The organism is Kitasatospora sp. MAP12-44, assembly GCF_029892095.1.
In the GTDB taxonomy this organism is placed as follows: Bacteria; Actinomycetota; Actinomycetes; order Streptomycetales; family Streptomycetaceae; genus Kitasatospora.
This window is the reverse complement of sequence record NZ_JARZAE010000004.1, coordinates 1-56923: the sequence shown is the minus strand read 5'-3', so window position 1 is coordinate 56923 and position 56923 is coordinate 1. Positions and strand designations below refer to the sequence as shown.

Genomic DNA, 56923 nt, shown 5'->3' with positions numbered 1-56923 from the left:
AGCAGTTCTCCTGTTCTCCGCCCGCGAGTCGGTCCGCGAGCGACTCGTACCGGCTGGCTCCACGACTGGCATCGGCATCCGTTGTCGTGCCTCGGGATCCGGGCAGGATCGCCGGAGAGAGCCGCGCGAGTGATCTCGCGGGTTCGCAACACACCGCACGAGTATTGACGCCATGTGGCCAACTCTGACGTGTTGTCAGACTCCGGGCCAGCCTTCCCAGCTCAGAGAACCCTCTGAACCACCGAATCGTCATGGCCTTGCTCGGTCTCGTCCAGGCACAGAGCCCGGGCGATCGCGTCCAGGACCTCCGTCGAGGCGCCCCGCGACACTCCCGGTGTCACCGGGCCAGGCGCATTGCCAGGGCGATGAGCGTGAGCACAGCGGCGGCCAGGACACCTGCGCTCGCCACGGTCCACAGTTCCCGCAGCCGGGTCTGCCCGCGCCACCAGCTCTGGAAGCCGGGGGCGGTGCCGGCTGCCGCCAAGCACAACAGCAGGGCGAGCGCGGCACCCAGCACGCAGACCCCGTTCCAACCGTCGTGGGCGTGGACCACGCCGACCAGCGCTGAGCCGATCGCCCCACCCACGAAGTAACACGTCATGTAGGCCGAGGTGATGCGTCCGCGTGCGTCCGGGCGCAGAGCGTAGATCAGCGACTGGTTGGTGATGTGCACGCCCTGGTGAGCCAGGTCCAGCAGCACGATGCCTGCGATCAGCGCCGCCACCTGATGCGCCCCCAGGGCCAGCAGTCCCCAGGAGCCGAGCAGGAGCAGCGCGCTGACCATCGTGGTCAGCGTGGTGCGTCCGTGGTCCGCCAGCCGCCCGGCGAGCTGGGCGGCGATCGCACCGGCGGCACCGGCCAGTCCGAGCAGTCCGATCTCACTGTCCGACCAGTCGTAACCGGGGCCGGAGAGTAGAAAGGCCAGCGACGTCCACAGCGCGCTGAAGCAGGCGAAGGCCAGCAGGCCGAGCAACGCCCGGGCCCGCAGCACCGGTTCGTCGACCAGGAGACGCGCGGTGGAGCGCAGCAACGGTCCGTAGCGCAGACCGGCGGATCCCCGGTACTGAGGCAGTGCCCGGTGCAGCGTGGCGGCCAGGACGGCCATCGCAGCCGCTGCGGCCCAGTACACCGTGCGCCAGCCGCCGACCGCAGCCAGGGCACCGGATGCGGTTCGGGCCAGCAGCATGCCCAGCACCAGTCCGCTCATGACCGTTCCCACGACCTGACCGCGCCGGTGAGGGGTGGCCAGATCGGCGGCGAACGGCACCAGGACCTGCGCGGTCACCGACAGCAGACCGGTCAGCGCGGTGCCGGCCAGCAGCAGCCCCGCGTTGGGGGCGACCGCGGTCAGCGCAAGGGAGCATGCTGTGGCCAGGGTCAGGCCGCTGACCAGCCGACGCCGTTCCATGAGGTCGCCCAGCGGCAGTACCAGGATCAACCCCAGTGCGTAGCCGACCTGGGCGACCGTCACCACCAGCGCGGCGGAGGCGGCGGACAGCCGCAGGTCGCGGGCGATGGTGTCCAGCAGAGGCTGGGCGTAGTAGTTGCTCGCCACACACAGCCCGACGGCCGCAGACATCAGCACGACCGTGCCACGACCCAGATCGTCGGGGCTGGCACCGCCCGCACGGGGCCCGGGAGCGCCGGTGGTGGATTGCGCAGTGGAGGAAGCCGAGGAAGAGGCCATGTCCGTTTCCTTCCGTAAGTTCTCCGTCCGCGGACCGCGTCACAGGGCGCGCGGCGCCCGTCGGTCCGGACTGCGTTCATGCTCTCCGGCCAGTCCGGATGAATCCAACAGATGGTTGTCATCCCAGCGATCGCGGAACACGATGGATGGATGGAACTCCGCCAGCTCGCCTACGCCGTCGCTGTCGCCGAGACCGGCAGCTTCACCCGCGCCGCTCACCGCTGCTTCGTGGTCCAGTCCGCCCTCAGCCATCAGATCGCCCGGTTGGAGAGTGAGTTGGGCACCCGGCTGTTCGAACGCACCAGCCGCCAGGTGCGCATCACCGCGGCCGGCGAGGCGTTCCTCGGCCCGGCCCGCGAGGCCTTGGCCGCGATCGAGCGGGCCCGCTGCGAGGTGGCCGCAGCCGGCAGCGAGGTACGCGGCCGGCTGAGCATCGGCACCATCACCCCGCTCACCGCAGTGGATCTGCCCGACCTGCTCGCCGCCTACCGGGACCGGCATCCGGCTGTGCACGTCACGCTGCGGGCCAGGCTGGTCCGGGACTTGCTGCAAGAGGTGCGCGAGCACACCTGCGACCTCGCGTTCGTCGACACCCGCCCGGAGGGGCCCCCGGTCGGATTGGCCGGGCGGGTGCTCGCACACGAGGACTTGGTCGCCATCGTCCCGCACGGGCATCGGCTGGCCGGGGCGGCGCGCGTCACGCCGGCCCGGCTGGCCGAGGAGGACATGGTCGACATGCCACCCGGCTCCGGCATCCGCCGGCACAACGACGCGGCGTTCGCGGCGGCCGGCGCCACCCGCACCGTCGCCTTCGAGGCCGACACCATGGCGCTGCTGGAACAGCTCGTGGGGCGCGGCCTCGGCATCGGATTGGTCCCTGCCGCTACCGCCGCGCGCATGACTGCGGTGACTGCGGTGGCTGCGACGGGCGTGCCTGCGCGAACAGTGCGTGCGGTCTGGGTCGCCTCTACAGCCTCACCGGCGGCTCGCGCGTTCCTCCAGCTCCTGCGCGAACGCACACCGGAGGCCCCACCGGAGGAGGACGGCCCCCGGGAAGGTGAAGGACATGCTCAGGATGTGTTCGAGATGCGGTCACCATGACCGACGGTCCTGATCATGCTCCACTGTTCGTCGATGACGGCGGTGGTTCGAACTGCGAGGTCGTACCGGGTCCGACCTGGGTCGCCGTCGCGTATGACCGCGGTCCAGGCCGCGTGCGTGCGGTCCGCCAGGTCGGCCGGCGGTTGGCGGGGGCCGAGCGGGGCGGTGTCGCCGTTCAGGGCGAGCAGGTCGGTGCGGGCAGGTCGGTGTGGTGGAAGACGAACGGCAGTTCCAAGCAGCGGCAGGCTTCAGTGCCGCCTGCAAGACCATCAAGGCCGGCGGGACCGCCCGGGGTCGGTCGGCAAGGTGAGGGCGAGCAGCAGGGCGGTGCCGCCGGATCCGCATGGGGCTGACCTCTCCCGGACGTGGGCGGCGGGCGCGGTGAGCAGGCCGGTCAGGCCGGGGGTGTGGCGGACGGCGCCGTGCGGGTCGACGGTGAGTGCCTGGTAGTCGGTGCGGTGGGCGAGGTCGTCCAGCCAGGCGTGGGCGGTGGCCGGGCCGTGGGGGTCGTTGGTCATGGCGAGGGCGGCGGTGGCGTAGCCGTCGGCGAGGGTGAGGTCGGGGCCGGTGACGGTGACCTGGGCGAGGCCGGTGGTGGGGCGTGCGGTGCGCGGGTCGAAGATGTGGGCGCCGCGTTCGGCGGTGCCGGAGGTGGCCACCGCGCCGTCCCGCAGGTGGAGGACGGTCAGGACGGTGCCCGGGTGGTGGGGGTCGGTGATGCCGACCCGCCAGGGGGCGGGGTCGTGGCCGCTGTGCAGGCGGACGTCGCCGCCGGCGTTCAGGACGTGCCGGGGCAGGCCGTGGGCGACGGCCAGGGCGGAGGCTGCTTCGGTAGCCCAGCCCTTCACCGCGCCGCACGGGTCGAAGTGCGGTGGGTCGCCGACCGCCCAGGCGTCGAACGCGCCGCCGCTGTCCTGCTTCAACTGCTCGCACAGGTCCAGGACTTCGCGGATCCGTGGGCCGTCGGGGTGGTCGGCGAGGGCGGTCAGGGGCAGGCGTCCGTCGCGGATGCGGCTGATCGGGCTGTCCGGTTTGAACGGCGAGAAGACTTCGTCGTCGTGGTGGAGGTGGGCGAACACGGCGGCGGCTGCGGCCTGGAAGGGCGCGGGGTCGGTGGTGTCGGGGGCGGTGAGCGAGACGACGGTGCCCATGACGTGGTCGGTGGCGGTGCGCACGGCGGTCACCGGTGGGCCGCGTCGAGGGCGGCTTGGAGCGACTGCGCGTATCCGTTGGAGGTGTAGGTCGCGCCCGAGACGACGTCGATGTTGGCGCTCTGCGCCTGCAGTGCCTCGGACTTGAGTTGGGGCAGGGCGTAGGAGTCGATCTGCGAGCTGTGGCCGCCGGTGGTCTGCTGCAGCACGGTGATGTCGGTGATCTTGCCGTCGGTCAGGACGGCCTGGACCTGGACCGGGCCGTAGCGGGTGTCGACCACGCTGCCGGTGAACCGCCCGCTGGCCGAGGCCCCGGCGGAGCCCGACGACGGACTGTTCGACCCGCCCGACGGCGCGGCGGCGGTGGGTGCGCCGGGGTTCGTGGAGCCGCCGCCGGCCGGCGACTGCGCGCCCGAGGGGCCCGAGGTCGCCACGAGGGCGGAGTGCGGGGAGCTGGCGGACTCGACCTTGGCCCCGATGACCAGGGCGAGGCCGGCACTGGTGGCGAGCAGCGCCATCGTGGTCTTGTTCATGGGTCTTCCCGTCCTAGAGCTCGAACGCTTCGCTGTGGATCCGCCGTGCGGGGACCCCCAGGCGGCGTAGCTGGCGCTCGGTGGCCTGTGTCATGCCGGCGGGCCCGCATAGGTACACGTCCCGGTGGGCGGCGTCGGGCACGCTCTGGCGCAGCCGCGCGGCGGACAGCGGGTCGCCCTGGGGTCCGCTGCGCGGGCCGACCAGCGGGTAGAGGCCGAAGCCGCGCCGGCGGGCGATCTCCTGCAGCTCCCGGTAGAGGACGAGGTCCTCGGCGCGGGAGGCGCGGTAGAGCAGGATGACGTCGCCGCCGCTGCCGGGCAGGCTCTCGTAGAGGGCGCGGATCGGGGTGATGCCGGCGCCGCCCGCGATCAGCAGGACCTTGCGGGTGGGGTTGTGGCGCTGTTCGGTGAAGGCGCCGTAGGGGCCTTCGAACCAGACCCGGGTGCCGGGGCGCAGGCGGCTCAGGGCGGTGCTGGAGTCGCCGAGGTTCTTCACGGTGATCCGCCACTGGCCGCGCTCGGGTGCGGCGGACAGCGAGTAGGGGTGGGACTGCCACCACAGGCCGCGGGCCAGGAAGCGCCAGCGCAGGAACTGGCCCGCGCGGGCGTCCAGCGTGTCCAGGTCGTGTCCGCTCAGGTGGATCGAGACGACGCCCGGTCCCTCGGGGACCACCCGGGTCACCCGTACCTGGTGGCGCAGGGAGCGGCGCAGCGGCAGCGCGACGCGGAAGACGAGGACGGCCGCGGCCACGGCGATGTGGGCGCCGGACCACAGCAGCCGGTTGCGCGGCGAGGTGGAGAAGTCCGCGCCGACGGAGAACTCGTGGGCGAAGGCGAGCGCGATCGCGACGTAGACGAGCAGGTGGATGTGGTACCAGGTCTCGTAGGGCAGCTTGCGGCGCACCGCGCGGGCCGAGACGACCCCCACCAGGACCAGCAGGGCCAGGGCGATAGCGGCCAGCAGCACGTCCGGGTAGTCGAACAGGACGGTGACCGCCTCGGAGGCGGGGTTGGTGCCGGACTGCCACGAGTAGCCGAGGATGATCAGGACGGCGTGCGCGAGGGCCAGGGCGACGGTGTACTCGCCCAGCGTCCGGTGGTAGCGGGTCACCACGTCGGAGCCGATCCGGTTCTCCAGCCAGGGGATGCGCGCCATCAGCGCGACCAGGACCAGCAGCAGGTAGGCGGCCAGCAGGCCGGACAGGCGACCGGCCGAGGTCACGTAGTCCCCGAAGCCGCGCAGCGAGCCCGGGATGGTGTTCTGCCACCAGATCGCCATGACGGCCGGCACACCGGCCCAGATGACCAGCAGCAGGGCACGCGACCAGAGGTGGCCCACGGGCGGCAGACCGGACGGCTGCGGGGGCGGGCCTGAGGGCCGCCGCGGTGGCGGCCCGGCCCGGTGGCGGGCCCGACGTGCGGAGTGCGCGCTGACGGTGGACACCGGCGGCTCCCATCACTGAGCGGGATCTTCCAGTTCCACTCTCGCCTCCACCCCATAACACTCCGGTAACAGCCCGGTGTACGAGCTCACGCGGGTACGAGGGCCGCAGCCGCGTGCGGCCGTCTCCAGGCGGGCGCCCTGCGCGCACCGGCCACCCCCGGATCAGGACACGACCACGTGTCTGCGGGACTGACGGCCGCCACGGTCACGGCGAACGGCCCGGGACGTCTGGTGCCCATGGGGCTTCCCGAAGGGTGGCTGATCTAGTGGCGGTCCGGTGTGGGTCAGGAGGCTGCGGGGTGGCGGTGGTCGTGGTGGTGGCCTGTTGCTGGAGGGCGGCTGCCTGTTCGGTGATCTGCGGGAGGAGCGTGTAGAGGGCCTCGCCTGGGCACAGTGTGGGGTAGGCGTCGCGGTGCCCGGACACGGCGCTGAACGTGTGGCGGGTGCCGGCCGGGAAGCGGCTGTCATTGTTGGTGGAGGTCAGCTCGCATCGGCCGCGCGGGTCGCTGCCGGAGAGGCCGAGCTTCCAGGCGATCAGGGCCGCCATGGCGGTGACGACGGGTTCGGGGACCTTTGTGTCGTCGTAGGTGCCGATCGCGGCGATGCCGACGGTCTCCCGGTTGAAGCCGATGGTGTGCGCGCCGACGACGGGGCGGTCGATGCCGCCGGCCCGGCCCTCGTAGATGGTGCCGAAGCGGTCGATGAGGAAGTTGTAGCCGATGTCGTCCCAGCCGTGGTTGTCCAGGTGGTCGTGGTGGATCGCCCGGAGGATGTCGGGGACGTCCTGTGCTTTGTAGGAGTTCGGGTTGTTGGTGTGATGGATGAACGCGGCGCGCACCTCGCGGTCGTACTGGATCGCGGACGCCTGGGGTGGGGGCTGCCAGGCCGAGCGCGGCACGATCGGCGGAGCGGCCGGCACGGGGGACGAGGGCTTCGCCGCCTGCATGGGCTGGGCTGCGGCAATGGGGTGGGTCACCGGTCGTGGGCGGCCCAGGGCGGGCAGTACGACCAGCCCGCCCACCGAGGTGGCCAGTGCCATGCGGCGCAGGATGAGACGGCGGTCGATGTCCATGCCACGACGGTAACGATGGCCCGGGACGGCCGCCCGTCGGCCGGGCGGCCAGTCAGCCGAGGTGGCGTCCGGTCTTCGCCTGGTCTTGGCCCGCCACCCGCAGCGGTCGCCGGCCGTCATCGAGCCGCATCCAAAGCTGCTGGCGGAGGCGAGGGCCGCCTGGAACGGCCGGGCGGCGCTAGGCCAAGCCCTGACCGCCTTCCTGTGCGAAGACGTCGCTCACGTGCACATCGAAGCCACCGACGACTGAGGGAACCCTCATCCCGTGGATGCTGTGCAGGCACCGGCTCGCCCCGGCCGGTGGGTCGTTCGATGGCGGGGTCACCCGGCCGGCGATGCCTGAGGCACCGTCAACCGTGCGCTCCCGACAGAGCCAGGATTCCGGTGTACGACACCCGGTTGGTCTAGGTATTGATCTTGCTGTCGAGTGTGGGCCGGTTGGCTCACGCCCATCCGGCTGGCGGGCGTCGTGCCGTGTTGGGAGCCAGTCGGCCTCGACGTGGCGTCAGGTGGTCTGCAGCCAGACGGTGGTGTCGGGTGGCAGTGTCGGGTCCCCCGTACTCAGTGGGGAGCTGGCCAGCAGGAGCTCAGTGTGCTCCGGCAGCGTCAGTGGTTCGTCGGTGAGGTTGGTGAGGCAGTGGAAGGATCTGCCGCGCCGGAAGTGCAGTGTTCGGCCGTCGGGCTCGGTGAGCCACCGGAAGAGGTCAGTGTGCAGATCCGTGTCGGCACGGCGCAGGTGCAGGGCGGTGCGGTAGAGCGAGAGGATGGAGTGTGGGTCGCGGCCGAGCGCCTGCGGCGTGCGGTCGGACCAGCTGGCCGGTTGCGGCAGCCACGGTGTGGCATTCGCGTTCGGCGGGCTGAAGCCGAAGGGTGGTGTGGTGCCGCTCCACGGCAGTGGCACCCGGCAGCCGTCGCGGCCGATGTCCGCGCCTTGGCTCCGGAAGAAGAAGGGGTCCTGGCGGAAGGCGTCGGGGATGTCCTGGACCTCCGGCAGGCCGAGCTCCTCTCCCTGGTAGAGGTAGGTGGAGCCGGGCAGGGCCAGGCTGAGCAGGATCGCGGCCCGGGCCCGGCGGGTGCCGAGCGCCAGGTCGACCGGTGCGCCGTGCTGGGCGGGGCTGCGCCCCATGGCGGTGTCGGCGCGGCCGTAGCGGGTGGCGTGCCGGGTGACATCGTGGTTGGACAGCACCCAGGTGGCGGCCGCGCCGACCGCGCGGTGGCTGCCCAGGGTCCCGTCGATGACGGCGCGCAGCCGCGCCGCGTCCCACGGGCAGTTCAGGTAGTCGAAGTTGAACGCGGTGTGCATCTCGTCGGGCCGCAGGTAGGCGGCCAGCCGGTCGGGCTGGTCGAGCCAGACCTCGCCGATCAGGGCGCGCGGCTGCGCGTAGCTGTCGGCCACCGCCCGCCAGCCGCGGTAGATGGCGTGGACGGCGTCGCGGTCCACGTACGGGTGCGGAGTCGGCGGGTGGCGGCGGTCGAAGTCGGGCAGCTCGGGGTCTTTGGCCGGCATGGTGGCGGAGTCGATCCGCACGCCGTCCACGCCCCGGTCGAACCAGAAGCGGAGCACCGACTCGTGCTCCTCGGCGACCTTGGGGTTGTTCCAGTTCAGGTCGGGCTGCTCGGCGGCGAAGAGGTGCAGGTACCACTCGCCGGGTGTGCCGTCGGGGTCGGGCACCCGGCTCCAGGCCGGGCCGCCGAACTCGGACGTCCAGTTGTTGGGCGGTAGTTCGCCGCCGCTGCCGCGCCCGGGGCGGAACCAGAAGAGGTTGCGGGCCTCCGAGCCGGGTGCGGCGGCGAGCGCCTCCTGGAACCAGACGTGCTGGTCGGAGACGTGGTTGGGAACGATGTCGACGATGATCCGCAGGCCCGTGCGGTGTGCCTCGGCGATCAGCGCCTCGGCCTCGGCGAGGGTGCCGAAGGCGGGGTCGATCCGGCGGTAGTCCGCCACGTCGTACCCGCCGTCGGCCAGCGGGGAGGCGTACCAGGGGGTGAACCACACTGCGTCGACGCCGAGTTCGGCCAGGTACGGCAGCTTGGCGCGGATGCCGGCCAGGTCGCCGATCCCGTCCCCGTTCGCGTCGGCGAACGAGCGCGGATAGACCTGGTAGATGACGGCGTCGCGCCACCACGGAGGGGCCATGCGGGGTACTCCTTTGTCGTGGGCCGGCTCTGTCGGGGCCGGTGCGGTCAGCCGAAGATCTCGAACTCGGAGAGCTGCGCGGCCGGCCAGCCGGTGTTGCCGGTGATGGCGAGCCGCAGGGCCCGCTCGCTGGTCCCGGGCGGCAGCGGGATCGTCACGGTGTTCTGGGACGCCGGGTCGAAGGTGTAGGCGGCCGGCGGGACCAGGGTGCTGAAGGCCGTCCCGTCCGGGGAGCCGAGCACCGACAGCGTCTGCACCCGGGCGCCCCAGTTCGACGGCAGGGTCAGCACGACGCTGCTCTCCGGCTGTGCCGTGCCGAGGTCGGCGGTGAGGGTCTGCGGGAGGCCCTGACTGTCCTGGCTCTCCCAGTAGGAGCCGTTGTTGTCGTCGTTGGCGTTGGTGGCCAGGAAGCCGGCCAGCGCGCTGCTGGCCGTCATGGTCGCGCCCAGCGCGAGGTTGGTGGGCGTGACCCCGCCGCTGCCGCCGATGCTGTCGGTGTCCCCGACCAGCTGCACGGTGGTGGGGGTGCGACCGGGGCCGCGGGGGATGGTCAGGGTGCTCTGGGTGATGCCGATGGCCGCCGCGGTGTAGGAGACGTCGACCATGCACCAGTTGGCGTTGTCGGTCGGTGAGGTGGCGGTCAGGCTGCTCGGGCACGGGTGGCTCGGGTCGGGGGAGACGGTGAAGCCTGGGCCTGCGGTGATCGGGCCCAGAGCGGCCGGGGCGGTGCCGGTGTTCATGATCGCGACCCGCTGCACCGGGTTGGCCTGGCCGACCGAGGCGGCCTCGAACGTGGTGGTGGATGGGTAGGCCCAGAGCGGGCTTTCGGCCGGCATGCCGCAGCCGGTGCTGTCCCAGCCGAGGTCACCGGGTCCGCGGTCGATCGTGAAGCCGGGGCCGCAGCTGAACACGCCGGCCGCGCCGACGCCGGTGGCGATGGTCCCGGAGACGTCGACGGCGCCCGGCGCCTGGTTCTGGAAGACGTAACTTCCCACACCGGCCAGCAGGTTGTCGCGGATCGCCACGTCCGTCACCCGGTACCCGGCGCTGGGCGGGGTGGTCACGGCCGAGCCGACGTAGGCGTTGGAGTTCTGGAACATGAACGCCTCGTACGGGCTGTCCAGGATCGCGTTGCCGATGATGTTCACCGGGGCGGTCATGTCGCCCTGCTGCGGGTCGAACCAGATCGCGCCGACGCCGTAGTCCCAGCCCGGGTCCCACTGGCCGGTGCGCACCAGCAGGTTGCCGGTGATGTCGAGCGGGCCGGACATCGGGACCGAGCCGAACCGCTGCCCGATGCCGATGCCGCCGCCTCGGGTCACGGTGTCCTGCAGCAGGTTGCCGCTGATCACATCGCCCGCGCCGGCGCCGTAGACGCCGATGTTGTTGGCGAGTCCGGGTGAGTCGACAGTGTTGTGGGACAGGGTGTCGTCGGTGTCGCCGTAGTTCTGCGACCAGAGGGCCAGGCCGTCGTCCTGGGTGTTGCGCAGGAAGTTGCCGGTGATCCGGGCGCCGGTGACCGGGCCGTCGGCCGCGTCCAGGTTGATGCCGTCGGCGGTGGTGTCCTGGATCCGCAGTCCACGGATCGTCAGTTTGCTGCTGGGGCCGACGATCCAGGCGCCGACCTTCTCGTTCTGGATCCACACGTCGGCGATGGTGGAGTCGCTGAACCCGCCGTTGAAGCCGGTGTCCTCGCTGTTGCTGTCGTCGCGGACGTCGACGTTGCCGTAGAGCGCGAGGTCGGAGATGTCGACGTGGCTGCTGGCCGGGTTCTGTTTCCCGTTGAACTCGACGTTCTTGCCGGTCAGGACGGTGTACCACTGGCCGGCGCCGGTGATGGCGATGCGGTCGACGTTCAGCGGGTTGCTGATGGTGTAGGTGCCGGGCGGCAGGTAGAGCCCCTGCCCGGCTGCCGAGGCGGTGCTGATGGCGTTCTGCAGGGCGGCGGTGACGTCGCTCGCCCCGGTGTTGTCGACGTGGTACGGCGCCTGGGTGACGTCGGCGTAGCCGGCCGGCTTGGCCTTCGGCGCGGCCACCTGCTCGAAGTCGGCGGTGTTGATGACGTACCAGGGTGCGTCGTCGCCCGGGTCGACCTGGAGCTTGACCACGGTCCCGGCCGGCAGTGTGCTCGCGAAGTGGTATCTGACGTCGTTGTAGAAGTCGTGCGGCACCTCGCCGTCGGGCTGGCCGACGACCGGGGTTTTGCGGAACGGGTACTGGCCGTAGAGCCAGCTGAACTGCGAGGTCAGCGGGAGGGCGGCGGTGGGCCGGTTGTCGACGTAGAGGCTGAGCGGGGCGGCGATGCCGCCGCCGTGCAGCGAGTCGGGCAGCGCGTAGTGGAAGTCGACGGCGTTGGCGGCCCGTGTCAGTCGGAAGGAGACATACTGGCCCTGGCCGGTGAGTTGGACGGCCTGGCGGCCGGTGGCCTCGGCGGCGAGGCTGCCGTAATGGTAGTCGGGGCCGAGGACCGTGCCGTCGGTGTGGGCGGTCGGGGAGGTCGCCGCGTTCTGCTCGGTGAACGGGACGGGCGCGCCGGCCTGGCCCTCGGCGGCAAGAGCGGGCGAGGGCGGGGCGGCGGACGCGCCGGACGGGAGGGTCAGGGCGAGCGCGGCGGGCAGCACCAACGCCGCCACGGCGGCGCAGACTGCGCGCACCCGTCTGCGGCGCGCGCGTGAAGGGGCGGAGAGGGACACGAGGAGGCTCCTCGGGGGTCGGGTGGTCAGCCCTTGGTGGCGCCGGCGGTCAGTCCGGACATGATGTTGCGCTGGAAGATCAGGAAGAAGACGATCGTCGGCACCGAGGCGATGGCCAGGGCCGCGATCAGCACGTTCTGCGGCAGCCCCGAACTGAGCTGGCGTAGCCCGATGTTGACGGTCTGCGCGGAGGTGTCGGTGAGCACCAGCAGTGGCCACAGGAAGTCCTTCCAGACCCCGACCACGGCGAAGATCGAGACCACCCCGAGGATCGGCCGGGAGATCGGCAGCACCACCGACCAGAGCGTGCGCAGCGGCCCCGCGCCGTCGATGGCGGCGGCGGCCAGCAGGTCGGCGGGGATCGAGTCGAAGAATCGCTTCAGCAGGAAGATGTTGAAGGCGTTGGTGACCGACGGCAGCCAGATCGCCCACGGGGTGTTGAGCAGGCTGAGGTGCAGGAAGGGCAGGTCGTTCGCGGTCAGGTACTCGGGCAGCGCGATCACGGCGGTGGGGACCATCAGTGTCGCCAGCATCGCGAAGAGCACCACGTTGCCGAAGACCGGGCGCAGCTTGGAGAACGCGTATGCCGCGCCGACGTCGAACACCAGCTGGAACCCGAGCGCGCCGAGCGCGTAGAGGGCCGTGTTGCCGATCAGCCGGCCCAGGTCGGCGTCGTGCCAGGCGGCCAGGAAGTTGTGCGGGGCGGGCGCGGCGGGCACCAGCGTCGGAGGGGTGCGGATGATCTCCTGCGGGGATTTCAGCCCGCCGCTGACCATCCAGTAGAGCGGGAAGAGGAAGACCAGCGCGAAGAGCACGGCCAGGATCCAGAAGACGCCCCAGTACGCGGTGCGCCCGAGCGGGCGGGCCAGCTGCGCGGGGGAGACCAGGGTGCGGGTCGCGGTGTCCGGCGTGCGTGCCATGGCTCTCACTCCTCACTCGCGCGGCGGCTGAGCCAGAGGTAGCCGCCCGCGAAGCCGGACAGGACCAGCAGGAGCAGCACGCCCAGCGCGCAGGCGCTGCCGTAGTTGTTGTAGGCGAAGGCGTACTGGTAGATCAGGTAGACCACCGAGGTGGTGTTGTTCGCGGCGCCGGTGATCACGTAGGGCTCCATGAAGACCTGCGCGGTGCCGATGATCTGCAGCAGCAGCATCAGTGAGAGCACCAGGCGGGTCTGCGGCACCGTCACGTGCCAGATCCGGCGCAGCAGGCCGGCGCCGTCGATCTCGGCAGCCTCGTACAGCTCGCCGGGAATGCCCTGCAGCGCGGCCAGGTAGATCAGCACCGTGCCGCCCATGTTGATCCAGGTGGAGAACATCACCAGGCAGAGCACCGCCAGTGCGTGCGAGGACTGCAGCCACTGCACGCTCGGCAGGTGCAGCGCGTGCAGCAGGGCGTTGAACAGGCCGCTGCTGTCCGGGGTGTAGAACCAGCGCCAGAGGAAGGCCGCCGCGACCGGCGGCATCATCACCGGCAGGTAGACCAGCAGCCGGAAGTAGGAGCGGGCGTGCCGCAGTTCGTTGATGACGACCGCGGTGCAGAACGGCACCGCGTAGCCGAGGACGAGGGCGAAGAGGGTGAATAGGCCGGTGGTCCGCCAGGCGCTCCAGAAGTCGGGATCGGCCAGGATGTGCCGGTAGTTGCGCAGCCCCACCCAGGTGGTCCGGCCCGCGAAGTTGGTCTTCTGGAAGCTCATGACCACTTCACGGATCATCGGGTACCAGGAGAAGAGCGCGAAGCAGCTGATCGCCCCGGCCAGGAACAGGTAGGCCGTCGTGTTGCGGCGCAGTTCGCGGCCCAGGGAGCCGCGCGGCCGGCCCGAACGGGCGGCCCGGGCGGCATCCGCGGCCACGGCGCGGGTCAGGTTGAGCGTCGCCATGGTGGAGTCCGGTCCCTACTGCTGGGCGTTGCTCAGGATCGAGTCGGTCTGCGCCTTGAAGGTGTCCAGCAGGTGTTGGAGGTTGGCGTTCGGGTCGGTCAGCGCGGCGTTCATCGCCTTGTCCCCCTGGGCGTAGACGGCCTGCGCCTGCGGCGGCTCGACCAGCAGCTTCATCGACGGCAGCGCGGCGACATAGGAGGCGAAGTTCTGGGTGGGCAGGTTGGCGTACTTGGCCATGGTGGCCGCGTCGGCGGCGGCCGTGGCACCGCTCCACAGGTCCGGCTCGGGCAGGCCGACCGGCTCCTTCTCACCGGCCTTGCGCGCGTAGTCGAACTGGCCGATGCCCGAGGTCAGGAACTCGTAGTCGATGAACTTGATGCCGGCCTGGATCTGGGCGGGGGTGTCCTTCTTGTTGAACATGTACCCGTCGCCGCCGACCAGGGTCGCCGTCCTGCCGGGCATCGGGCCCACCGCCAGTCCGTCGTAGGCGGTGCCGTACTGGTCGTGCATGGTGGTCAGGGTGACCGGGTCGCCGACGTACATGCCGAGCTTGCCGGTGGCCATCATCTGCAGCAGGTCGTTGTACTGCAGGCCCTGCTTGGTGCCCATCGCGTTGTCGGTGAAGCGCAGCTTGTGCAGGAACTGCAGCACGGCCAGGCCATTGGCGTCGTCGAAGGCGGCGGACTTGCCGTCGGGCGTGACCACGGTGCCGCCGCGCGAGTAGAGCTCGGCGGCGAAGTGCCAGCCGCCCGTGTTGGCGGCGCTGTAGTCGGCGTAGCCGACGGTGCCGTTGCCCAGCCTGGCGATCGCGATGGCGTCGGCCTCGACCTGGTCCCAGCTGGTGGGCGGGGAGTTGGGGTCGAGCCCGGCCTGCTGGAAGAGCGTCTTGTTGTAGACCAGGCCGAGGCTGTAGTTGCCCTTGGGGATGCCGTACAGGTCGCCGGAACCATCCTTGCGGTAGATGTCCAGCAGCGAGGACTGGATGTCGGACAGCCCGTGGATCTGCCCGGCGTACTTCTGGATGTCGGCAGCCTGGCCCGAACTCACCACGTTGGCACCGTCGGTGAAGTACGTGTAGAAGACGTCGTCAGTCTTGCCGCTGGCCAGCTTGGCGTTGAAGGTCGCGGGGTCGTCGCACGGGTTGGTGTCGTCGCCGTTGACGGTGATGTCCGGGTTGAGCTTCTCGAAGGCGGCGACGTCGGCCAGCCAGTTGGCCCGTGGCTGGGCCTGCGAGGTGGGCGGCTCGCAACCGACGCTGATCGTGACCTTGCCGCCGTCTCCGCCCGCGGCGGAGCTGCTGCCCGAGCTGCCGCACGCGCCGGCGGTCAGGGCAAGGCCCGCCGAGAAGGCGATGGCGAGGGTGATCCGGGCTCTGCTGCCCGCTGACTTACCGGTCATCTGAGCTCCCCTGGTGTTGAGGTTCGCTGCGAAGCCGCCAACTGCCGTTCCCCACCGACTGCCTGACTGCGGCTCGGTGTGCACCGGCGACGCCTCGGGGCCGGCGGCTTCGACCCCCTGGGCCCTCGCGGCCGTGGTGCGGGCGGCCATTCGGGTCCGGCGTGCTGCCAAGTTACGACCCGGGAAACATGGCCGCAATAGGGAGACGCATTTACGCAAGAACCAGACAGGGCAAAGATCTTATTGCAGGGATCTACGCAAGGCAGCGCAGGTTCGTGACATAGTCTTGTCCTGTGACTCGTAGACTCGCGGAAGTTGCCAGCAGGGTCGGGGTGAGCGAGGCCACGGTGAGCCGTGTGCTGAACGGCAGGCCGGGCGTCTCGGATGCGACCAGGCAGGCCGTGCTGACCGCGCTCGATGTGCTCGGGTACGAGCGGCCCAGCCAACTGCGCGGCGTCCGGGCACGGTTGGTCGGCCTGGTGCTGCCCGAACTGCAGAACCCGATCTTCCCGGCGCTGGCCGAGGTGGTCGGCGGTGCACTGGTCCAGCTCGGCTACACCCCGCTGCTCTGCACCCGCTCTGCGGGCGGGCTGACCGAGGCCGAGTACGTGACCATGCTGCTCGACCAGCAGGTCTCCGGTGTGGTGTTCTGCGGCGGGCTGAGCGCCGAGGAGCACCGGCAACTGCTGGGCCGGGGCGTGCCGGTGGTGCTGCTCAACGCGGCCGTCGACCACGCCGGCTTCCCCCAGGTCTCCACCGACGACGGCTCGGCCGTCGAGCAGGCCTTCGGTCATCTGCGCGCGCTCGGTCACCATCGGATCGCCCTGATGGTCGGCGCCGAGGGACACATCCCCTCGAAGCGCAAGATCGCCGCCTTCACCGCACTGGCCGACCGCGCGGGACTGGACCTGACCAGGCGGATCGGCCACGCACTGTTCTCCTTCGAGGGCGGCCAGGCCACCGCCGGCGAACTGCTCAAGGCGGGTGCGACCGGCCTGATCTGCGGCAGCGACATCCTGGCGCTCGGCGCGATCCGAGCGGCCCGCCGGGCCGGACTCGACGTCCCCGGCGACGTGTCGGTGATCGGCTACGACGACTCCGCCTTCATGAACTACACCGACCCGCCGCTGACCACCCTGCGTCAGCCGATCGACGCGATGGCCAAGGCCGCCGTCGCCCTGCTCATCAATCAGATCCAGGGCGGCCCGCCCACACCCAAGGAACTGCTGCACGCTCCCGAACTCGTGGTCCGCGGTTCCACCGCCCCGGTGCCGGTTCGGATCGCGCAAGAACCGAACCACGGATAGCGGTTCCTTTCGCTTCGGATACCGAGGATCGGGCGCCCGGGGCCCCGCGCCGGGCGCCCAAGGACCGCAGCCGCGCAGGTCAGCGGCGTGCCGTCGAGACGAAAGCCGCGATTGCACCGCACCGCGATCACGGCCGACGGCAGTCGACTCACCGTCAGACACCGCACTGGTTATCTCTTTTCTTCTTTCACGCGGAATATTGCGGAGATTTGTCGGCAGGTCTACCGTGCCGGTGAGTTCGCTGCGCTTCTCTCACCTCCTCGGGAGCGTCATGTCCGTCTCGACCTTCGGCAGATCACGTTTCACGCCGGTACCCGTCGTCCTGCTCACCCTCCTCGCCCTGCTGCTCGCGTTCGCCACCTGGTCGGTCACCTCGGCTTCGGCCTCCAGCACCGTCTATGAGGCTTCGAGCGCCGCGCTGTCCGGCGGCGCGGTGGTCGCGAGTGACCACACCGGCTACACCGGTACCGGCTTCGTCGCCGGGTACACCGACGGCAACAAGGGCACCGCCGACACCGTCTTCACCGTCAACGCCGCCGGCGCCGGGGCCTACACCTCCACGCTGCGCTACGCCAACGGCACCACCGCCACCATGACGCTCTCGCTCTACGTCAACGGCGGCAAGACCACCCAGCTCTCGCTGCCCGCCACGGCCGACTGGAACACCTGGACCACCCTGCCCGCCACGGTCCAGCTGAGCGCCGGCAGCAACACCATCGGCTACAAGTTCGACACCACCGACAGTGGCAACGTCAACCTCGACAACCTCACCCTGGCCCCGATCCCGCCGCCCCCACCCGGCCAGTACGAGGCTTCGAGCGCCGCGCTGTCCGGCGGCGCGGTGGTCGCGAACGACCACACCGGCTACACCGGTGCCGGGTTCGTCGCCGGGTACACCGACGGCAACAAGGGCACCGCCGACACCGTCTTCACCGTCAACGCCGCGAACGCCGGCCCGACCCCGGTGGCACTGCGCTACGCCAACGGCACCACCGCCACCATGACGCTCTCTGTCTACGTCAACGGCAACAAGATCCAGCAGGACCAACTCCCGGCCACCGCCGACTGGAACACCTGGACCACCGTCACCGACAACCTCCCCCTGAACGCGGGCGGCAACACGATCGGCTACAAGTTCGACACCACCGACAGTGGCAACGTCAACCTCGACAGCATCACCGTCACGTCCTCGGGCAGCTCCTCCGGGGGCGGCGGCTCCGGCGGGCAGCAGTACCAGGCGGCCACCGCCTTCTACACCGGCGGCCCGTCCGTGGCCACCTCGATCCCCGGCTACACCGGCACCGGCTACCTGACCGGCTTCACCACCCAGGGCGCACTCGTAGACCTCACCGTCGACGTGCCGTCAGCCGGCAGCTACCCCGTCACCCTGACCTACGCCAACACCACCGGCAGCCCGCAGACGATCTCGCTCCAGCTGAACGGGGTCAGGAACGGGCAACTCAGCCTGCCCGCCGGCAGCAGCTGGCTGACCACCGCGCAGAACCTCACGCTGCGCTCGGGCGTCAACCTGATCGGTTACCAGACCGACCCCGGTGACAGCGGCAACCTCGCCATCAACAACGTCGCAGTCAACGGCGGCACCGCGCTCGCCGTGCAGGGCGCGACCATGCCCTACACGGAGTACCAGGCCGCGTCCGCGCAGACCAACGGCACCGTGCTGCCGTACAGCACCACCTACCCGAGCCTGCAAGCCGAGTCGACGGACCGACAGGCCGTCCAACTCACCTCCACCGGCCAGTACGTGCAGTTCACCCTCACCAAGCCGGCCAACTCGATCGTGCTGCGCTACTCGATCCCCGACAACTCCGACGGCTCCACCGCCACCGCCCCGCTGGCGCTCTACGCGGGCGGCACCAAGATCCAGGACCTGAGCCTCACCACCCAGTACTCCTGGCTCTACGGCGGCGGCTACTACGACACCCACACGCCCAGCAGCGGCCCCGCCCACCACTTCTTCGACGAGACCCGCGCGCTGATCGGCAGCTGGCCCGCCGGCACCGTGCTGAAGCTGCAGAAGGACGCGGCCGACACCGCCGCCTCCTACACCATCGACGTGGTCGACACCGAGCAGGTCGACCCGGCCTTCACCATGCCCAGCGGCTACGTCCCCGTCACGAACTACGGTGTCACCCCGAACAGCGGCGCCGACCAGACCGCCGCCATCAACAGCGCGCTCGCCGCCGTCTCCGGCACCGGCCAGGGCCTCTGGTTCCCGGCCGGCACCTACCTGATCTCCGGTCAGCTCAGCCTGGACAACGTCGCGATGCGCGGCGCGGGGGAGTGGTACACCACGATCCAGTCCACCGCGCCCAACGGCGCGGGCGGCCTGATGGCCACCGGCGGCACCAACCAGGTTGCCGACCTGACCATCGCCGGCGACCAGACCTTCCGCAACAACGACTCCGGCGCGGCCGGCATCGAGGGCAACTTCGGCTCCGGATCCCTGATCTACGACGTGTGGATCGAGCACACCAAGGTCGGCATCTGGACCGACTCCGCCAACGGCCTCTACGTGGACGGGACCCGGATCCGCGACGTCTTCGCCGACGGCCTGCACTTCAACGGCGGCACCTTCAACTCCCGCGCCGACCAGTCGGTGGTGCGCAACACCGGCGACGACGAACTCGCCCTGACCACCCAGAACGGCAACGTCACCGGCTGCGTACTCGCCAACAACACGGTGAGCAGCCCTATCCAGGCCAACGGCATCGGCGTCTACGGCGGCGCGAACAACACCGTCGAGAACAACCTCGTCTCCGACACCGTCGCCTTCGGCTCCGGCATCACCCTGAGCACCGCGTTCGGCGCGGGCTTCTCCGGGCCCACCACCGTCAGCGGCAACGCCCTGATCCGGGCCGGCTCGTACAACACCAACTGGAACTCCTCGCTCGGCGCCCTGTGGATCTACGCCAACCAGGACGACATCACCCAGCCGATCACCGTGCAGAACAACACCATCAGCAAAGCCAGTTACCAGGGTGTGCTGCTCAGCTACGCCAAGCAGATCAGCAACCTGACCCTCGACCACCTGGCCATCAGCGGCGCCGGCACGTACGGCATCGACATCTCCGACGTGACCGGCAGCCTGACCGCGAACTACGTCACCGTCACCGGCGCAGCCTCCGGCGGCCTCAACAACACCGGCGGCTACACCGTCAACCGCGGCCCGGGCGACAGCGGCTTCTAGCCGTTCGCCGAACCACATGGTCAGCTCCACGCCGGTCGGCGTGGAGTTGACCATCCAGGGCTCGCACAGGGCCACCGCTGCAACGGACAACGCCGCGAATAGCCGCCACCCGACCCCGCCCTCCTCCGCTCCGCTCCGCTCCCGGGCCGACGACAGCCATGAGTTCGGCCACGACGCCAAACCGGCGGATCGACACCACCACCACCACCACAGCGACGGGCATGCAATGATCGTTGATCACAGCGGACGAGTCACAGAGCGGCGCCATCAACCCATACAGGCCAAACCTGCCGGCGAGGCCAGCGCCGGTGCTGCACAGGGAGCTGACCGCCGCAGCACACGGTCCAGAACCTCACCAGCACGTGACAATCAGTCGGCCGACGACCCGCGCGCCAGGACGGCACTCGCACATGAGCGTTGATTCCGGCCTCTTCGGCCCCTCATCCGTGACCTGGCATCTCCACGCCGACCCAGCGATGTGGATCGGGGGGATCAGCGCCCTCCACCTGCAGGCGCTGCACCCCCTCGCAGCCATGGGCATCGTGCAGAACTCATCATTCGAAGAAGACCCCCTCGGCCGACTCGTGAGCACTGGCTCCTTCATCGTGCAGACGACTTGGGGGACGCGAGCAGAGGCGGAGCAAGCCGGAGCCCGGGTCCGTGCCGTCCATGCACGTATGAGGATCCACGAACCGAGCACCGGCAGAATCCACCGCCTGGACTCCCCGGACCTCCTGCTCTGGGTGCACTGCGCCCTCACCAGGTCCAACCTGCACGCCGTGCGGCGCGGCGGCCTGAAACTCACCTCCAGGCAGGCAGACCGCTACGTGCACGAGCAACGGACAATCGCGGCCCTGGTCGGCTTGGACCCCACCGACGCTCCCGGGACCACCGCCGACCTGGACGACTACCTGACCGGGATGCACGGGACACTGGCAGCATCCACGGAAGCCATGGTGACCACCGCTTCCTGTCCAGGCCGCCGCTCCACGGACTGCACAGAGCACTGCGCCCGGCATGGACCGCCGCCTCCCGCCTGGGCTACTCGATCATCCCTCCCGAGGCCCAGGCCATCTACAGGCGACCCGGACTACCTGCGCCCATGGCGACTGCGGCCCTACGCGCGGCCCGCTCCGCAGCCCTGCTGATTCCGCAGCAGAGGCGACTCGACTTCCCGGTTCCTCACTTGGGCCGGGCCATCGCACGACTCGGCCAGGCCGGCGTCCCCTCCAGCAACCGGCTGCGCAGCCTCGGCCTTGAGTGAAATAGTTCAGCATGATGATGCGCTGCTCGCATCCAGGATGGAGTAGGAAATGCAAGAAGTTGTCGGCTACATTGAAAAGCGGCGGAAGCAGTACGAAGCGCACGACTTTTTCGTCCGACTGCTGACCGACGAATCGCTGTCCGGGGAGAGGCGCCTCGCTTGGGCGCCGAGCGTCATCCCCTTCATCATGGGTTACTCCGACCTGAACAAATATGTCTTCCGCAAGGGTGAGGATGATCCTCAGGTCGAGCATCTGCAGGTCCTGTTGAATGCCCACACCTATGAAGAGGACTTTCATTGGCAGTGGCTGCTGAACGACCTGGGCAAGCTCGGGGCCGACAGTCGGATGTCGCTGTCGGACGCCACTCGTGTGTTGTGGGGAGCAGACTTCAAGCACTCCCGACGCCTGTGCCTCGAACTGGCATCGCTTGCGTCCGACTCGCCGACATATGCCGTCTTCGCGATGGTCGAGGCTATCGAAGCCGTTTCGATCACGATCTTCAAGAACTGCCAGGGGATCACCGTGCAGGATGGGCGGGAATGCGAGTTCTTCGGCACGAAGCACTATGATGCGGAGGCGTCGCACAGTATCAAGTCGCCGGAAGTGGCCGCATCGAGCCTGCCGGATCTCGCTGCGATCCAGCGCGAAGAATCAAAGCTGATGGTGGATCGAGTCTTCTCGCTGTTCGACGACTGGTCCACGTCGCTTCTGCAGTTCGCGGCCGAGAACGAAGTGCATGCCCTTGCCTACGAGAGGATGGTGCGGCAAAGCAAAGAAATTCAACCGGAGACCGGCGCCGCCAGATGACGGGAACTTTAAGCATTGAACCATTCCGCGCGGGGCTGAGGCTTTCTTGGCGGACACCCCACACCGACGAGGACGGGCGACGTACGGCCGTCATCGCCCTCGAACCACCGCAGCCTCGGCGCCGGGGCTGGAGTGACCCTCTGGCTTCCTGAGGCCGGCACCGGCGGGGTCCGCTGCGGATCGCCGCGTAGGCGCCACAGCCCGTAGACGCCGAAGCCGATCGGGACCAGCCCTGGTCGAGGAGGAGACGAGACTGCTGCCGCCGGGTCCGTCGAGGGCTCGCGGCATCGCCCTGCGGGCGTCCGCCGCGGTCGGTGAGCTCAAGAACCGTCCGTCCCTGCTGCGCGCAGCGGTCCGGAAACTGCAGCGGTGCGACGACCTGGTGGAGGAGGCCGCCGCCCTGGCCGACCTCGGGTTCGCCTACCAGAGCCCCGGCGACAACAAGCGGTCGCGGGGGATGATGAACCGCGCCTGGCACGGCGCGAAACGCTGCGGCGCCGAGCCGTTGTGCCGGGAGCTGTCCGGCATGTTCCCGCCGCGTCCCGGCCACGCGTGGGAGGCGAGCGGTGCCGTCGCTGCGCCGGTGGCTGAGGCGCTTCCCGAAGGGCTCAGCGAGGCGGAGTTGCGGGTGGCCTCACTCGCCGCGATGGGGCACACCAATCGCGAGATCTCACGTGAGCTGTTCATCACGGTCAGCACGGTCGAACAGCACCTGACCCGCGTCTACCGCAAACTCAACGTGGGCAAGCGGGGCCAACTCCTGGACCGCCTGGGCCTCGCGGTCCCCGGCGGCGCCGCGACCGCGTGAGCCCGCCCGGCCCGGCGCCGGCTTGACCGTGCAGGGCCGGCCGCGCGCGGTCGGGTCAGGCCGGGAGCCTGGGGGAGAGCGGGGGCGGGATCCAGGGGTCGGTGCGGTGCTTGGTGGAGGTGACGCCGTGTTCGTCGTGGAGGTGTTCGGGGATCGCGTACTGCATGACCCGGCCGCGGGTCAGCGAGCTGAGTTCGAAGCGGGTGGTGAGGTCGCCGAGGCGGTCCAGCGCCCAGGCCCCGAGCGGGGAGGAGTCCTCGATGCGCTCCAGGATGCCGAGCAGGGTGGGCGTGAGGGTGATGGCCGTGTCCCAGGGGGAGCGCGGGACTTGGAGCCAGTCGGCGCAGGTGTCGCCGATCAGGTAGCGGATCAGGGCGGGGACGACCGGGTCGAGCAGGGTGCCGGGGACGACCCCCTCGTAGAGGTCGATGAGCTGGCGGGTGAGGGCGGCGCCTTCCGCGGAGGGGCCCATGTGGCGGGCCATGTAGAGGTCGGAGAAGTCGCGTGCCTCGGTGAGGTCCGCGGGTGCGGCCGAGGCGTCGACGCCGAGGATGGCGCCGACCACCCGCCAGGCGTAGAAGTAGGCGTCGGCGCCCTCGTTGGAGATGTGGATGCCCATGCGGTGCAGAGCGTCCAGCACCTGGACGGAGAACATCATCTGGCCGCCGATCATGTCCTCCTGGCAGATCGGCACGCCGAGGGCGGCTTCGTCCCAGTGGTTCTCGCGGCGCAGGTGGTGGCGGATCGAGGCGTGCAGCAGGCGGACCTTCTGGGCGGCCGGCAGGAACCTGCCGCCGGCCTCGAAGGCGTCGGGTCGCATCAGGTAGAGGGTGAACTGGCCGGTCTCGGCCATCCGCTTGGACGGATAGTCCAGCGAGTGCGTCGCGCTGAGGAGCTTGGCGACGTGCGGGACGACGTAGCAGGCGGGCATCGAGGCGAAGGAGAGCGCGGTGGAGATGTGGACGTTGTTGCGGAGGAAGAAGAGCCGGGCCTTCTCCATCTGGTCCCAGTCGACCCACTCGGGAGGGGCCGCGGTGGCGTGCAGGTAGTCGAGGGCCTCGTCGGGGACGTCGTCGGGCAGCGGTTGGCCGGTCTGGGCGAACCAGCGCATCAGGGCGTTGAACCTGCCGATGTCACCGCGCTCGAACAGCGCGTCCACCACGGAGTCGGCGAGCAGGTCGCCCTTCAGGCGCAGGGCGTCCATAGCTTCGGGTGTCACGGTCATGGGAGTGGCCCCTCGTTCGGTGTCTGCGGTAGCCGCGGTAGCCGCGGCGGGAGTTCGGTGGGAGTTCGGTGTCAGGAGGTGCGGGCCGTCGCGGCGGAGACCAGGTCGGCGAGCGCCCCCGCGGCCTGAGCGGGGAGCACGGTCCGGTCGAGGGCGTTGCACGCGGCGGCCGCCCGTTCGATGATCATCTCTTCGATGCGGCCGCGGGCACCGGAGCGGACCATGATCTCCCGCAGCTCGTCCAGTTCGGCCGCGTTGAGGTTGCGGCGGCCGAGCACAGCCCGCAGCCGTGCACGGTCGGCGGGTGTGGCCCCGGTGAGGGCGAGGGCGAGCAGCGCGGTGGGCTTGGCGCCGGCGAGGTCGTCGAGGTTGGACTTCCCGGTGTTCCGCGGATCGCCGAAGACGCCGAGCAGGTCGTCACGTAGCTGGAACGCCTCGCCAAGGGGCACGCCGTAGGCGGTGAAGACAGCCAGGAGTGCGGGCGATCCGCCGCCGAGCCGGGCGCCCAGGTGCAGCGGGTGCTCGACGGTGTACTTCGCGGTCTTGTACCGGATGATCTCAAGTGAGCTCTCCGCGCTCGGTGTTGTCCCGGTGCGCAGGATCTCCAGGCACTCCCCGGCGACCAGCTCGCGGGCAAGAGTGGCCCACAGCGGGCGGGCCCGCGCGAGATAGGCGGCGGGCAGTCCGCAGGTGGCGAACAGCTGCCCGGCCCAGGACATCAGCAGGTCACCGACCAGCATCGCCAACGACCTGCCCTGGGCCTCGCGTTCGGGTCCCTCGGCGACGGCGTGCCGTAGGGCCTGGTGCGCGGTGGGCGCGCCGTGGCGGATCGGGCTGTCGTCGATCAGGTCGTCGTGGACCACGGCCGCCGCGTGCACCAGCTCCATCGCCGCCGCTGCCCGGACCAGCGCCGCGCTGTCCGGCTGGCCGGTCGCCTGCCAGCCCCAGTAGGTGAACGCGGCGCGCAACCGCTTGCCATCCGCCACCGCGCCACGCAACTGCTCGGCCACCGGTTCCAGTTCGCCGTCGACGGCGACCAGCAGCTCGGTCTCCTGCTGGACGAAGGCGCGCAGGACCTCGTCCACCCGTGACTTGAGCGCCGACGCCGACGGCAGCTCAGGCATCGGAGGACGGCCTGCGGGCCGCCGCAGCGCGCCGCGCCACGGCCTCCAGGTGGGACTCGGTGGCGGGGGCCAGGCGGCCCAGCAGCAGCTCGCCGCGCGCCCGCAGGTCCTCCTGCCCGTCCGCGACCACCTCGCGCAGATCGGAGCGACCCAGCACGCCGCGCGTCAAGCGCAGCAACCCCTCTGCCTGTTCGAGTCCCAGGTCGACGACACCGGCCAGGATCCGGACCGCATCGGACCCCCGATCAGCGCGCACTCCCGATGCGTCCTGTGCAGGCATGAGAACCCCACCCTCCCCGGAAAGCACAGGCGCCGCGCCGCTCCGCCGGACGGCGGCGCGCGGAGCCCGCGAGCACCGGTGGTCCTTCCCCGGTGTGGAACGAGGCACTCAGAAGTCAGCCGAACCAGTGAAGAGTTGACAGCCCACGTCGATATGGGGTCGGTCTGTGCTAGGGGGATGGGGACGGAATGCGAGCGAAACGTGCCACGGCCTTGTTCCACCGCTGGTCGGCCGAAGACCCACGGTCGACTCATGCCTCGTAGGTGAGCGCCCTCCGCAGATGGAAGTCCGCGACGTCGAGCATCCACTCCCGGTTCGGGACGTCACCCTCGGCGATGCGAAGCGGGCCGCCGACCAGGTCCAGGTGCATGACGTACTGGTAATACCTCACGCGCCGCGGATCGAGGTCCGGGTTGCGGAGCGCCGCGTAGTGCGGGCCGAAGCGCATCCGCATCCAGCAGTGCTCCACTTCGATGTCGGTGTACATCAGGCCCTCGATGTCGATGATGACGGGCTCCCCGTCCGGCCCGACGAGCGTGTGTTCCGCGCAGAGCTCGCCGTGGACCACGCCGAGCTCTGCGCGCGGTTCGAGTGCGGCGTGCAGGGTGCGGAGCTTCTCCTCCAGCATCGCCTCGCCTTCGGCCGCGCGGGCGTCGCGGGGCACGGCGGTGGCGATGTGCACCAGCGCGCGCTCCAGGTAGGCCTGCTCGCAGGTCGTATCCGGCGGCGTGCCCCCACCGTCGATCCACGCCACCCGCCCGAACGTGGGCGCGCGGTAGGCGTGCATGCGCCGAAGCATGTCCGCGAGCTGCGCGAGCGTCTGCCGGCCGGCGTCCGGATCGCGTTCCAGCAGCGCCCCCAGCGTTCCGCCGCGGACGTCCTCCGCCACGGCGATGTCGGCCGGGTACAGCTCCTTGCTGCGGTCGGCGAGCAACAGCTGCGGCGAACGAGCTCCGACCGCTTCCAGTCGACGGGTGGCACCCTCGAAGAAGTCGATGCCGGAGGCGTGGGCGAACGGGTTCGACGGGTCGTCGTGGCCAGCCGGAAGCAGCCCGTCCCAGTAGTCTTCGTCGGCGTTCCAGACGTAGACGATCGTGCTCGTGGCGTCGTCCAGCGTGACGCGGTAGACGCCCTTCTTGGTGCCGTTGAGCAGGCGGTCGACGGTGGCGATGCGGCGGTCGGTGCCGAAGACCTCCCGCATCACCGGGGTCAGGGTTTCGACGTCGGCGAATTTTCGTTCAGCAGTCATTTCCGGTCCCCCTCTTGAGCGCCTGCGTCGATCCCAGCAAGCGGTTGCCAGCCTCCGCAGACGCGGACGCAGACGTGGACGCACCAGCATAGATGTCAGCCTGATGACGCAACCAGGGCAAGCGGAAGGGGGCCTCCTGGCGGCGCCGCGCTTACGTACACGTGCCTTCAGCGTCGTGGCAACTCCCATCGTGTAAAGGGCAGGCCGTCACGAGTCGTCCGCGATGCGGCGCTGCCGCTCCGGGACGCGCCGCGATCCCGTTTCTCCGTCACGATCGAAGACGTCGCCATCGACGGGACCTTCCCCTCCTCGGAGTTCGCGGAACGCGTCAAGGTTTGGGCCGCCGCGACGGTCGACGCGTGGAGCCGCGGCACGTGACCGAAAAAACCGTGGGCCCGCCGATCTCAGCGTTGCCTGGTTCCAGCCAGCACCGGAAGTACCGTCGGGCGAGGATGCTGATCTTGCGCTTCGCAGCGTTCGCTGGGAGGAGCTGGCCCAGGACTACGAGCTGTAGCGACGTGTGCTGGCCTGCGCGGCCAGCGCCGCTTGACGCGCGGGCGATCTGCTCGAGTATCGGGTTCACCGAGCTCCCTGCCACCCGCGTTCCCTCTCCGACACGGATCGTAGGCAGGTCGGCACCCAGCGCGCACGCAGAACAGACAACTACCCGAGGCGATGTGACGGACGATCAAGTCCGGCGATCACGCCCCTCTGCCAAGCGGCGTTGACGACCCCGCGCTATGCTCACGTCATCGGACGAATGTCGACGAAGTGGGGGACGACATGCCGGATTCGGAGCCGTTGGGCGGCGACCTGATCGCCCCGCACTCGACGCCGCCGGCGATCGACCCGACCGTGGCCACGTCGGCGCGCATCTACTCGTATCTGCTCGGCGGCGAGGATCACTTCCCGGCCGATCGCGCGGCCGCGGAGAAGGCCCTGGAGTCGATGCCGGCGTTGCGGGACTTCGCCCGCGTCAACCGCGCTTTCCTGACCCGCGCCGTACGGCACCTGGCGGAGATCGGCCTGGATCAGTTCCTGGATGTCGGCACCGGCCTGCCCGCCCCCGGCGGCACGGCCGAGACCGCGCTGTCGGTGCGGCCCGACGCGCGGATCGTCGGCGTCGACAACGATCCGATAGTCCTGGCGCACGCCCGCGCTCACGGCGAGGAGCCCGCGCCGTCAGGCGCGACGATTGTCGCCGGGGACGTCCGCCGGCCGGCGGAGATCCTGGAGAATCCCGAGGTACGCGGCCGCCTGGACTTCGACCGGCCCGTCGCGGTGCTGCTGGTCGCGGTCATGCACTTCGTCATCGACGAGGACGACCCCTACGGCGCGGTGCGCACCCTGATGGACGCCGTCGCCCCGGGCAGTGTGCTGGTGCTGTCGCAGGTGACCGCCGACCTGGACCCGGAAGGGATGCGCGCGACGGCGAAGGCCTACGCCCGATCGTCGGTGAAGACCGCCGCGCGAAGCGGCAAGGAGATCGCCGCGTTCTTCGACGGCCTGGAGCTGGTCGACCCCGGCCTGGTGGTGCTGTCGCAGTGGCGGCCGGACGAGCAGGTCCTCGCCGGGGACGACCGGATCGGGATGTACGGCGGAGTGGCGCTCAAGCCCTGAGTACCGGCTGGTACCGCCGCGGCGGTCGGCCCTGCTGCGGGCCCCGCTGGTCCCGGCCGGCTCCAGACGACACGCTGACGGATGATCAAGTCCAGCGATCATGTCCCTCTGTCAGTGTCGCGTTCCGTGGCCGCCAGGCGATCGCGCGGCCTGGCTATGCCGCGCACGGGTAGACCTGTCGACCCGTCGGCCAGGCCTCTTGTTCTCCCCGCTCCTGGGCCTCAGGGGCAGGAGCTGCCGCTCCAGCAGGGGCTGTAGCCGGGGGTGACGGGCGGCCGGGGTGTCGGTGGAGGCGGGGGAGGCGCCGTCTTGTAGGGGTTGACAACTGCTCCGAATTCTATTGGCCCTGTTCGGCTGGGCAGCTGGGCAGTGGCGTCAGCCGTCCGGGGGTGTGCGGGGCGTGCTGGTCCGCAATCCTGCGAACGGGGGAGCCGGGCCGGACTGCGAGTTCGACCTGTTCACGCCCCCGCGGGCAGCGCCGCGAGTGCGTCGATCTCGACCCGGAAGGCGGGATGGACCAGCCCGGCGACCTTGACCAGTGAACAGGCCGGCGGGCGGGCCGCGTCCAGGTACTCGTCGCGCACCTGACGGAAGGCGTCCAGGTCGTCCAGGTCGGTCAGATACACCGTCAGTTTGACCACGTGCTCCATCCCGGCACCTGCCGCTCCCAGCGCGGTGGCCAGGTTCGCGAAGACCTGCCGTACCTGGGCCTCGGCGTCCTCCTCGCCCACCAGGAGCCCCTGGGCGTTCACCGGGACCTGCCCGGAGACGGCGACCATGGGCCCGGCGAACACCACCGCATGGCTGTAGCCGTTGACCGGAGGGGTGCCGTCGGGCCGGACGAAGTGCTGCATCGTTTCTCCTTCACTCGGGTGGTGATCATCTCAAAGCGTCGGGTCGGTTGCACCGGCTTTCGGCGGTCCCGCCGGGCCGGGACGAGGGCGGTGAGCATCAGCGGCGACCAGGACTTCGCCGACCTGCCGCTCCCCGACCGGCTCCACCCGGACGCTGACGGACACCGGGGGTCTGTACGGTCTTCGGCTCTGTCCCGTAATCGGTGGTAACGAAGGGTGACGACCGTCGTTGGCATGGTGTGCGCGATGTCAATGAGCTTGTGGGTGTGGTGTTTTCGGGACTGTCGGCCCTGGTCATTGAGGACGTGATGGACGAGGGCGAGGTCATCCGGGTGTCGGCGCGGACTCGGGACGATCCGGTGCCGTGCCCGGTGTGCGGGCAGCCGACGGGGCGGGTGCATGGCTTCCACGGGCGGGTGGTCGCGGACGTGCCGGTGGACGGACGGCGGGTCGTGGCGTCGGTGCGGCTCCGGAGACTGGCGTGTCCGGTGCTCGGCTGCCCGCGGCAGACCTTCCGCGAGCAGGTTCCCGGCGTCGTGGAGCGCTACCAGCGTCGCACCAACCGTCTGGCCGACCAACTCGGATCCATGGTCAAGGAGTTAGCGGGCCGGGCGGGCGCCCGCCTCTCGCGTGTGCTGGCTTGCGCGATCTCCCGCTCGACCGCTCTGCGCCTTCTCCGCCGCATTCCGACACCGGTCGTGCGGATCCCACGGGTGATCGGGGTCGACGACTTCGCCCTCAAGCACCGGCACCGCTACGCAACAGTGATCATTGACGCCGAGACCGGAGAGCGGATCGACGTCCTGCCCGACCGCACCGCCCGGACTCTGGTCGCGTGGCTGCGCGAGCACCCCGGGGCCCAGTACGTCTGCCGCGACGGTTCCGGCTCCTACGGTGAGGCGATCCGCCAGGCCCTCCCCGAGGCGGTGCAGGTCAGCGACAGGTGGCAGTGCGCCATGAGGCGCCTTGTCGTATCCCCGATTCAGTCGGGAAGAATTTGGAGGGAGGTTCTTGGGTCCAATGGCTTACCTAATCCGGAAACGGTGAGGGGACCGCAGCATGCCAGGAAAGTGACGACCGGGCCCAGGCATTGGGGACGGGGCGTCGCGGGACCCGCGTGATATGGCGAAAGCTGGATTGCCTGAATTCCAATCCCCAGAAGATTGAAGGTCGAATCCGCCGGAAAGATGCCTGAAACCGGCGCCGCGCCCTGCGACGGCTTGATGCCATGGCCGACGCAACCTCCAGAGCGCGGAGCGATGCCCAGCGAGGGCATTCAAGGGGATGAGTGGAACGCCTAAGTCACGCTGTTACGTACGACAAGGACGAACATGGGATCGCCTAAGGGAGGAGATCTTCCTATGGCGACGGAGGCCCCGTAGTAGTCGCCGGAGTCACGACCGGCCAAGGAGGACGGGAAAGCCGTCCGCACGGGCGAAGGGGGCCAGGTGATCGGGCACCCAAGAATCGGGAGGTATGCGCAATGCAGAGCGCCGAAACGGTGCTGGGTGTCCTCCGTGAACGCGGCAGGCGCGGCCTGCCGTGCGATGAACTATATCGACAGATGTTCAACCCGCAGTTGTATCTGCTGGCCTACGGGCGTCTCTATTCCAACAAGGGAGCGATGACACCCGGGGTCACCGGGGAGACCGTGGACGGCATGTCGCTGGGCAAGATCGAGCACGTCATCGACGCGCTGCGCCACGAGCGCTACCGGTGGAGCCCGGCCAGGAGGGTCTACATCCCCAAAGGGCGGGGCAGCACGAAACTGCGTCCGCTCGGCTTGCCGCCCTGGAGCGACAAGCTCGTCGGCGAAGTGGTCCGTCTGCTTCTTGAGGCGTACTACGAGCCGACGTTCTCCGACTCCTCCCACGGTTTCCGTCCCCGCCGGGGCTGCCACACCGCGTTAAGTGATGTGGTCCATACCTGGACGGGTACGGCCTGGCTTATCGAGGGCGACATCGCCCAGTGCTTCGACCGGCTTGACCATTCGGTCATGCTCCGAATCCTGGGCGAGAGGATCCGCGACAACCGATTCCTACGGCTGGTGCACAACATGCTCAAGGCCGGATACATGGAGGACTGGGTCTGGAACGCCACGCACAGTGGAAGTCCGCAAGGCGGGGTTGTTTCACCGATCCTGTCCAACATCTACCTGCACAAGATGGACGAGTACGTCGAGAAGGTTCTGATCCCGGAATACACCCGGGGAGGAGTCAGGCAGTCGAACCGCGCCTTTCATCGGGTGTGGGCGGCTATGGCACGCGCTCGCAAGCGTGGTGACCGCACCACAGTGCGGGAACTGCGCAAGCAACTCCGCAGCATGCCCAGCATGGATACTCATGATCCTGGCTACCGGCGGCTGCGGTATGTGCGTTATGCCGACGACACCCTGCTCGGGTTCGCCGGACCAAAGGCAGAGGCCGAGGAAATCAAGGAGCGTCTGGCGCAATTCCTGCGTGATGAACTCAGGTTGGAATTGTCGCCGGAAAAGACGCTCATCACTCATGGCCGCACCCAGGCCGCGAGGTTCCTCGGCTACGACATCACCGTGCACCACAACGACCGCAAGATCACCGGCGGACGGCGTTCCGTCAATGGGGTCATCAGATTGCGTGTCCCTCGTTCGGTGGTATCTGCCAAGCAAGCCCAGTACATGGAGCGCGGCAAACCCGCGCGTCGGCCCGAGCTGCTGAACCAGGACGATCACGTCATCCTCAGCACCTACGGGTCGGAGTACCGCGGCATCGTCCAGTACTACCTGATGGCCGGCGACGTCTTCCGACTCTCCCGGCTGCAATGGGTCATGGAGACCTCGATGTTGATGACGCTGGCGAACAAGCACCGCTCGTCGGTGTCGAAGATGGCCCGCAAGTACGCGACCACCATCGAGACACCGCACGGGCCGCGCAAGTGCTTCGAGGCCCGCGTCGAACGCATCGGCAGGAAGCCACTGGTCGGACGGTTCGGCGGGATACCGCTGCGACGGGACAAGAAGACGGTCATCAATGACCGTCGGCTGGCCCCGGTCAACACCAAACGCAAGGAGTTGGTCACCCGGCTCCTCGCCGGGCGATGCGAGGCGTGCGGGCGCATCGACGAGGTGGAAGTCCACCACGTCGCCAAGCTCGCCGACCTCGGAAAGCCAGGACCAGACCGGCCCCCGTGGGCAGATCTCATGGCTGCACGGCACCGCAAAACCCTTGTGGTCTGCGGAAGTTGCCACGCAACCATCCACGGAAGGAAGTCTGTCCCAGCACTCACGGAGTAGTCACTGGAGAGCCGGGTGCGGTGACAAGTCGCAAGCCCGGTTCGGGCTGGGGGCCGTGGGAAAAGGGCCTGCTCAGCAGGCACCTCGCCGACGGCCCACCAGTACTCTGTGGAGCAACCTGTGCGGCAAGGTCCTGGCCGAGGTCCGCTCCCATGCCGCCTGCTGGGCCACCGCCGTGAACCCCGCCCGGCCCGGGGGCGTACGCGAACAAACCACCCGCCAGCGCTGGCAACAGGTCCACAACCTGCTCGACCAGGGCGTCGGCCTGCTCGAATGCGCTCGCCGCCTCGATGTCGCACTGAACACCGTCAAGCGATACGCCCGCATGCAGGAGCCCACCGCAGAGCGCCGCGCACCCCGCTACAAGCCCACGCTCGTCGACCCCTACCGCGACCACCTCCGCAGCCGCCGCGCCGCCGACCCGGCCGTCCCTGTCAAGCAACTGTTCCAGGAGATAAAGGAGTTGGGATACACCGGCAGCCTCAACCTGCTCTACCGCTACATCACCCAGGGCCGCGCCGGGGGCGACAAGCCCGTCACCACCCCGCAACGCTTCGCCCGCCTCCTCCTCACCCGCCCCGAGAACCTGCGTGACAAGGACACCGCACTCCTGCGGGAACTCACTGAAACCTGTGCCGAGATGACCGAACTCGCCCGCCTCAGCGCCGAGTTCGCGCAGCTACTGACCCCAGCGGAGGGCAACGACGCCAAGCTCACCGACTGGATCACCACAGTCCGCGCCGCCGACCTGCCCCACCTGCACTCCTTCGCGAACGGCCTCGAACTCGACCGCGCCGCCGTCGACGCCGGACTCACCCTCCCGTACCACAACGGCCGCACCGAGGGCGTCAACACGCGAACCAAGCGGATCATGAGGCAGATGCACGGCCGAGCCGGGTTCCCCCTGCTCCGCCACCGCATCCTCCTCCAGTGATCACTACACAGCGCTACCACCGATTACGGGACAGAGCCGTTGGCTGGACAGACCCGGTCAACGCTGTGCCGCGAGGTCGGTACGAACCAGCCGCTCGACGCCCTGTTGCTCCGGCTCAACCCGGCGCTGCGGGGCTGGTGCGCCTACTTCAGGCCCGGAGTGTCGTTCGCGACCTTCTCCTACCTGCGCCACTATCTGTGGTTTGCGGTCTGGCGATGGGCGCGGCGGAAACACCCCAAGACGGCCTTGAGGAAGATCTATCGCCACTACTTCGGCCGTGGATCTTGGTGGGCCAGTGAGAACAGGGAGCTGTTCAACCCCATCTCGGTAGGCACCACGCGCTACCGCTATCGGGGAGCAGCCATCCCCACCCCCTGGCCGATCACGGGATGAGAACCACCACCACGAGGCCCCTTCGGGGCTTGTGGAGAGCCGGGTGCGGTGCCAAGTCGCATGCCCGGTTCGGGAAGCGGCTCCGGGGAAACGGGCCGGTCGAAAGACCGGAACCGCGCCCCGGGCCGACTTCACCACTCTGACAGGAGAGCCTGACCGTTTGCCACACGATCTTGACCACCAATAGGTTCCTGCCACCTGATCTTGACCGGTGGTGGGGGTTGCTGCGCGGGCGTACGGCGATGCCGTGCTGGCGGAGTTCGAGCTCGGTTTCGTGGACGCCGGCGGGGTCCGCCGGCTCCCGCTGGGGCAGGGGTGGAACCGGCGGTTCGAGGCGGCCGAGCCGGTGCGGAAGGTCAACTGGGCCAAGGGCGGCCAGGGCTTCGCAGGCTGGTACTTCTCGGCGACGGTGGGCGACCACGTGGGCTACGAGTCGTGGCTGGAGCGGGACCGGCTGATCCTGCTGGACCGCGATCCGCAGGTGGTCGGGATCGCTTCGCAGCCGTTCTGGCTGCACTGGCACGACGGGAAGCGGCAGCGCCGGCACGCGCCGGACTACTTCGTGCGGCTGGCCGACGTGCGGGGCTGGGTCGTGGACGTCCGGGCGGGCGATCGGATCGACCGGCCCGCGGCCGAGGCGTTCGAGGCGACGGAGCGGGCCTGCGCCGCGGCCGGCTGGGAGTTCGTCCGCGTCGGTGAGCCGGACCCGGTGCTGATGGGGAACGTTCGCTGGCTCTCGCGCTACCGCCGGCGCCGCTGCCTGCGCCCGTCCACCATCGGGTGCAGGTCGGCCCTGACCGGGACGACGATTGAGCTGTTCGTGATGGCGTGAGCATCAAGCCGTGGGCCGTGGATGACGAGTTGTGGGCACTGATCGAGCCGGTCCTGCCGGCCTGGCCCGAGCGGTCTCCCGGTCCGAGGCCAGTGGCGGACCGGCTGTGCCTGCAGGGCATCCTGTTCGTTCTCTACACCGGGATCCGTCTACCAGTCGCTGGGGAGGCTGGGCCACTGGTCGTGGATCTTGCGAATGCCGGAACAGTCGCTGATGTAGGTCTCGTCGCCCTGGATGACGCCGTAGGCGCCGCTGTTCTGCCAGTGGAACACACAGTCAGGGTTGGCCCAGGGCAGCTCATTGATCAGGTCATTGAGCGCCTTGGTGGTCCCCTGGCCCCAGTCGGTGACGTGCACCTCGGTACCGCGCCTGAACCCCACTGCGCCGCTCTCGTACACCCACGCGTCCGTGATGCCGTCAGTCCAGTCGTTGGGGAGGCTGGGCCACTGGTCGTGGATCTTGCGAATGCCGGAACAGTCGCTGATGTAGGTCTCGTCGCCCTGGATGACGCCGTAGGCGCCGCTGTTCTGCCAGTGGAACACACAGTCAGGGTTGGCCCAGGGCAGCTCATTGATCAGGTCATTGAGCGCCTTGGTGGTCCCCTGGCCCCAGTCGGTGACGTGCACCCGGGTACCGCGCCTGAACCCCACTGCGCCGCTCTCGTACACCCACGCGTTTGTGATGGCGGTCATTCGATCCTGCCTCTTGTTCTCGAATGCGGTTCTGTACGGCCCTTCCCGGGAGGGGGTCAAGGGGAGACCGCCTTCGATCCGGGCCTTGTGGCGGGCGGGCCTGTCGTCGCACTACAGGCCGACGGTCCCACTCACGTGAAGGGCCGTTGGCCGAGAGCGATGTGCGCTCCGCCCCTGAGGCCAGCCTCGCGGAAAGGGGATAGTAAGTGCAAGGACAATCGTCTGAATGGCCCAGCGGCGAGCAGTGGCGGGCTTGAGTGACGCTCTGTCAGTTCAGTAAGCCTCGTACCATGATCACGAGGTGGCCTTCTTGAGGCGGCGCCAGCAGATGAGTGAGCAGGCCAGGGAGACGAAGCCGTTGTGGTGGTCGAGGCGTCGTTCCCAGCGGACGGCCAGGGGCTTGAACTCAAACTCACCTGTCAATTGGTCAAGGTCGCCTGTCAGAGGTCACTGGTTCGCAGGGCCGGGACGGCGGCGTCCCAGCCCTGTCCCAGCAGTGTCCCAGGCTGTCCGATTCGACCCGTTTTGCTGGGGCAGTCCTGGGACTGTCCCAGGCCATTTCGCCTGGTGGCGGCGTTCTGCGCCCGGGGTGGGACAGTTGACCTGTCGCACCGAAGTTAGTCGACCAGGTGAGCCGTGACCTGCGTGGACTTGATTGAGTGAGACGACTGCGGGTCGGCGGTTTCCTGCGCGAGGTCGAGGGCCCACCGTTCGGTCGAGGGCCCGTGGCATCATCAGGCTGGTGAGCGGACGCGTTGTACGAACCCAGGCCGAACGTCTCAGTGGATACCGCCGCGTCCTTGAGGCGAGGAGCCCGGACGTGAGCGCTGAGCGTCTGCGCTCGCTCGCGGTCGATGAGATTCGGCCAGTGCGGCTGTGGACGGCGCGTAGTTCCTTGGCGCCGCCTGATGCGTTGGATCGGCTCGCACGGGATGAAGATTCGTCGGTTCAGTGGAATGCGTTGATCAACCCAAGCCTGCCCGACACTGCACTGCGCTGGCTCGCGGACTTGGAGGCGGAGAAGGCCGGCACGAGATGGTTCCTTTTTCGCGAACGCATAGTTCATCACCCCAACGCCTCGGAGGCCCTGCGGGCGGAGCTCGTGGCAGCTGGGGCCTGCAGTTGCCCGCGGCCATGCGGCCGGAACGTCTATGGGCGGCAGATTTTGACTTCGACGCCGTAAATCGATCAGTCGTCAGCGGCAGTTGTCCTGTCTCACCGGTGCCTTAGGTTCCGCTCCTCCAATGCCTCCAGCGCCTCGATTTGGAGCGTTTCCAGGTACTCCCAGGGTTCGAGGTCCCGCTCACGCATCTCGCGCTCAACGCGCCAGTGGATGAACCGTGAGTGGGGAGTCCCGAAGAGGTGACGTCGGTCGATGTCGAGGTCCGGGGACTCTGTCAACCACTTCACCAGGAGGCCGGTCATGCTCAGATCGAACTCGATGAAGGGATGGTGGCGCTCCCACAGGACAACCGGCCACCGCTCGGGAACCGATCCCGTCGTGCGCCAGTAGACGGCGCCCCACAGGTCGCCGTTGCCGTCCGCCAAGCGGAGTCCGCACACCAGTGCCCCGGGCTCCGGCCACAGCGGGTAGTTGGACTTCGTGTGCTGGAGCCACGCGGTCTTCTCGGGGGTCGGGGTCATCTGGCCTACGGACGCAATCCCCGACTCGTGCTTTCCGCTCACAGGCGGGAGCACCATCAGACACTCGTCGATAGTGCCCACGCCGTAGACGGAGATCAGGTCGCGGAAGTCGGCAGGCAACTGGCAGCCGAGATCCCGCTCAACCACCGGCCAGTCGATTCGCTCTCCGTCCTCCGGGCCGGGAGGCAGCAGCGCCATGAGACGGTCCACGTCAGGGTGCACAGTCGCCGTTCCTTCACAGCCGCATGATCATGAGCGCTCACTGTATGCCCGCCTGGTGACACTCACGCCACCCGTCGTTACGGCCACTCACCATCCCACCGCGGCCGCCCGCGTGACTCGGTTCGCTGAGACGAAAGGCGAGACGACTGGGTTCGCTGAGTAGACGCCTCGATTGAATGAGAACGGTCAACAGTGCTGGGACATCCACCCCGGTCCGGCCGGCTGACCCGTCTCAGCGAAGTTTGAGCAGTCTCGCCGAAGTTTGACCGGCGCGGGTTGCCCGCGCGCACCCAGTTGGCGGACGCGGGGGGGTGATACTTCCTCAGGTCCACTTGGTGCTGTCAGAATCCGCAGGTGAAACACACAACTCACCGTCTCACCCCCGCGCAGAAGCGGCGCCAGGTGATCGGCGGACCGCTCTTCCTGGCGGGCTCGGCCTACTTCCTGTACCTCACCGTCAGTCGGCCCCTGAACGAACGGACCGCTCTGGTCGGGACTCTGTTCGTCCCACTGCTGGCCGTCATCGGCACCGCCCACCTGCTTGCCCTCCTCACGAGCGTGAACTTCGACGAGCACGAGCTGCGGTGGACCACCCTGTTGGGCCGCCGCAAGCGGTTCGCCTGGGCGGACATCACGCACGTCGAGGTGGTGAAGAAGAACGAGCGCGCCAACGCCCCGGAGATCGTAAGGATCACGCACCGGGTCCGCGGCATGTACGACCTGCCGGTGCTCATAGGTCTCCCGGGCAGCTGGCGGGACCCCGATTTCGAGGCCAAGACCGCCGGCCTCGTCACCACCTGGCGCGCCGCCGCGGCAGCAGCCACGAAGTAGGTTCGCACCCCCACGGCGGGCGCCGACCCACAATCGCGTGGCCGGCACCCTCGGCCCTCTGGTGCTCAACAGAGCAAAGAGAGAACGCAGAGATCGCTCCGTCCCAGGCGGCAGGGATGCCGACCCGCTGTGCCTGCAGCCGGCGACGGGGCGAGCCGGGGGACTACCTGCTCAAGGGGCACCTGAGCGGCCCCGTCGAGCACCCGAGGAGCCAGGAGCAGTGCCTGAAGCTGCGCGGCCAGGGCCGCGCCGAACTCGCCCAGGCGGGAGCTGACCAGTGAGCCCCGCCGACCCGGACAACCCGAACGAGGCCGCCCGTCTGACCCAGGAGCTCATCGACGAGGGCTACACCAAGCGCCAGGTCGCCAAGATGCTCGGCCGCGACGCCTCGCTCGTCAGCCAGTTCTTCAGCAAGGGCAAGGGCGCGAGCATGGTCGGCGCGCTGCGCCAGGTGGTGCGGCGGTGCGCGGCGGCGAGCGCGATACCGAGGCGCTGTCCGGTATCGCCGGGGCGAACGTGAAGCGGCGCACCACCAAGGGCGGGCAGAAGGCGCGGGTGCGGGGCAAGGACACGATCGGCACCCCGGGCGGCAGCATGGCCGGCCGTGCGGGGAAGCAGGCCATCAAGCCCGGTGCCGCCCACCTTGCCCCGGTGGTCCACGAGACCGGGCAGGCCGGGGGGAGTCGGCCTTCACCGTGCGGATGAAGGCCAACCAGTTCACCCACTCCGCCGGGTCGAAGGACGACTCGCCGGGCCTGCGGCGTGGAGTGATCCCGCGCGCGGGCGGCACCGAGGAGCGCACCTACGGTTCCAGCTCGACTGGTGGTTCGATGCCGCTGAGTGGTCCCAGCGCGTCGCGGACCAGCACGGCGACGTCACCGAGGTGATGAAGGCCTGGCTGGTGGAGACCGGCCGCGCCGTCGGGGACGGCGACATCGCCTACATGGAGGTCCGCGGCTGGGTGTCCGACTAGCAGACCGGCGGCTTTCCCGGATGTGACTGAACACTTCACTTGGCGGGTGAGCGCCCGAGTTGGCGGGCTGAGCGTTAGGCTCGGGCGAGGTGTCTGAGCCGGGACGCGGTGGTTGGAACCTGGCCATGGGGACTGGAACCACCGTCGGCTGCCCGGTGAGGTTGATCCCAGCCGGCTGCTTCCTGGCCAGGTCGGGCCCGGGTGGGCGACGCGAGACCGGTGTCAACAAGCGTGGCATATCGCCGCGGGTGCCAAAGAGAATGTCCCGTCGGTTCCAGCCGCGATGGCCCGCAGTCCGAGGAGAAGCAGGTCGCCGGGCCCCGCAGTTCCAACTACCGTGGCCCGGCGCAGTGTCCGCCTTGGCGGGACGGTGCTGTCATTGATCACAGCTCCACTGGCTAGTGCTCGCTCCAGCCGAGGACCTGATCGGCTTCGGCCCACGGGCCGTCGACGACCACGGCACCACCCGTTCGCAGGTCGACCAGGTTGAGGGTTTGGTGGTACGACTCCGCGTACGCCGCAACTGCGGAGGCCGCTGACGGATCCGGTACGACGGTGTTCCCAGACATCGGCCAGCTGGTCGCGGCGCCTTGGCCCACGGCTATGGGGAGGGCGCGCTGTTGGACGACGGCCCCCGTACTGGGATCACTGGTGGTGACGGTGTAGGTGTAGCCGCTCTGCTGGCCCGACTTCTTGGTGACCCGGACCAGGTCGCAGCTGCCGGGCTGGAAGAACCAGAGCGTCCCCATCGAGCCGTCCTGCGTGCTCCCCACGTGCTTGGCCGTCTGCTGAGGGGCGTTGGGGTCGCCTCCTCCCGGCTTCAGCAGATCTGTGAACACATACTGCTGGTCGTCCGTCGCAGTCTTCGCGTCGACCAGCACATGGCTGCCGCAGGAGGAGTCGACCGTCCAGCGGGTGTCCAAGTCGTCCAACTGCGGGGACAGTTGCACGGCGGCGATGGTTGACACATCCGCCGACGGTGCTTGGTACTGGCCCGTGACCAGGGGCATGTCGCCCTTCAGCCGGTCGAAGGCAAGGTGGTCGTTGTCCAGCCAACGCGCGCAGGACATCGAGGAGTACACCGTCTGCGGACCGCCGGTGGGGAGCGCACCGGGGCTGTTCCAACTTTGCTGCTGGCTGTAGATCGCGCTCTTGCGCGTGGCGACCATGGTGAAGGTCCCGTCCAGGGCGACGGAGAACACCCCCTGATGGGTGGTGAAGGCAACGTGCTTGCCGTCCGGTGCCCACTCGGCGCACGACACACCATCGACCACCGGTGGCACGGTGATCTGCTGCGCAGCGGGAGCCAGGCTCCGCACCGTCATGATCCGGCCCGACACGTAGGCGAGCGATGTGCCGTCTGGGGACAGTGCCGCTGTCCCCTGGACCACTGGCGTGCCCGGGTCGAGAAGCGGCACGGCGGTGGCCTTGCCGCCCTCGATGCGGCTGATCCGCCAGACCATCGTGGTTCCGGGAGGCTGCTGTCCCTCGACGACCAGGGAGCCCGAGAACTCCGGAGCCGGCGGCTTGGGCGGCTTGGCACCCGACGCGCAGGCGCTCGCCACGAGGAGCAGCGCCAGCGCGCCGAGCGACCGCCAACGCGGCCTGGCAATACGACTGTTGGACTCGATTAACATCGCTCGATCGTGCCAGCCGCTGTTCAGGCATGGCAAGGGTGGTCAGTGACTGGCCGCGGCCTGAGGCCAGCTCGGTCTGTCCGCATGGACCGTAGCCATCGCTTCCCGCGCAGACGGAGGCGAACAAGCTGGTCATCTCCCCCTGCCCTCCAGGCATCGGAGCCGACCCGGAAGCCTGCCGCCTCTGGAAGTACCACCGTAGATTCACCTGCACCTGGCTCAGACAGACGAACGACCATCCCCACTACCGCGAGCTGAAGATGCTCTTTGACAAGCATGCCGACCAACTCGCCGTCGCCATTGACGCCACCCGCTCAGCTCGCCAAATCAACCGCTCATCCGCCAAGTGAAGCGCTCAGTCGCACCGGACCTCCCGGGGAGGCCGCCCGCCTCTCACCACCCAGCCCGCCGCTCAGCCACCCTCCCCGCACCGCCCGGCATCCGAAGGCGAAGCACCGCTGTGGAGACCACCGCCGCCACCGCCGAGCAGGACGTGCCGGCCGGGCTGCGCGCCCAGGCCAAGGCGCCGGTTCCGGCGCAGCCGTCCGGCAGCGTCGTCAATCCGCTGCCACTGCACTGGTTCCAGAAGGACGCCGTCGCGGCCGCGGTGCGTGAGGTGAAGAACGGGGGCCGCGCCACGGTCGTCGCGGCGACCGGCTCGGGCAAGACGCTGATCGCCGCCGGCTGCGCCCGTCGTCTCGCCGTTGCGTGGCCGGGTGCTGGTGCTGGTGCCGACGATCGAGCTGTTGGAGCAGACCGCCGAAGCGTGGTCGCTGCGGGGCGGTCGCCGGGGGCTGGCCATCGCGGCGTGCTCGCGTCAGGAGGCGTTGGAGAGTGCGGAGGCCGGCGGCCGCATTCAGGCGCAGGTGACCACGCAGGCCGTCCGGATCGCCGACCTGGTCGCCACCGCCGGGCCCAGCGAGCCGGTCACCGTCTACGCCACCTACGCGAGCATGGAGCGCATCGTCCAGGCCCACAGTGACTTCAGCCTGCCGATGTGGGACCTGGTGGTGATCGACGAGGCGCACCGCGCCGCCGGCGCCGAGGGCAGGGCGTGGGCGGCCGTCCACGACGACGCGCAGATCCTCGCGAAGCGCCGGTGGAAGCTCGGGCAGGGGATCGAGCACGGATTCCTCGCGGACTACCGCGTGCTGGTGCCCGTGGTGACCGATGAGGTCCTGCGCGAGCTGCTCAACCTGCCCGCGGTCGCGGACCTGCGCTCGCAGCGCTCGAATGAGGAACTGCTGCGCCTGGCCCTGCAGATCGCGGTGCTGCGCGCGGTCGCCGACCTCGGCCTGCGCCGCGTCATCACCTTCCGCTCCCGGGTGTCCGCGGCGCGGGAGTTCGCGAGCACCCTGCTGGACGCCTGCGAGCTGCTGCCCGACGCGGACCGCCCCGAGCGGATCTGGGCGAAGGCGGTCGCCGGCACCGACCGCCTCAAGGACCGCCGCGCCGCGTTCACCGAGTTCAACGCCCACACCGGCGACGACGGCGAGGAGTGCGGAATCCTCGCCAACGCCCGCCTCCTGTCCGAGGGCATCGACGTCAGAAGTGTGGACTCGATCGTCTTCAGCGATCCGAAGTCGAGCGTCATCGACATCGTCCAGGCCGTCGGCCGGGCGCTGCGCCAGTCCTACCGCCAGGGCAAGGTGTCCTGGGTCATCATCCCCATCTACCTGCCCAGCCCCGCCGTGGGCGACGACACCGCCGCCGCCGACCCGGCCGAGGTCCACGACGCCGGTGAGGTGGTGAACGCGGAGGCCGACGCCGAGCTCGAAGCATCCGGCTTCCGTACGATCTGGCGGGTCCTGCGGGTCCTGCGGGTCCTGCGGGTCCTGCGGGTCCTGCGGGCGCTGGCGGCGCATGACGCCCGAGTGGTTGGCCGGATCACCGAGCTGCGCACCAACCGCTCCCAGACGCAGCACACCACCACGGAGGCCTCCGAGAAGGCGGAGGCCGACACCGGAGAGGGGGAGGAGCAGCCGGCGGTGGTGGAGTCGCCGGTCGAGTGGCTGCGGATCAACGCGCGCCAGCACGCGGCGCGGATCCTGCAGACGGTGAAGCTGCGGGCGTTCAATCCGCGGGTGGTCGAGTGGCAGCGGATGCACGCCGTCGCGGCGGTGTTCCACATCGGGCACGGCCATCTCGACCCCACCGGCAAGGCGAAGCACACCGGGCTGATCTCCTGGCGCGCCCGCCAGCGTCACCTCAACGGCCAGGGCCTGCTCGACGCGGCCCGCGTCTCCGGGCTGGATGCGCTCGGCGTGATCTGGTCGAAGAACGCAGGCGCGCGGGGGCGCGGCGCCGCGTACGCCGCCGCGTTCCATCACCAGCACGGTCACCTGGCGATCCCGGCGACCGCGAAGCTGGACGACTACGCGGTGGGCGCGTGGATACCGCCGCCAGCGCAAGGCCGCGGGCCTCAACCCCGACCAGGTCGCCAAGCTGGACGGTCTGGACGAGCTGTGGCGGATGGAGCCGGACCGGAACCGCTCCTACCGCCGCCTGCTCGCCTACCTGGCCGCCGGCGGAACCCTCACCGGCCCGGTGAACCGCACCGGCCTCGGCGACGACTCGGCGTTCCGCCCCGGTGCGTGGCTGCGCAAGCAGGCGGGGGCCCGCGCCGATGGGAAGCTGACCGAGCAGCAGAGCGCGCTCCTGGATGCGCTCCACGGACATACAGCCGAGACCGTCGCCGGCTGACCGGACCGAAGATCCGCCGTCGCGGCCCACGGGGGCGGCCCGACCCGGAGGGACGAGTGACCACCACCGGGACCACCCCGCAGCCGCCCGAAAGGCCGGTCACCGCCGCCGAGGAACCGGGCACGCCGGTCGGCCGCGACTGGCGGGAGGAGCCGGGGACCGCCCGCCTGGCCCGCCTTGCTGCGGCTCGGCTGCGCCGTGCCCTGGCGGCCGGGTCACAAGGATTTCACAAGACCCCTTGCTAGGTTCGCCGCTGATTCGGCACTTGGAAGGGGTAGTTGATGGCGTTCCCCGGGCATTGGACGTTTCCGCGGGCCCTGGCCCTGGCCGTGGCGCTGGGCGCGTCGGGCTGTCAGACAGTCGGCACCGGCCCGAGCGGCGGCACCGGTCCGAGCGGCGGCACCGGTCCGGTGTCGTCCGTTGCGGTAGCCACAGCGGTTGCCCCGCCCGGGTGCCAGACCGGGCCCGCGCCTTCGCAGCCGCAGCTCACCGGTGTCCGCACCACGAGCCTGACCGTGCCGGCCCAGCCCTTCGGATTGGTCTACGCCCCTACCGGCCACGTCGCCTTCGCGGTGCTGCAGTCGGCACTGGGGGTGCTGTCCACCGACAGCGCCACGCCACGGCTCGTGCGGACGATCCCGCTTCCGGCCGCGAGCGTGGGCAAGGAAGGCGCCACCGGAATCACGCTCACCCACGACGGAAGCGAACTGCTCATCGCCGCGGGCAGCGGGGCGATCGTGGTGGACACGGCCAAGGCAGCGGCCGGCACGCCAGGGGCCGTGCTGGGAACGCTCACCGGCACGGCCGGGACCAGCGCGATCGAGGTCACCGTCTCACCCGACGACCGCTACGCCTTTGTCAGCCAGGAGTACGGCAACGCCCAGACCGGCCACCGCGGTGACATCGAGGTCTTCGACCTGCGCACGGCGGTTCGTACCGGGTTCGGCCAGGCTGCGCAGATCGGCAGTCTCACGCTGGGCGACGCCGTGGTCGGCACTGCCCTGTCCCCCGACGGGCGCCGACTGTACGCGACCAGCGAAGTCGACCCGAGCACGCCCCCGAGCACGCCGGCGAGCACGCCGGCGGGCTCCAAGCACGGCGAAATCAGCGTCATCGATCTTCCCACCCTGGAGTCCACGCCCGGCAAGGCCCTGCTGGGCAGCGTCGCCGCCGGGTGCGAGCCGGTACGGGTCCTCCCCGCACCGGACGGGCACACCGTGTGGGTCACCGCACGGGGAAGCAACGCCCTGCTCGCCTTCGACGCCGACAGGCTCACCACCGACCCCGGGCACGCCCTGCTCACCTCCGTCCAGGTGGGCACCGCCCCGGTTGGCCTGGTCCTCCTCCAGGGCGGCGCCCGCATCGTTACTGCGGACTCCGACCGGTTCCACACCGCGGGCGCCACGACCGGCCTGACCGTGGTGGACACCCGGGCCGCGCTCACCGGTAAACCGGCCGCCCTCGGGCGCATCCCGACCGGCGCCTTCCCCCGCGAGTTCGCCCTCAGCCCCGACGCGACGACCCTGCTCGTCTCGGACCACGACTCCGACCAGATCCAGGCGATCGACACCGCCACACTGCCGTGAGGTGGGCCAGCCGAGTCGACGTCCGAATTGTGGACGCCGTGTGCTTCGCGGTCCCGAAGTCCTCGGTCATCGACCCTGGAAACGGCCCCGGAGGCCGCGCGGGTGGAGCCCCGGGCGATGCTGGTGGGCCGTCAGACGGCCTGCAGGGCGGCCCCGCAGTCTCCCCGGAGACTGCGGTCGCAGCGGCGGTCGAGGGGGTTCTCGACGACGTCCCCGCTACCGTCCAGGCACCCTGGGCGCCGCGCGGGTGGCGCAGGCTCGGGCCTCCGAGCCGCTCCTCGCGCGCGCGGATGCGAATGCACGCGCTGCCCAGCGAGCGCGGGGGCGCGCGTGGGCGGGCGCGGGTGCCCGGCGGGGCGAGCGTGCGCGGGATCGGGCCGGTCCGGGGGCCCTTGTCCGATAGGTCGGCGGGCCCCGGCCACCGCCGGGCGAAGGGCCGGCCAGCGCGGCACTCCGCAGGGGTGCCGCGCAAGGTGGCTTGCAGCGCGAGCCGTAGAATTGACATGGCCTAGACAGTTGGCTGGCGGGCCGCGTCCTGCGGGTTGATTGAGAAGCGTGGCAGGACGGAGGGTGGGTGCGGTGGGTGGGGCTACACCAATCAACGCGCCCTGCCCCAAGCGCCGCTGGAACCGCCCGGCGCACGCCGAGCTCATGACCATCCAACATGTGAGCCCCTGTCACTCTTCCGGGTAATAGGCCCTCCAATGGAGGGCCTATACCTTGGCAGAGGCACATGCCATTGGCCTCTGCTTTAGGAGGAACCATGCCGACCCTGCGCAAGAGTCTCATCGCCGCGACCGTCGCACTGCTCGTGGGTGCAACGACCGTCGCGACGCAGAGCAACGTCAGCGCGGCTCCGGCCGCGCCCCCGCCGACCTACGGAATCCAGCATCTGAACACGCAGGTCGATCTGCCGCCCGGCACCTGGACCGACACCCCCCTGGAGGTTGTTCTCCCCAGGGCCGGCACCTACGAACTCGACGCGAACGTCCGTGGACGCCTGTCCGGTGTCCCCCCGCTCAACACGTACATCACCGCGCGACTGTGGGACGTCAACTCCGGCACCGCCGTGCCGCAGAGCGAGCGGCTCGTCCACCAGATCATCGACTACAACGCAGGCAACGCCGAGGCCGGCGGCAACGAGACCGCACCGATCAGCGAGCAGATCAGGGTCAACGGGCCGGCCATCATCCGGCTGCAGGGCCTGCGGACCGACGCACTCGGGGCGGCGACGATCGCCCAGATCTACTCGGACAACAGCGGCTACACCTCGCTCCGCTACGAACGGGTCGGCCCCTGACCGTCGCAGCCGGCCAGATCTAAAGGCCCAAACTCACAGCCAGGCCCCCGACCGGTGAGAACGGTCGGGGGCCCGGTGAGTTCCGTACCGAAGCGCGGCGTGCTGCCCGTGGGGTTCGGGCGTTCTCGCAGTCTCGGCCCGCCGGACGCCAACCGTATCGGCGGCACGGCCCGGGCGGCTGTCAGCACTGCTCCTCCTGCTCCTGGTTGTCCGGGTAGCGGTAGGAAATCAGCGGGGCGGTGGCGCGAGCCTGCCGGACCGGGTCGGCCCGGCCACGGGCAGGCAGACTGCTGTCATGGGGCTTCTTCTTGTCGGGGTGGCCGCGGTCGCCGTGGTCGTGTGTTTCCTGCTGTTCGGTGTGGGTGTGTCACTCGCCGGGTGGTTGGTGTTCGGCGTCGTGACGGGGTGGATGGTGCTGTCGCTGACGTTGGCCGCGGTGACACTGATCATCGACACCCACGGTCGCGACACGCCGCCGACGTTGGGGGAGGTCTTCCGGGCGTGGATGGTGACGGCAGCTCGGATGACATGGGTTCCGTTCGCGATGGCGGTCGATGTGATGCGGGGTCGGGGCGGGAGGCGGCCCGGGCCGAGCGCTTGATCGAAACTGCGCGGGCCGAATCCGTCCAGAAAGCGATCAGGCCCGGTCCCCAGTGGCTTCCGTCACCGTGCACAACTCCCAGCGCATGCCCAACTCGGTGAGGCGCTGGGCGCGTTGGGTGGGGATGTCGGCGCGTCGGTTGTGGCTGTTGGTGATGAACAGCCCCTGGCTGACCTCCACGGTGGTGCCGTCGTCCAGGAGGATGGTCTCCTTGTGTGTGCGGGGGACGTTCAGGTGCCCCTCACGCTCGCGGTACTGGGCGGCGGTGGCGAGGTTCCGGGCCTCCTTCTCGGCATGCGTCACCTTGGCGGGCGAGAGCTGCTCGGCGGGCAGCGGCTCGAGTCCGAGACGTGCTCCAGCGCCCACTGCTGGGCGGGGGCGAGTGTGTCCCAGCCGGTCTGCTGGGCGCGGCCCCAGGCGGCGAGGTTTTCGCCCTGGGCGACGATGCCGCCCGGCTCCGCGCCCGCCAGCGTCCCGCCGTCCTGGATGTGGCGCCAGGCCAGGGTGAAGTTCCGCTGCCATTCCACCGACCAGGTGGGGCACCACGCCGGGTCGATGGCGTCCAGGGCGGCCTTGCGGTCGGCGGTCAGCGCCCCCGCCCAGTCCAGGCCCTCCTCCCCGGCCTCGGCCCGGCGCTGGAGCGTCTCGGTGCGGCGTTGGGCGGTGCGCAGGTTCTTCATGATGGTCCCGACCGGGCGCCCGCCCCACACGGCCTCGTTGGGCGGGCAGGCGTGGCCGTGCTCGGCCGCGTAGCCGGCCACCGCGGTCAAGTTGCAGGTGAAGGCCGTGTCGAACACCGACCACACCATGCCGAGCTCGTCCAGCAGCGCGACCCGCTCGGCATCCAGCACATTGGCAGCCCGATACCGGCGCTGATCGGCCACCCACACGCCCGGCCGGTGCCCAGACGGCGCCCGGTAGGCGTACGGCACCTTCACGTCACCGAACTTCTCCCGGTAGGCGAGCAGCTCCTCCAGCCCCCGCCGGAACTCGGCCCGCTCCGGCTCCAAGACCCGGGTGCGGATGAACGCGGCGATCACGGCGGGGTCGCGCTGGGTGGAGAACTGGAGCTGCTGCGCCTCCCCGGCGGCGGAGCGGCGCTCCTCCGGCTCTCCGGCGTGCTTCGGCTCCCTGGGCGGCCGGGTCTCGGACTGCGGCATGGCCAGGCGCTCGATGGCGGCCGCGTCGTGCGAGCGCAGCGCCATCAGGATCTTGGACAGCCCGTCGTAGGCCCGGGAGGTCAGCAGCTGGTCGCCCCTCTCGCCGGCCCCCAGCAGGACGGGCACGACGATGGTGGCGATCTTGCCGCTGCCCGGGCGCATCCGCAGCGCCCGCCCGACGGCCTGGACCAGGTCGACCATGGACCCGCGCACGTCGGCGAAGAACACCGCGTCGCAGTCGAAGGTGTCCACGCCCTCGCTCAAGACCTTGACCGAGGCGAGGATGTACCGCAGCAGCCGCCACCCGTCCTCCCCGACCAACGAGGCGAAGGTGGCCAGAAAGGCCCGCCGCTCGGCGGAGGTGTGCTCGGCCTCCAGCCACGTCGTCCCGATCAGCTCCGGCTGCGGGTGCAGCGCCGGGGCCTGCTCCCACAGCACCCTGTTCGGCCGCGGTGGCGTCCGTCGTGGGTCGTGGGGTGGGTGGTTGAGCGGCGGATCGGTGGGAGTGGCCGGTCAGTAGTTGTGGTGGACCTGCCAGTAGGCCCAGGCCTGGTTCGGGCTGCCGTAGCGGCTGTTCATGTAGTCGTAGGCCCACTTGATCTGGGTGCCCGCGTTGGTCTGCCAGTCGGAGCCGGCGGAGGCCATCTTGTTGCCGGGGAGGGCCTGGCCCAGGCCGTAGGCGCCCGAGGACGGGTTGGTCGCGGTGACGTTCCAGCCGCTCTCGTGGCTGATGATCTGGTCGAAGGAGGCGAGCTGGCCGGCGGGGACGATGTTCGCGGCCAGCGACTGCGGCGTCTGGGCCGAGGCGACGGTCGGGGCGATGGAGGCGCCGATCGCGGCGATGCCGACGGCGGAGGTGAGCAGGGCGACGGACTTGCGCATGCGGGTGGAGATCACGGGCATGTGGAGTTCGACCTCAATCGTGGGGGCGCCTCGCCCCGCGGTTCGGCGGGCCCGGTGGGGCCCGGCGGGCGGGAGTCGGCACCGGGGCGGTCACGGGTGGTGACTGCCGTACGGGAGTTGCGGGAGTGGATCGGACCACCGCCGCAGCTGGCGACTGGGCCATTGTTAGCGGGGTCGGCGGCTGGCTCCAAGGGGTGCCCGCTACGACGCGGCGTCGTAGCGGGGTGGGGCGAACACGCCGCTCGCGCGCGGGCCGGCTGCTCGTCGTCCGGGCGGTCAAACCTGGCAGGGCATGCTTTTTTGGGCGTTTTGTACCGGTTTGAGCTGCGAAAACAGTGGAGGCTCGGCCGTAGGCGCGGGAGCGCGGCGGGGGCGGCGAGCAGCCGGGCGGGTGCGGTGGCCGGAGCCGACGGGTGGCCTACTAGGGAGGGTAGGGGGCGCCCGGGACGCGTGAGCACCGTCACGGGCCACCCCGATCCGGCAGCCCCCTCAAGGGGATCCAGCTCACATCGTGATGGCTGTCTGTGACCGTGTGGTGGCGCCGACACGTGTTCGGTCGCAGCCCGGTCGCCGAAGACCCGCACCGCTGATCGGGCGCGCCCGCGAAGGCCCCGGACCAGCGGCTCGCCGCCGCCCGGCCGGACCCGCCCCTGCGCATCGCTCTCGACCCGCGCCGGCCTCGATGTCCCTGGCCGGCGACGACCGGCAGGCCGCCGGCTATGGCCCCGGCGGCCGGGAACCGGTCCGGATCCGCGTGAGCATCCTCGGGGCGCCCTGCCGCGCGCATCGGTTCTTGGGCGCGCGCCGCTTGCTGATGGTCTGCGGCGGTGCAGTGGAAGGTGATTCGGTCGGCGATGGCCGCGCAGAGGCGGGCGTCCCCGAGGGTCTTGTCCCACTCGGTGAACGGGGAGTTCGCCGGTCCGGCCGCACCACTCACACCCCTGGCGACCTGGCGCGGGCCGATCACCGCGATCAGCGGCTGGACGCTTGGCCAGCCTGACCAGGAGTAACTAGCCGTTGCTCTATCGAACTTCGTGGGCGTGAGTTCGAGTCTGCCAACTCGGTCGGGTGATTCTCTGATCAGCAGGGCATGAAAGTGGGGCCTCCCGCACAGCTCGTGGGTGTCGAATCCAGCCGAGCAACAGGAGGCCCCTGGTGCTGCAGTCTCCCGTGTCTACGCCGTTGTCGTCCAACTCTGCACCCCTGTCGTGTGATTGCCTCGCTCACCGGTTTGGGAATGCCGGGGACCGCACGCACAGGCGTCCGAGATACCCCTCGGACATGAACGACGCGGAATGGGCCGTCGTGCGCGACGCGATGCCCGTGCCCGCCTGGCTGGAGGGCCGCGGCGGGCAGCCTGAGGGCTACTGCCACGGCAGCTGGTCGACGCTGTGCGCGACCTGGTCGCGGGCGGCATCGCCTGGAGGGCGGTGCCTGCGGACTTTCCCGCGTGGGACCGCGTCTACGCCTTCTTCAGGCGCTGGCGTGACACGGGCCTGGTCGCCGAGTTCCACGACCGGCTGCGCGACCGGGTCCGGAAGGAGGCGGGCCGTGATCCGGAGCCGACCGCCGGGATCATCGACTCCCAGTCGGTGAAGGGGGCGGCGTCCGTGCCAGCGGCGAGCCGGGGGTTCGACGGCGGGAAGAAGACATCCGATGCGAAAAGGTGTCAAGCAGCCAGTGCCAGGTGAGGCCCTGGGGAAGGAGGGAAGGCGACAGCCTCGTCGAAGGGGACTCGTCGGGTCAGGCAGTGATGGAGGCAGCCGATCATGCGGTTGAAGAGGTTGCGTTGGGCGGCTATGTGCCGCTCCCCGGTTGCTCGCCTGCGGTCGTAGTGGGCCCTCGCGCCGGTTGAGTGGGCCATGGCGGCGAAGGCCCACATGTATCCGACGGAGGCCAGCCTCTGGTTCTTCACCCTGCGGGCCAGGACCGCCATGCTCTTGCCTGAGGCCCTCGTGACGGGGGCCGCGCCTGCGTGCGCCTTCAGCCCTCTGGCGTCCGTGAACCGGGAGCGGTCGTCACCGATTTCGGCGAGGACGCGGGCGCCGCTGAGCGGGCCGAGGCCGGGGAAGCTCGTGATGATCTCTGCGTCGGGGTGAGTCTCGAAGGCAAGCGTCGACGCTTCGGCGAGGTCCTCGGCGCTCGCAAGCGGCTTCCAACTGACGGAGCAGGGCCAGCGCCTGTCGGCCCATGGCCTGCTCGACCAGGGGGAGTTGGCGCATCTAGGGAATGCGAAGGGCCGCGTGGAGCCGGTCGGCTTCTGCTTCGATGGTGTTCTTGCGGCCGGCCTTCTTCAGTAGAGCTCGTAGCTGTGGACGGGTGAGTCGGGAGGCCCGTTCAGGAGTAGGGGCTGCGGCAAGCAGAACCCGGGCGATGGGGTGGAAGATCCCCTCGCGGCGATGGCCGACAGCGGTCAGATAGCCGGGGTAGTACGCCCGCAGGTGCGCGGTGAGCTTGTTGCCGGCCTGGGTGCGGTCCCAGACGGCGTCCTGCTGGGCACGTGCGAGGACGGCCACGGACCCGCAACTGGCCACCACCAGAACCACCATCACCCAGCCAGGAGCAACCTAAAGTCACCGGCATTGCGCCTAACCCGGGCCCGGCTTCGCCGGGGCCGGTCCGCTGCACATCAGCAGCGTCCGCGCGTAGGCGACATGAGAGCGGATCAGCCGCACCGCCCGGTCGGTGCCGCCGGGCAGGAACGGCAGCACCACCAGCGCGGGCACCGCTGCCACGGTCACCACCGCCAGCACCGGCACCGTCAACGCGACCAGCAGGACCCGCTGCACGGGCCCCAGTGCCCGGCCGCCCAGCGGGAAAGGGAATGTCGGCATGTACCGCTCCGAATCAGGGGAAGTCGACCCGTACGCACCCCGCACGGCCAATGCCGCGAAACCGGCGGCATCACGACGATGCCTCTGATGGGATGGCCACAGCCACGCCGGAGGGTTGTCCACCGGACCGGAGCCGAACAAGCCGGGTTGACCGACGAATGACGCGGTCTGAGGAGAGGAGGGGCCCTGCCCAAAGAACAGAGCGCACCGGCGGGCGGCCGGCCCTGGGGGCCGCTGAAGGGCACCAGCACCGAGGCGAACGCCATCGCCGAACTCCTGCGGACCTGGGTGCGCGGTGCCAGCCTCAGGGTCGACGAACTCCTCGACGCCCTCACCCCCGAGCACTTCGCCGACCACCGGGTACCCGCCAAGTCCACCGTCTCCGACTGGCTGGCCGGCCGAACCCCACGCTGGGACTTCGTCGAAGCCGTCGCAGACATCTGCTCCCACGACTCCCAAGCCGCAGCACGGCTCACTGAGCAGGCCCGACCCCTGTGGGACAAGCTGCGCAGCACCCCCACCCCGGTCAGCACCGCCTTCCCCCCGGCGGGCGACAAGGGCGCACTGGTCCTCGCCCAGCAGCAGACCATCGACGTTCAGAACCAGCTCATTCACGCCCAACAGGCCCTGGCCAGCAGCCGCCAGGCCGAGGCCAACGCCGGCCACCTCGTCATCCTGCTCCTGCAGATGATCGGCCGGCTGAACCTGCGCATCGGCGAACTCGCCCGCCAGGCCGACCGCCTGCACACCCACCCCACGGCCCCTCAGCGGCAGGAGCAGGACGTGCGCCGCCGCCTCGCCCAGGCCGAGGAGCACCGGCAGCGGGCCGTGCGGGAGAAGGATCGGGCCGAGGCCAAGCAACGCGAAGCGCTCGACCTCGTCGACCAGGCCAGCCGTGAGATCGACCGGCTGCGCGCGGAGGTCCACCACCTCAAGTCCACCGCCGGGGCCGACGAACCCGAACCGGGTCAACTCAGCGCGTTGGTCACCCCTGACAACGACATCGCCTTCCTCGACGACATCGCCCAGTCCCTCGACAAGGCCGCCCACGTCAACGACACCGGCGACCAACTCACCCAGGACGCCCGTGGCGCCCTGGGTGAGCCCGCCTTCACATCCTGGGACGTGATGCACGCCCCCGCTGTCGTGGAAGCCGTATCGGACAACCCGAACAACCCCGCCACCAGCGACGCAGAACCGGACAACACCGCCGTGCAGGCCAGCCGTTTCGGAGCCTGGCTCGCCCAGCGCGCGACCAGGACAGCACCGCCCGCACCGTCGGCAGCGGCATACGTGCGGCGAATCCAGTCGCTCGACCCTCCCCTCGGTCCCAACGACTTCACCGAGCTCCTGGACCAGGCTGCCCTCCAGCTGCCGCTGAGCCAGCTGCTCGAACTGGCCACCGATCAAACAGTGATCAAGCTCGGTAACCCGTATGACCATCTGCTGCTCAGCACGGCAGCACGCCCTCCGAAAGAGGTCGCGACTCTGATCGCACACCTCAGCGAGCACGGCGCTGGCGCCAGCAACAGAATGCTGCTCCTGCTCCGGCACATGCGGTTGGATCAAGCGGAGCAGATCGCCACACAGCTGCGGGAAAGCGGCCACGACGACGAAGCCCGTGACCTCCTGCGTAGGGCGGCATCCGACTGGCCGACCGCGGAGACCGTCCAGCTGACCGAACGCATCAAAGCCGAGGGCTACTCCTCCGAAGCACGAATTCTCCTGACCCATGTAGGCATGAAGCGGCCCTTCCACGAAGTGACCGACGCCGTCAACGAAGCACTGGCGGCAGGTCACAACGACGTGGCCCGCGCCCTGCTCAACGGCGCCACCGCAGGAGCTAAGCCCTGGGACCTCGTCGAGCTGATCACACACCTGAGAGAAACCGGCCACCTTGACCATGGGGCGTTTGTGCTCGGCTACGCAGCCAGGGACCTCCATGTGAAGGCCACCGCCGAGATCATCTCCGCCCTGCAAGCCCGCGATTACCCGACAGCCAGCGAAGACGCCACGACCCACCTGCCCGCTCCCAGGGCACGCCTGATCAACACCGCGCTGGAGAAGCTGCGCCCTTAGAACGACTGGTTCCGTCCCACCGGCCTCGGGGTGGTCCGTGGCGCGGCCGCACCCAGGAACGCAGCGGGTCCGCCGACACGTCCGACTCCGGGGCTCAGGATGCCGTGAGGAGCTGCTGGAGGAACTCGGGGAGGACCCGGCCACGGTGGCCGCGCTGGCGCTGTGGAGTTGCAGCCAGGTGATGGAGGTCTTCAACGACCTCCCGGTCGAGATGCTGGAGCGCGGCGACGTCGGCTACCGCAGTCTGGTGCGGGCCTACTCGCAGAGCACGTTCAAGAACGGCTTCGACGCCCGCGAGCTGAAGGACCTGCACGAGGTCTGCCGCTCCCTGGACTCTCAGGCCCTGCACAGGGCGGCGGAGCGGGCACTGGAGGTGCTGCCGACCGAGCCGGGCGACCCGCTGCTGTTCGGCTCCCTGCTCGGGGCCTACACACCCGGCGACGGCGGCGACGTCCAGGACTACAGCGCGACGATGGCGATCAGCGGCTCAGAGGTGGTCATCACCGTCGCGCCGCGCGGTGCCTGAGGCCGGCACAGGCCGCTGCGCCCGGCCGCTCCAGCACCCCTGGCCGGCCGCCCGAACCTGCACTACTCCCGCAGTGGACGGCTCCATCAGCCAGTGGGTCGACCAGATCAACGCCACCACCGCGCGCATCTTCCGCACCGGGCCCTTCTACCCAAACGACCGCACGTAACCGCGGCGCCGCCGGCCGATCCGCTCACCCGCGAGATCGGCCGACGGCGCCCCTACGACGACGTACGAGCCACGGCAGCCACCACCCGCTACGCCCACTCCACGCCGTGCTCGGCGAGTTGCGCGAGCTGGCCGGGCGTCAGTTTCGCCCGGCGGGCCTTCTGGTTGTTGAGCCAGGTGCCCAGCGCGAAGTGCGACTCGACCACCCGCTCCTCACCCCCGGGGCTGGCCTCCACAGTCTCCAGCGGCTCCCTGTGCGGGCGCCGGACGTTCGCGTGGCGCTCCCGCTCCACGAACTGCGCCAAGGCCACCAGACCCTGCTCGAACCGGTCCGCCTGCGACACCTTGGGCTTGGCCGCGGCCGCCGCCCGCGCGGCGGCGAGCTCCTGGTCCTCCTCGATGCCGATCGCTGACAGCAGGTCCTGCTGCTCCTGGTCGAGCTCGGCCCAGCCGGCCCGCTGCGCCTTCGCCCACCGGCCGAGCTGCTCGCCCTCGAACACCGTGTCCACCGGCAGCACGGTCCAGTCGACGCAGCCGTCGGACTCCAGCCACCACTGCCGGGCGACCGCGTAGGTGCGCTGCCACACGATCGGCCACGCCGGGCACCACCACGGGTCGATCTCCTCCAACGCGGCCCGCCGCCGCGGGGTGAGAGCCCCCGCTTCGCCCACCGGCACCTGGGCCGCTGAACGCAGTTCTGACAACCACGTGCCAATCGCATAGCCACCCACCGATGCCCGTGCTGGGCAGGCCAGAGAGCCACCGTGGCCCTTCGCCCAGACGCGCGCCCAGTCGAGGCCAGCCTCGAACCGCGCATCGCTGACGGACCAGATCATCCCAAGGTCATCGAGCATCATCACCCGGTGTCGTGCCAGTTCACCGCTTGAATGCTCGGTACGCCGGTCCGAGAGCCATTTTCCGAGCGGGAAATTACCCGACTCGCCGACCATCGCAGAATAGGGAACATCGAGTCCGCCGGTCTCGTCGAACCACCGCCGGGCATGGCCGATCCCCTCACGCCAGAACTGACTCTCACTCGTCAGCACCCGCGAGGAGACGAACAGCGCCAACACGTCCGCATCGACCGGCACCTGGAACCGCACCGGCAGCGTGAACGCCCCCGCCCCACCATCCCCTGACCCACCCTCACCAGGCAAGGCAGCCGCCTCGGCACCGCGCCCGGTGGTCCGCCTACCCGACTTCTGCGGCACCGCCAGGGCCTCCACCACCCGGGCGTCGTGTGACCTCAAGGCCGACAAGATTCGAACAAGCGGACCGTAGCTGTCCGACTCCAGGATGTCCCCGGGCTGCTCCCCGGCCTTGAGGAAGACCGGCACGATCAGGCTCGCGGTCTTTCCCTCGCCGGGCTTCATCCGCAGGGCCCGGCCGATGGCCTGGACGATATCGACCATGCTGCCCCTGCCCTGGAGAAGCACCGAATCCGCATTCGGCATCGATATTATCTAGAGCTGGCCTTGGCGTTGGTGACGTTTGGTCTGGGGCTGAGCTGCGGTGATGGGTGCCGGTACAGGGCTCTGCCGGCGCGTGAGGCACGTTTGGTGTGGATGTCACCTGCGGGGATGAACACCCCGGTCAACCACCGGCTGAGTAGGGCAGCGGTGGCTAGGGTCCCGGCATGGATCCATGGTTCACGGCGGAGCGGGCGATCGACCCGGCCACCGGCACGGTGCGGTGGGTGGTCGCGGACAGTGCGACGTTGGAACTGCATCTGGAGGCGACGGCGTTCATCGCCTCGCTCCGCTCCCGTGGGCTGTCACCGAACACCGAACGCGCCTACGCCAGCCGCATCGCGCTGTACCTGAACCACTGCGCCGGGAGCCGGCTGGATTGGCGGGCTCCGAGTTTCCTGTCCCTGTCGGGCTTCCAGCGGTGGCTGGTGACCGAGCCGTTGCCGCCCCGCGGCGGTGGCCCGCGGCAGGACAGGCCGGTCTTCCGATCCCAGAACACGGCGAACGCGGTGATGACGGCCATCGCCGCTTTCCTGCGGTTCTGTGTCGCGAACGGCTGGGTCGCCCCCCGAGTGGCCGGCCTGCTGTCACAGCCCAAGTACCTGGTCCACGTCCCCGCCAGCTATGACGCGGGGGAGGGAGACCAGTTCCGCACCGTGGGTGCGTCCGCGTTCCGCTTCCGGATAACCGAGCCCGGCTACGAGAACCTGACCCCCGATCAGATCGCCCACATGATCAGCATCGCCGCCCGGGCCCGGGACCGGTTCCTGATCGCCCTACTCGCCTGTACCGGGGTGCGGATCGGTGAAGGGCTCGGGCTGCGCCGCCAGGACATGCACCTGCTCGCCTCCTCCCGCGCGCTCGGCTGCACCACCAACGGCCCGCACATTCACATCCACCGGCGCACCGACAACCCTAACCGGGCACTGGCCAAGGCCCGCAAGCCCCGCACGATCCCCGTCACCGCGGACCTGACCGCCCTCTACACCGACTACAGGTACGAGCGCGACGCAGTGCCCCAGGCCGCCGACGGCGACATGGTGTTCGTGAACCTGTTCCGGCCACCGCTCGGGCGGGCGATGTCCTACCCCAACACCAAGGACATGTTCGACCGCCTCGCCCGCGCCGCCCGCCACCCCGCGCGCCCGCACATGCTGCGCCACTCCGCCGCGACCACGTGGCTTCGCGACGGCGTGGACCGCGATGTCGTGCAGTACCTGCTCGGCCACGTCTCCCCGCTGTCGATGGAGCGCTACCGCCACGTCGACGACACCGAGACCCGCGCCGCGGTCGAACGCCTCGAAGCCCTCCGGGAGCACCAGTGAC

General features: G+C 69.8%; 48 protein-coding genes and 4 pseudogenes. 27 read left to right on the top strand and 25 right to left on the bottom strand.

The features are described from left to right. Nucleotides 1-337 precede the first annotated feature (337 nt). Complete coding sequence (locus P3T34_RS01300; RefSeq protein WP_280664082.1) at nucleotides 338-1579, bottom strand: MFS transporter; 1242 nt, start codon at nucleotides 1577-1579, stop codon at nucleotides 338-340. A 258-nt stretch (nucleotides 1580-1837) separates the two neighbouring features. Here P3T34_RS01300 and P3T34_RS01295 point away from each other — a divergent pair, with 258 nt between their 5' ends. Continuing rightward, nucleotides 1838-2788 (top strand): LysR family transcriptional regulator, encoded by a 951-nt coding sequence (locus P3T34_RS01295; protein WP_280664081.1) that lies wholly within the window; start codon nucleotides 1838-1840, stop codon nucleotides 2786-2788. Between the two features lie 269 nt (nucleotides 2789-3057). On the opposite strand, the gene P3T34_RS01290 is transcribed toward P3T34_RS01295, so the two are convergent. The 4 genes from P3T34_RS01290 to P3T34_RS01275 form a co-directional block, all read right to left on the bottom strand. Further along, nucleotides 3058-3963: an FAD:protein FMN transferase gene (locus P3T34_RS01290; RefSeq protein ID WP_280664080.1), complete on the bottom strand. Its 906-nt coding sequence runs from the start codon at nucleotides 3961-3963 to the stop codon at nucleotides 3058-3060. Between the two features lie 5 nt (nucleotides 3964-3968). After that, nucleotides 3969-4472 (bottom strand): FMN-binding protein, encoded by a 504-nt coding sequence (locus P3T34_RS01285; protein WP_280664079.1) that lies wholly within the window; start codon nucleotides 4470-4472, stop codon nucleotides 3969-3971. A gap of 13 nt (nucleotides 4473-4485) precedes the next feature. Then, nucleotides 4486-5916, bottom strand: a complete 1431-nt coding sequence (locus P3T34_RS01280; protein WP_280664078.1) for a ferric reductase-like transmembrane domain-containing protein — start codon at nucleotides 5914-5916, stop codon at nucleotides 4486-4488. A 205-nt stretch (nucleotides 5917-6121) separates the two neighbouring features. Beyond that, nucleotides 6122-6988: a peptidoglycan recognition protein gene (locus P3T34_RS01275; RefSeq protein ID WP_280664077.1), complete on the bottom strand. Its 867-nt coding sequence runs from the start codon at nucleotides 6986-6988 to the stop codon at nucleotides 6122-6124. A gap of 61 nt (nucleotides 6989-7049) precedes the next feature. On the opposite strand from P3T34_RS01275, the gene P3T34_RS01270 reads away from it, so the two are divergent. After that, nucleotides 7050-7238: a hypothetical protein gene (locus P3T34_RS01270; protein WP_280664076.1), complete on the top strand. Its 189-nt coding sequence runs from the start codon at nucleotides 7050-7052 to the stop codon at nucleotides 7236-7238. Between the two features lie 255 nt (nucleotides 7239-7493). Here P3T34_RS01270 and P3T34_RS01265 read toward each other — a convergent pair whose 3' ends face one another. The 5 genes from P3T34_RS01265 to P3T34_RS01245 are packed head-to-tail and all read right to left on the bottom strand — an operon-like array spanning nucleotide 7494 to nucleotide 15092. Then, nucleotides 7494-9125: an alpha-amylase family glycosyl hydrolase gene (locus P3T34_RS01265; protein ID WP_280664075.1), complete on the bottom strand. Its 1632-nt coding sequence runs from the start codon at nucleotides 9123-9125 to the stop codon at nucleotides 7494-7496. Nucleotides 9126-9172: 47 nt separating this feature from the next. After that, the gene (locus P3T34_RS01260) at nucleotides 9173-11818 is read right to left on the bottom strand and encodes a discoidin domain-containing protein (protein ID WP_280664074.1); all 2646 of its coding nucleotides are present in this window, start codon (nucleotides 11816-11818) and stop codon (nucleotides 9173-9175) included. 26 nt (nucleotides 11819-11844) lie between these two features. Further along, nucleotides 11845-12738, bottom strand: coding sequence for a carbohydrate ABC transporter permease (locus P3T34_RS01255; RefSeq protein ID WP_280664073.1), 894 nt, complete (start codon nucleotides 12736-12738; stop codon nucleotides 11845-11847). Between the two features lie 5 nt (nucleotides 12739-12743). Next, nucleotides 12744-13694, bottom strand: a complete 951-nt coding sequence (locus P3T34_RS01250) for a sugar ABC transporter permease (protein WP_280664072.1) — start codon at nucleotides 13692-13694, stop codon at nucleotides 12744-12746. A 15-nt stretch (nucleotides 13695-13709) separates the two neighbouring features. Further along, nucleotides 13710-15092, bottom strand: a complete 1383-nt coding sequence (locus P3T34_RS01245; protein WP_280664071.1) for an extracellular solute-binding protein — start codon at nucleotides 15090-15092, stop codon at nucleotides 13710-13712. Between the two features lie 293 nt (nucleotides 15093-15385). On the opposite strand from P3T34_RS01245, the gene P3T34_RS01240 reads away from it, so the two are divergent. The 5 genes from P3T34_RS01240 (at nucleotide 15386) to P3T34_RS01220 (ending at nucleotide 22487) form a co-directional block, all read left to right on the top strand. Beyond that, nucleotides 15386-16399, top strand: coding sequence for a LacI family DNA-binding transcriptional regulator (locus tag P3T34_RS01240; protein ID WP_280664070.1), 1014 nt, complete (start codon nucleotides 15386-15388; stop codon nucleotides 16397-16399). A gap of 271 nt (nucleotides 16400-16670) precedes the next feature. After that, on the top strand, nucleotides 16671-19607 hold the full coding sequence (locus P3T34_RS01235) for a CBM35 domain-containing protein (protein ID WP_280664069.1): 2937 nt from the start codon (nucleotides 16671-16673) through the stop codon (nucleotides 19605-19607). Nucleotides 19608-20709: 1102 nt separating this feature from the next. After that, nucleotides 20710-20871, top strand: a complete 162-nt coding sequence (locus P3T34_RS01230; protein WP_280664068.1) for a hypothetical protein — start codon at nucleotides 20710-20712, stop codon at nucleotides 20869-20871. 49 nt (nucleotides 20872-20920) lie between these two features. Next, on the top strand, nucleotides 20921-21679 hold the full coding sequence (locus P3T34_RS01225; protein ID WP_280664067.1) for a hypothetical protein: 759 nt from the start codon (nucleotides 20921-20923) through the stop codon (nucleotides 21677-21679). A 382-nt stretch (nucleotides 21680-22061) separates the two neighbouring features. Further along, a complete protein-coding gene (locus P3T34_RS01220) occupies nucleotides 22062-22487 on the top strand; it encodes a helix-turn-helix transcriptional regulator (protein ID WP_280664066.1) in 426 nt (141 codons plus the stop codon). 55 nt (nucleotides 22488-22542) lie between these two features. Here the strand turns inward: P3T34_RS01220 and P3T34_RS01215 are convergent, their stop codons facing one another. The 4 genes from P3T34_RS01215 to P3T34_RS01200 form a co-directional block, all read right to left on the bottom strand. Further along, entirely contained in the window at nucleotides 22543-23712 is a 1170-nt protein-coding gene (locus tag P3T34_RS01215; protein WP_280664065.1) for an oxygenase MpaB family protein, read from the bottom strand. A 71-nt stretch (nucleotides 23713-23783) separates the two neighbouring features. Then, nucleotides 23784-24836, bottom strand: a complete 1053-nt coding sequence (locus P3T34_RS01210; protein ID WP_280664064.1) for a polyprenyl synthetase family protein — start codon at nucleotides 24834-24836, stop codon at nucleotides 23784-23786. Next, nucleotides 24829-25116 carry a polyprenyl synthetase gene (locus tag P3T34_RS01205; protein WP_280664063.1) on the bottom strand — a complete coding sequence of 96 codons (288 nt, stop codon included), beginning with the start codon at nucleotides 25114-25116 and terminating at the stop codon, nucleotides 24829-24831. The genes P3T34_RS01210 and P3T34_RS01205 overlap by 8 nt, the downstream gene beginning before the upstream one ends. Before the next feature lie 250 nt (nucleotides 25117-25366). Next, nucleotides 25367-26365, bottom strand: a complete 999-nt coding sequence (locus tag P3T34_RS01200) for a phosphotransferase (protein WP_280664062.1) — start codon at nucleotides 26363-26365, stop codon at nucleotides 25367-25369. 30 nt (nucleotides 26366-26395) lie between these two features. Between P3T34_RS01200 and P3T34_RS01195 the strand changes: the two genes are divergently transcribed. Further along, entirely contained in the window at nucleotides 26396-26743 is a 348-nt protein-coding gene (locus P3T34_RS01195) for a DUF5946 family protein (RefSeq protein ID WP_280671764.1), read from the top strand. 405 nt (nucleotides 26744-27148) lie between these two features. After that, nucleotides 27149-27985 (top strand): SAM-dependent methyltransferase, encoded by an 837-nt coding sequence (locus P3T34_RS01190; protein WP_280664061.1) that lies wholly within the window; start codon nucleotides 27149-27151, stop codon nucleotides 27983-27985. 458 nt (nucleotides 27986-28443) lie between these two features. Here the strand turns inward: P3T34_RS01190 and P3T34_RS01185 are convergent, their stop codons facing one another. Continuing rightward, the gene (locus P3T34_RS01185) at nucleotides 28444-28839 is read right to left on the bottom strand and encodes a RidA family protein (RefSeq protein ID WP_280664060.1); all 396 of its coding nucleotides are present in this window, start codon (nucleotides 28837-28839) and stop codon (nucleotides 28444-28446) included. 269 nt (nucleotides 28840-29108) lie between these two features. On the opposite strand from P3T34_RS01185, the pseudogene P3T34_RS01180 reads away from it, so the two are divergent. The 6 genes and pseudogenes from P3T34_RS01180 to P3T34_RS01155 form a co-directional block, all read left to right on the top strand. After that, nucleotides 29109-29786, top strand: a pseudogene (locus P3T34_RS01180) (ISL3 family transposase); the annotation flags it as partial. 536 nt (nucleotides 29787-30322) lie between these two features. Beyond that, nucleotides 30323-32110 (top strand): reverse transcriptase/maturase family protein, encoded by a 1788-nt coding sequence (locus P3T34_RS01175; RefSeq protein WP_280664059.1) that lies wholly within the window; start codon nucleotides 30323-30325, stop codon nucleotides 32108-32110. A 106-nt stretch (nucleotides 32111-32216) separates the two neighbouring features. Further along, a pseudogene (locus tag P3T34_RS01170) lies at nucleotides 32217-33044 on the top strand (transposase); the annotation flags it as partial. Nucleotides 33045-33083: 39 nt separating this feature from the next. After that, nucleotides 33084-33437: a group II intron maturase-specific domain-containing protein gene (locus tag P3T34_RS01165; protein ID WP_280664058.1), complete on the top strand. Its 354-nt coding sequence runs from the start codon at nucleotides 33084-33086 to the stop codon at nucleotides 33435-33437. 211 nt (nucleotides 33438-33648) lie between these two features. After that, nucleotides 33649-34269: a TnsA-like heteromeric transposase endonuclease subunit gene (locus tag P3T34_RS01160; RefSeq protein WP_280664057.1), complete on the top strand. Its 621-nt coding sequence runs from the start codon at nucleotides 33649-33651 to the stop codon at nucleotides 34267-34269. 2 nt (nucleotides 34270-34271) lie between these two features. Beyond that, nucleotides 34272-34418: pseudogene (locus P3T34_RS01155) on the top strand (transposase); the annotation flags it as partial. Here the strand turns inward: P3T34_RS01155 and P3T34_RS01150 are convergent. From P3T34_RS01150 to P3T34_RS01140, 3 genes are all read right to left on the bottom strand, one after another. Beyond that, nucleotides 34419-34961, bottom strand: a complete 543-nt coding sequence (locus tag P3T34_RS01150) for a hypothetical protein (RefSeq protein ID WP_280672670.1) — start codon at nucleotides 34959-34961, stop codon at nucleotides 34419-34421. A 294-nt stretch (nucleotides 34962-35255) separates the two neighbouring features. After that, nucleotides 35256-35384 carry a hypothetical protein gene (locus P3T34_RS01145; RefSeq protein WP_280664056.1) on the bottom strand — a complete coding sequence of 43 codons (129 nt, stop codon included), beginning with the start codon at nucleotides 35382-35384 and terminating at the stop codon, nucleotides 35256-35258. A gap of 792 nt (nucleotides 35385-36176) precedes the next feature. Continuing rightward, nucleotides 36177-36803: an SMI1/KNR4 family protein gene (locus tag P3T34_RS01140; RefSeq protein WP_280664055.1), complete on the bottom strand. Its 627-nt coding sequence runs from the start codon at nucleotides 36801-36803 to the stop codon at nucleotides 36177-36179. A 378-nt stretch (nucleotides 36804-37181) separates the two neighbouring features. On the opposite strand from P3T34_RS01140, the gene P3T34_RS01135 reads away from it, so the two are divergent. The 4 genes from P3T34_RS01135 (at nucleotide 37182) to P3T34_RS01120 (ending at nucleotide 38363) form a co-directional block, all read left to right on the top strand. After that, entirely contained in the window at nucleotides 37182-37658 is a 477-nt protein-coding gene (locus tag P3T34_RS01135) for a hypothetical protein (RefSeq protein ID WP_280664054.1), read from the top strand. A 116-nt stretch (nucleotides 37659-37774) separates the two neighbouring features. Continuing rightward, nucleotides 37775-37939: a hypothetical protein gene (locus tag P3T34_RS01130; RefSeq protein WP_280664053.1), complete on the top strand. Its 165-nt coding sequence runs from the start codon at nucleotides 37775-37777 to the stop codon at nucleotides 37937-37939. Further along, entirely contained in the window at nucleotides 37936-38178 is a 243-nt protein-coding gene (locus P3T34_RS01125) for a hypothetical protein (RefSeq protein ID WP_280664052.1), read from the top strand. Before P3T34_RS01130 ends, P3T34_RS01125 begins: the two co-directional genes overlap by 4 nt. Beyond that, a complete protein-coding gene (locus P3T34_RS01120) occupies nucleotides 38175-38363 on the top strand; it encodes a hypothetical protein (protein ID WP_280664051.1) in 189 nt (62 codons plus the stop codon). Before P3T34_RS01125 ends, P3T34_RS01120 begins: the two co-directional genes overlap by 4 nt. A gap of 666 nt (nucleotides 38364-39029) precedes the next feature. On the opposite strand, the gene P3T34_RS01115 is transcribed toward P3T34_RS01120, so the two are convergent. Continuing rightward, nucleotides 39030-40268, bottom strand: coding sequence for a hypothetical protein (locus tag P3T34_RS01115; protein ID WP_280664050.1), 1239 nt, complete (start codon nucleotides 40266-40268; stop codon nucleotides 39030-39032). A 716-nt stretch (nucleotides 40269-40984) separates the two neighbouring features. On the opposite strand from P3T34_RS01115, the gene P3T34_RS01110 reads away from it, so the two are divergent. The 4 genes from P3T34_RS01110 (at nucleotide 40985) to P3T34_RS01095 (ending at nucleotide 46458) form a co-directional block, all read left to right on the top strand. Then, nucleotides 40985-43216 carry a DEAD/DEAH box helicase gene (locus tag P3T34_RS01110; protein WP_280664049.1) on the top strand — a complete coding sequence of 744 codons (2232 nt, stop codon included), beginning with the start codon at nucleotides 40985-40987 and terminating at the stop codon, nucleotides 43214-43216. 36 nt (nucleotides 43217-43252) lie between these two features. Next, on the top strand, nucleotides 43253-44557 hold the full coding sequence (locus tag P3T34_RS01105; protein WP_280664048.1) for a YncE family protein: 1305 nt from the start codon (nucleotides 43253-43255) through the stop codon (nucleotides 44555-44557). Nucleotides 44558-45320: 763 nt separating this feature from the next. Next, complete coding sequence (locus tag P3T34_RS01100) at nucleotides 45321-45857, top strand: hypothetical protein (RefSeq protein ID WP_280664047.1); 537 nt, start codon at nucleotides 45321-45323, stop codon at nucleotides 45855-45857. Between the two features lie 295 nt (nucleotides 45858-46152). Next, a complete protein-coding gene (locus P3T34_RS01095; protein ID WP_280664046.1) occupies nucleotides 46153-46458 on the top strand; it encodes a hypothetical protein in 306 nt (101 codons plus the stop codon). A gap of 36 nt (nucleotides 46459-46494) precedes the next feature. On the opposite strand, the gene P3T34_RS01090 is transcribed toward P3T34_RS01095, so the two are convergent. The 3 genes from P3T34_RS01090 to P3T34_RS01080 all read right to left on the bottom strand — a co-directional run bounded on the left by P3T34_RS01090 (nucleotide 46495) and on the right by P3T34_RS01080 (nucleotide 48521). Beyond that, nucleotides 46495-46761, bottom strand: coding sequence for a helicase associated domain-containing protein (locus P3T34_RS01090; protein ID WP_280664045.1), 267 nt, complete (start codon nucleotides 46759-46761; stop codon nucleotides 46495-46497). Beyond that, a complete protein-coding gene (locus P3T34_RS01085) occupies nucleotides 46758-48056 on the bottom strand; it encodes a helicase associated domain-containing protein (RefSeq protein WP_280664044.1) in 1299 nt (432 codons plus the stop codon). The genes P3T34_RS01090 and P3T34_RS01085 overlap by 4 nt, the downstream gene beginning before the upstream one ends. Before the next feature lie 75 nt (nucleotides 48057-48131). Then, nucleotides 48132-48521 carry a transglycosylase SLT domain-containing protein gene (locus P3T34_RS01080; protein ID WP_280664043.1) on the bottom strand — a complete coding sequence of 130 codons (390 nt, stop codon included), beginning with the start codon at nucleotides 48519-48521 and terminating at the stop codon, nucleotides 48132-48134. A gap of 1391 nt (nucleotides 48522-49912) precedes the next feature. Here P3T34_RS01080 and P3T34_RS01075 point away from each other — a divergent pair. Next, nucleotides 49913-50212 (top strand): transposase, encoded by a 300-nt coding sequence (locus P3T34_RS01075; protein WP_280664042.1) that lies wholly within the window; start codon nucleotides 49913-49915, stop codon nucleotides 50210-50212. Here the strand turns inward: P3T34_RS01075 and P3T34_RS01070 are convergent. Together P3T34_RS01070 and P3T34_RS01065 are read right to left on the bottom strand one after the other, a co-directional pair. After that, nucleotides 50191-51040 (bottom strand): annotated as a pseudogene (locus P3T34_RS01070) (transposase); the annotation flags it as partial. The gene P3T34_RS01075 and the pseudogene P3T34_RS01070 sit on opposite strands and share 22 nt — an antisense overlap. Before the next feature lie 69 nt (nucleotides 51041-51109). Then, the gene (locus P3T34_RS01065; protein ID WP_280664041.1) at nucleotides 51110-51355 is read right to left on the bottom strand and encodes a dTMP kinase; all 246 of its coding nucleotides are present in this window, start codon (nucleotides 51353-51355) and stop codon (nucleotides 51110-51112) included. Between the two features lie 288 nt (nucleotides 51356-51643). Here P3T34_RS01065 and P3T34_RS01060 point away from each other — a divergent pair, with 288 nt between their 5' ends. Together P3T34_RS01060 and P3T34_RS01055 are read left to right on the top strand one after the other, a co-directional pair. Further along, a complete protein-coding gene (locus tag P3T34_RS01060) occupies nucleotides 51644-53434 on the top strand; it encodes a hypothetical protein (protein WP_280664040.1) in 1791 nt (596 codons plus the stop codon). 37 nt (nucleotides 53435-53471) lie between these two features. Next, nucleotides 53472-53960: a hypothetical protein gene (locus P3T34_RS01055; RefSeq protein WP_280664039.1), complete on the top strand. Its 489-nt coding sequence runs from the start codon at nucleotides 53472-53474 to the stop codon at nucleotides 53958-53960. A 257-nt stretch (nucleotides 53961-54217) separates the two neighbouring features. Here P3T34_RS01055 and P3T34_RS01050 read toward each other — a convergent pair whose 3' ends face one another. Then, nucleotides 54218-55540: a helicase associated domain-containing protein gene (locus P3T34_RS01050; protein ID WP_280664038.1), complete on the bottom strand. Its 1323-nt coding sequence runs from the start codon at nucleotides 55538-55540 to the stop codon at nucleotides 54218-54220. 224 nt (nucleotides 55541-55764) lie between these two features. On the opposite strand from P3T34_RS01050, the gene P3T34_RS01045 reads away from it, so the two are divergent. Continuing rightward, entirely contained in the window at nucleotides 55765-56922 is a 1158-nt protein-coding gene (locus P3T34_RS01045; RefSeq protein ID WP_280663836.1) for a tyrosine-type recombinase/integrase, read from the top strand. The last annotated feature ends 1 nt before the right edge of the window (nucleotide 56923 follow it).

What these genes read in the sequence shown, in the direction of transcription:
- P3T34_RS01130 (WP_280664053.1), top strand. Translation starts at nt 37,775, where the DNA reads ATGCCGACCCGCTGTGCCTGCAGCCGGCGACGGGGCGAGCCGGGGGAC.
- P3T34_RS01225 (WP_280664067.1), top strand. Translation starts at nt 20,921, where the DNA reads ATGCAAGAAGTTGTCGGCTACATTGAAAAGCGGCGGAAGCAGTACGAA.
- P3T34_RS01175 (WP_280664059.1), top strand. Translation starts at nt 30,323, where the DNA reads ATGCAGAGCGCCGAAACGGTGCTGGGTGTCCTCCGTGAACGCGGCAGG.
- P3T34_RS01100 (WP_280664047.1), top strand. Translation starts at nt 45,321, where the DNA reads ATGCCGACCCTGCGCAAGAGTCTCATCGCCGCGACCGTCGCACTGCTC.
- P3T34_RS01250 (WP_280664072.1), bottom strand. Translation starts at nt 13,694, where the DNA reads ATGGCGACGCTCAACCTGACCCGCGCCGTGGCCGCGGATGCCGCCCGG.
- P3T34_RS01210 (WP_280664064.1), bottom strand. Translation starts at nt 24,836, where the DNA reads ATGCCTGAGCTGCCGTCGGCGTCGGCGCTCAAGTCACGGGTGGACGAG.
- P3T34_RS01080 (WP_280664043.1), bottom strand. Translation starts at nt 48,521, where the DNA reads ATGCCCGTGATCTCCACCCGCATGCGCAAGTCCGTCGCCCTGCTCACC.
- P3T34_RS01065 (WP_280664041.1), bottom strand. Translation starts at nt 51,355, where the DNA reads ATGCCGACATTCCCTTTCCCGCTGGGCGGCCGGGCACTGGGGCCCGTG.
- P3T34_RS01190 (WP_280664061.1), top strand. Translation starts at nt 27,149, where the DNA reads ATGCCGGATTCGGAGCCGTTGGGCGGCGACCTGATCGCCCCGCACTCG.
- P3T34_RS01200 (WP_280664062.1), bottom strand. Translation starts at nt 26,365, where the DNA reads ATGACTGCTGAACGAAAATTCGCCGACGTCGAAACCCTGACCCCGGTG.
- P3T34_RS01255 (WP_280664073.1), bottom strand. Translation starts at nt 12,738, where the DNA reads ATGGCACGCACGCCGGACACCGCGACCCGCACCCTGGTCTCCCCCGCG.
- P3T34_RS01300 (WP_280664082.1), bottom strand. Translation starts at nt 1,579, where the DNA reads ATGTCTGCGGCCGTCGGGCTGTGTGTGGCGAGCAACTACTACGCCCAG.
- P3T34_RS01105 (WP_280664048.1), top strand. Translation starts at nt 43,253, where the DNA reads ATGGCGTTCCCCGGGCATTGGACGTTTCCGCGGGCCCTGGCCCTGGCC.
- P3T34_RS01245 (WP_280664071.1), bottom strand. Translation starts at nt 15,092, where the DNA reads ATGACCGGTAAGTCAGCGGGCAGCAGAGCCCGGATCACCCTCGCCATC.
- P3T34_RS01045 (WP_280663836.1), top strand. Translation starts at nt 55,765, where the DNA reads ATGGATCCATGGTTCACGGCGGAGCGGGCGATCGACCCGGCCACCGGC.
- P3T34_RS01295 (WP_280664081.1), top strand. Translation starts at nt 1,838, where the DNA reads ATGGAACTCCGCCAGCTCGCCTACGCCGTCGCTGTCGCCGAGACCGGC.
- P3T34_RS01185 (WP_280664060.1), bottom strand. Translation starts at nt 28,839, where the DNA reads ATGCAGCACTTCGTCCGGCCCGACGGCACCCCTCCGGTCAACGGCTAC.
- P3T34_RS01140 (WP_280664055.1), bottom strand. Translation starts at nt 36,803, where the DNA reads ATGGCGCTGCTGCCTCCCGGCCCGGAGGACGGAGAGCGAATCGACTGG.
- P3T34_RS01285 (WP_280664079.1), bottom strand. Translation starts at nt 4,472, where the DNA reads ATGAACAAGACCACGATGGCGCTGCTCGCCACCAGTGCCGGCCTCGCC.
- P3T34_RS01230 (WP_280664068.1), top strand. Translation starts at nt 20,710, where the DNA reads ATGGCGACTGCGGCCCTACGCGCGGCCCGCTCCGCAGCCCTGCTGATT.
- P3T34_RS01215 (WP_280664065.1), bottom strand. Translation starts at nt 23,712, where the DNA reads ATGACCGTGACACCCGAAGCTATGGACGCCCTGCGCCTGAAGGGCGAC.
- P3T34_RS01115 (WP_280664050.1), bottom strand. Translation starts at nt 40,268, where the DNA reads ATGTTAATCGAGTCCAACAGTCGTATTGCCAGGCCGCGTTGGCGGTCG.
- P3T34_RS01275 (WP_280664077.1), bottom strand. Translation starts at nt 6,988, where the DNA reads ATGGACATCGACCGCCGTCTCATCCTGCGCCGCATGGCACTGGCCACC.
- P3T34_RS01235 (WP_280664069.1), top strand. Translation starts at nt 16,671, where the DNA reads ATGTCCGTCTCGACCTTCGGCAGATCACGTTTCACGCCGGTACCCGTC.
- P3T34_RS01050 (WP_280664038.1), bottom strand. Translation starts at nt 55,540, where the DNA reads ATGGTCGATATCGTCCAGGCCATCGGCCGGGCCCTGCGGATGAAGCCC.
- P3T34_RS01265 (WP_280664075.1), bottom strand. Translation starts at nt 9,125, where the DNA reads ATGGCCCCTCCGTGGTGGCGCGACGCCGTCATCTACCAGGTCTATCCG.
- P3T34_RS01205 (WP_280664063.1), bottom strand. Translation starts at nt 25,116, where the DNA reads ATGCCTGCACAGGACGCATCGGGAGTGCGCGCTGATCGGGGGTCCGAT.
- P3T34_RS01150 (WP_280672670.1), bottom strand. Translation starts at nt 34,961, where the DNA reads ATGACCGCCATCACAAACGCGTGGGTGTACGAGAGCGGCGCAGTGGGG.
- P3T34_RS01095 (WP_280664046.1), top strand. Translation starts at nt 46,153, where the DNA reads ATGGGGCTTCTTCTTGTCGGGGTGGCCGCGGTCGCCGTGGTCGTGTGT.